The 57,671-nt window shown below is 52.6% G+C and carries 51 protein-coding genes and 1 tRNA gene (1 of these 52 running past the window's edge); 31 read left to right on the forward strand and 21 right to left on the reverse strand.

The window, feature by feature from the left end; translation table 11 throughout:
* Positions 1-336: 336 nt before the first annotated feature.
* From VMT71_02220 to VMT71_02255, 8 genes are all read left to right on the forward strand, one after another.
* On the forward strand, positions 337-1,350 hold the full coding sequence (locus VMT71_02220) for a tetratricopeptide repeat protein (protein ID HVN22758.1): 1,014 nt from the start codon (positions 337-339) through the stop codon (positions 1,348-1,350).
* Positions 1,347-2,330, forward strand: coding sequence for a tetratricopeptide repeat protein (locus VMT71_02225; GenBank protein HVN22759.1), 984 nt, complete (start codon positions 1,347-1,349; stop codon positions 2,328-2,330). The genes VMT71_02220 and VMT71_02225 overlap by 4 nt, the downstream gene beginning before the upstream one ends.
* 270 nt (positions 2,331-2,600) lie before the next feature.
* A complete protein-coding gene (locus VMT71_02230; protein HVN22760.1) occupies positions 2,601-4,121 on the forward strand; it encodes an acyl-CoA dehydrogenase family protein in 1,521 nt (506 codons plus the stop codon).
* A 301-nt stretch (positions 4,122-4,422) separates the two neighbouring features.
* Positions 4,423-5,871 carry an FAD-binding oxidoreductase gene (locus tag VMT71_02235; GenBank protein HVN22761.1) on the forward strand — a complete coding sequence of 483 codons (1,449 nt, stop codon included), beginning with the start codon at positions 4,423-4,425 and terminating at the stop codon, positions 5,869-5,871.
* A gap of 10 nt (positions 5,872-5,881) precedes the next feature.
* Positions 5,882-7,171 carry a (Fe-S)-binding protein gene (locus VMT71_02240; protein ID HVN22762.1) on the forward strand — a complete coding sequence of 430 codons (1,290 nt, stop codon included), beginning with the start codon at positions 5,882-5,884 and terminating at the stop codon, positions 7,169-7,171.
* A gap of 10 nt (positions 7,172-7,181) precedes the next feature.
* Positions 7,182-8,795, forward strand: coding sequence for an FAD-binding oxidoreductase (locus VMT71_02245; protein HVN22763.1), 1,614 nt, complete (start codon positions 7,182-7,184; stop codon positions 8,793-8,795).
* A gap of 187 nt (positions 8,796-8,982) precedes the next feature.
* Positions 8,983-10,482 (forward strand): ATP-binding protein, encoded by a 1,500-nt coding sequence (locus tag VMT71_02250; GenBank protein HVN22764.1) that lies wholly within the window; start codon positions 8,983-8,985, stop codon positions 10,480-10,482.
* Positions 10,479-11,828, forward strand: coding sequence for a sigma-54 dependent transcriptional regulator (locus tag VMT71_02255; GenBank protein ID HVN22765.1), 1,350 nt, complete (start codon positions 10,479-10,481; stop codon positions 11,826-11,828). The genes VMT71_02250 and VMT71_02255 overlap by 4 nt, the downstream gene beginning before the upstream one ends.
* A gap of 48 nt (positions 11,829-11,876) precedes the next feature.
* On the opposite strand, the gene VMT71_02260 is transcribed toward VMT71_02255, so the two are convergent.
* Complete coding sequence (locus tag VMT71_02260) at positions 11,877-13,025, reverse strand: acyl-CoA dehydrogenase family protein (protein ID HVN22766.1); 1,149 nt, start codon at positions 13,023-13,025, stop codon at positions 11,877-11,879.
* Positions 13,026-13,476: 451 nt separating this feature from the next.
* On the opposite strand from VMT71_02260, the gene VMT71_02265 reads away from it, so the two are divergent.
* From VMT71_02265 to VMT71_02335, 15 genes are all read left to right on the forward strand, one after another.
* Positions 13,477-15,030 carry a long-chain-fatty-acid--CoA ligase gene (locus VMT71_02265; GenBank protein ID HVN22767.1) on the forward strand — a complete coding sequence of 518 codons (1,554 nt, stop codon included), beginning with the start codon at positions 13,477-13,479 and terminating at the stop codon, positions 15,028-15,030.
* Between the two features lie 56 nt (positions 15,031-15,086).
* Positions 15,087-16,118: a TRAP transporter substrate-binding protein gene (locus tag VMT71_02270; GenBank protein ID HVN22768.1), complete on the forward strand. Its 1,032-nt coding sequence runs from the start codon at positions 15,087-15,089 to the stop codon at positions 16,116-16,118.
* Between the two features lie 66 nt (positions 16,119-16,184).
* Positions 16,185-16,673, forward strand: a complete 489-nt coding sequence (locus VMT71_02275) for a TRAP transporter small permease (protein ID HVN22769.1) — start codon at positions 16,185-16,187, stop codon at positions 16,671-16,673.
* Positions 16,666-17,967 carry a TRAP transporter large permease gene (locus VMT71_02280; protein HVN22770.1) on the forward strand — a complete coding sequence of 434 codons (1,302 nt, stop codon included), beginning with the start codon at positions 16,666-16,668 and terminating at the stop codon, positions 17,965-17,967. Before VMT71_02275 ends, VMT71_02280 begins: the two co-directional genes overlap by 8 nt.
* Before the next feature lie 51 nt (positions 17,968-18,018).
* The gene (locus tag VMT71_02285; protein ID HVN22771.1) at positions 18,019-19,104 is read left to right on the forward strand and encodes a (Fe-S)-binding protein; all 1,086 of its coding nucleotides are present in this window, start codon (positions 18,019-18,021) and stop codon (positions 19,102-19,104) included.
* 1 nt (position 19,105) lies between these two features.
* Positions 19,106-19,885: an electron transfer flavoprotein subunit beta/FixA family protein gene (locus VMT71_02290; protein ID HVN22772.1), complete on the forward strand. Its 780-nt coding sequence runs from the start codon at positions 19,106-19,108 to the stop codon at positions 19,883-19,885.
* A complete protein-coding gene (locus VMT71_02295) occupies positions 19,882-20,838 on the forward strand; it encodes an electron transfer flavoprotein subunit alpha/FixB family protein (GenBank protein ID HVN22773.1) in 957 nt (318 codons plus the stop codon). Before VMT71_02290 ends, VMT71_02295 begins: the two co-directional genes overlap by 4 nt.
* Positions 20,835-23,534 (forward strand): FAD-dependent oxidoreductase, encoded by a 2,700-nt coding sequence (locus VMT71_02300; protein ID HVN22774.1) that lies wholly within the window; start codon positions 20,835-20,837, stop codon positions 23,532-23,534. The genes VMT71_02295 and VMT71_02300 overlap by 4 nt, the downstream gene beginning before the upstream one ends.
* A 16-nt stretch (positions 23,535-23,550) precedes the next feature.
* Complete coding sequence (locus VMT71_02305; GenBank protein HVN22775.1) at positions 23,551-25,224, forward strand: CoB--CoM heterodisulfide reductase iron-sulfur subunit A family protein; 1,674 nt, start codon at positions 23,551-23,553, stop codon at positions 25,222-25,224.
* A 72-nt stretch (positions 25,225-25,296) separates the two neighbouring features.
* A complete protein-coding gene (locus tag VMT71_02310) occupies positions 25,297-25,716 on the forward strand; it encodes a hydrogenase iron-sulfur subunit (protein ID HVN22776.1) in 420 nt (139 codons plus the stop codon).
* Positions 25,697-26,704: a 4Fe-4S dicluster domain-containing protein gene (locus tag VMT71_02315; GenBank protein HVN22777.1), complete on the forward strand. Its 1,008-nt coding sequence runs from the start codon at positions 25,697-25,699 to the stop codon at positions 26,702-26,704. Before VMT71_02310 ends, VMT71_02315 begins: the two co-directional genes overlap by 20 nt.
* A gap of 15 nt (positions 26,705-26,719) precedes the next feature.
* A complete protein-coding gene (locus VMT71_02320) occupies positions 26,720-27,238 on the forward strand; it encodes a (Fe-S)-binding protein (GenBank protein HVN22778.1) in 519 nt (172 codons plus the stop codon).
* Positions 27,235-27,921, forward strand: coding sequence for a heterodisulfide reductase-related iron-sulfur binding cluster (locus VMT71_02325; protein ID HVN22779.1), 687 nt, complete (start codon positions 27,235-27,237; stop codon positions 27,919-27,921). The genes VMT71_02320 and VMT71_02325 overlap by 4 nt, the downstream gene beginning before the upstream one ends.
* The gene (locus VMT71_02330) at positions 27,918-29,657 is read left to right on the forward strand and encodes an FAD-dependent oxidoreductase (protein HVN22780.1); all 1,740 of its coding nucleotides are present in this window, start codon (positions 27,918-27,920) and stop codon (positions 29,655-29,657) included. The genes VMT71_02325 and VMT71_02330 overlap by 4 nt, the downstream gene beginning before the upstream one ends.
* Before the next feature lie 203 nt (positions 29,658-29,860).
* The gene (locus tag VMT71_02335; protein ID HVN22781.1) at positions 29,861-30,064 is read left to right on the forward strand and encodes a cold shock domain-containing protein; all 204 of its coding nucleotides are present in this window, start codon (positions 29,861-29,863) and stop codon (positions 30,062-30,064) included.
* Positions 30,065-30,075: 11 nt separating this feature from the next.
* Here the strand turns inward: VMT71_02335 and mazG are convergent, their stop codons facing one another.
* The 16 genes from mazG to VMT71_02415 all read right to left on the reverse strand — a co-directional run bounded on the left by mazG (position 30,076) and on the right by VMT71_02415 (position 45,731).
* On the reverse strand, positions 30,076-30,843 hold the full coding sequence (gene mazG / locus VMT71_02340; protein HVN22782.1) for a nucleoside triphosphate pyrophosphohydrolase: 768 nt from the start codon (positions 30,841-30,843) through the stop codon (positions 30,076-30,078).
* Positions 30,822-32,063 carry a glycosyltransferase N-terminal domain-containing protein gene (locus VMT71_02345; protein HVN22783.1) on the reverse strand — a complete coding sequence of 414 codons (1,242 nt, stop codon included), beginning with the start codon at positions 32,061-32,063 and terminating at the stop codon, positions 30,822-30,824. Before VMT71_02345 ends, mazG begins: the two co-directional genes overlap by 22 nt.
* A gap of 49 nt (positions 32,064-32,112) precedes the next feature.
* Positions 32,113-32,715 (reverse strand): lysophospholipid acyltransferase family protein, encoded by a 603-nt coding sequence (locus tag VMT71_02350; GenBank protein ID HVN22784.1) that lies wholly within the window; start codon positions 32,713-32,715, stop codon positions 32,113-32,115.
* The gene (gene msbA / locus VMT71_02355) at positions 32,708-34,468 is read right to left on the reverse strand and encodes a lipid A export permease/ATP-binding protein MsbA (GenBank protein ID HVN22785.1); all 1,761 of its coding nucleotides are present in this window, start codon (positions 34,466-34,468) and stop codon (positions 32,708-32,710) included. The genes VMT71_02350 and msbA overlap by 8 nt, the downstream gene beginning before the upstream one ends.
* Positions 34,434-35,615: a lipid-A-disaccharide synthase gene (gene lpxB, locus VMT71_02360; GenBank protein HVN22786.1), complete on the reverse strand. Its 1,182-nt coding sequence runs from the start codon at positions 35,613-35,615 to the stop codon at positions 34,434-34,436. The genes msbA and lpxB overlap by 35 nt, the downstream gene beginning before the upstream one ends.
* A complete protein-coding gene (locus tag VMT71_02365) occupies positions 35,584-36,531 on the reverse strand; it encodes a Gfo/Idh/MocA family oxidoreductase (GenBank protein ID HVN22787.1) in 948 nt (315 codons plus the stop codon). Before VMT71_02365 ends, lpxB begins: the two co-directional genes overlap by 32 nt.
* The gene (gene lpxA, locus VMT71_02370) at positions 36,522-37,286 is read right to left on the reverse strand and encodes an acyl-ACP--UDP-N-acetylglucosamine O-acyltransferase (GenBank protein ID HVN22788.1); all 765 of its coding nucleotides are present in this window, start codon (positions 37,284-37,286) and stop codon (positions 36,522-36,524) included. The genes VMT71_02365 and lpxA overlap by 10 nt, the downstream gene beginning before the upstream one ends.
* A complete protein-coding gene (fabZ, locus tag VMT71_02375) occupies positions 37,283-37,720 on the reverse strand; it encodes a 3-hydroxyacyl-ACP dehydratase FabZ (GenBank protein ID HVN22789.1) in 438 nt (145 codons plus the stop codon). Before fabZ ends, lpxA begins: the two co-directional genes overlap by 4 nt.
* A complete protein-coding gene (gene lpxD, locus VMT71_02380; protein HVN22790.1) occupies positions 37,717-38,757 on the reverse strand; it encodes a UDP-3-O-(3-hydroxymyristoyl)glucosamine N-acyltransferase in 1,041 nt (346 codons plus the stop codon). The genes fabZ and lpxD overlap by 4 nt, the downstream gene beginning before the upstream one ends.
* A complete protein-coding gene (locus tag VMT71_02385; GenBank protein HVN22791.1) occupies positions 38,754-39,317 on the reverse strand; it encodes an OmpH family outer membrane protein in 564 nt (187 codons plus the stop codon). Before VMT71_02385 ends, lpxD begins: the two co-directional genes overlap by 4 nt.
* Positions 39,318-39,327: 10 nt before the next feature.
* Positions 39,328-41,574, reverse strand: a complete 2,247-nt coding sequence (gene bamA / locus VMT71_02390) for an outer membrane protein assembly factor BamA (protein HVN22792.1) — start codon at positions 41,572-41,574, stop codon at positions 39,328-39,330.
* Between the two features lie 98 nt (positions 41,575-41,672).
* Positions 41,673-42,329: an endonuclease III gene (gene nth, locus VMT71_02395; protein HVN22793.1), complete on the reverse strand. Its 657-nt coding sequence runs from the start codon at positions 42,327-42,329 to the stop codon at positions 41,673-41,675.
* On the reverse strand, positions 42,326-42,769 hold the full coding sequence (locus VMT71_02400) for a Mut7-C RNAse domain-containing protein (GenBank protein HVN22794.1): 444 nt from the start codon (positions 42,767-42,769) through the stop codon (positions 42,326-42,328). Before VMT71_02400 ends, nth begins: the two co-directional genes overlap by 4 nt.
* On the reverse strand, positions 42,766-44,022 hold the full coding sequence (locus VMT71_02405) for an amidohydrolase (GenBank protein HVN22795.1): 1,257 nt from the start codon (positions 44,020-44,022) through the stop codon (positions 42,766-42,768). The genes VMT71_02400 and VMT71_02405 overlap by 4 nt, the downstream gene beginning before the upstream one ends.
* Entirely contained in the window at positions 44,019-44,714 is a 696-nt protein-coding gene (locus tag VMT71_02410) for an MTAP family purine nucleoside phosphorylase (GenBank protein HVN22796.1), read from the reverse strand. Before VMT71_02410 ends, VMT71_02405 begins: the two co-directional genes overlap by 4 nt.
* A 162-nt stretch (positions 44,715-44,876) precedes the next feature.
* Entirely contained in the window at positions 44,877-45,731 is an 855-nt protein-coding gene (locus tag VMT71_02415; GenBank protein HVN22797.1) for a protein-glutamate O-methyltransferase CheR, read from the reverse strand.
* Positions 45,732-46,011: 280 nt separating this feature from the next.
* Here VMT71_02415 and VMT71_02420 point away from each other — a divergent pair, with 280 nt between their 5' ends.
* The 4 genes from VMT71_02420 to VMT71_02435 all read left to right on the forward strand — a co-directional run bounded on the left by VMT71_02420 (position 46,012) and on the right by VMT71_02435 (position 49,359).
* Positions 46,012-46,851: a fumarate hydratase gene (locus VMT71_02420; protein HVN22798.1), complete on the forward strand. Its 840-nt coding sequence runs from the start codon at positions 46,012-46,014 to the stop codon at positions 46,849-46,851.
* Positions 46,852-46,860: 9 nt separating this feature from the next.
* On the forward strand, positions 46,861-47,412 hold the full coding sequence (locus tag VMT71_02425) for a Fe-S-containing hydro-lyase (GenBank protein HVN22799.1): 552 nt from the start codon (positions 46,861-46,863) through the stop codon (positions 47,410-47,412).
* Positions 47,413-47,622: 210 nt separating this feature from the next.
* Positions 47,623-48,717, forward strand: coding sequence for an inositol-3-phosphate synthase (locus VMT71_02430; GenBank protein ID HVN22800.1), 1,095 nt, complete (start codon positions 47,623-47,625; stop codon positions 48,715-48,717).
* Positions 48,718-48,747: 30 nt separating this feature from the next.
* The gene (locus VMT71_02435) at positions 48,748-49,359 is read left to right on the forward strand and encodes a CDP-alcohol phosphatidyltransferase family protein (protein HVN22801.1); all 612 of its coding nucleotides are present in this window, start codon (positions 48,748-48,750) and stop codon (positions 49,357-49,359) included.
* Positions 49,360-49,511: 152 nt separating this feature from the next.
* Here the strand turns inward: VMT71_02435 and ispG are convergent, their stop codons facing one another.
* From ispG to purM, 3 genes are all read right to left on the reverse strand, one after another.
* Entirely contained in the window at positions 49,512-50,567 is a 1,056-nt protein-coding gene (ispG, locus tag VMT71_02440) for a flavodoxin-dependent (E)-4-hydroxy-3-methylbut-2-enyl-diphosphate synthase (protein ID HVN22802.1), read from the reverse strand.
* Between the two features lie 16 nt (positions 50,568-50,583).
* Positions 50,584-50,656, reverse strand: a tRNA-Arg gene (locus tag VMT71_02445).
* A gap of 4 nt (positions 50,657-50,660) precedes the next feature.
* Positions 50,661-51,704: a phosphoribosylformylglycinamidine cyclo-ligase gene (gene purM, locus VMT71_02450; protein ID HVN22803.1), complete on the reverse strand. Its 1,044-nt coding sequence runs from the start codon at positions 51,702-51,704 to the stop codon at positions 50,661-50,663.
* Positions 51,705-51,799: 95 nt separating this feature from the next.
* On the opposite strand from purM, the gene VMT71_02455 reads away from it, so the two are divergent.
* The 3 genes from VMT71_02455 (at position 51,800) to VMT71_02465 (ending at position 55,228) form a co-directional block, all read left to right on the forward strand.
* On the forward strand, positions 51,800-52,399 hold the full coding sequence (locus VMT71_02455) for a hypothetical protein (protein HVN22804.1): 600 nt from the start codon (positions 51,800-51,802) through the stop codon (positions 52,397-52,399).
* Positions 52,400-52,485: 86 nt separating this feature from the next.
* Positions 52,486-53,121 carry a C40 family peptidase gene (locus VMT71_02460; protein HVN22805.1) on the forward strand — a complete coding sequence of 212 codons (636 nt, stop codon included), beginning with the start codon at positions 52,486-52,488 and terminating at the stop codon, positions 53,119-53,121.
* A 166-nt stretch (positions 53,122-53,287) separates the two neighbouring features.
* Positions 53,288-55,228, forward strand: coding sequence for an FAD-dependent oxidoreductase (locus VMT71_02465; protein HVN22806.1), 1,941 nt, complete (start codon positions 53,288-53,290; stop codon positions 55,226-55,228).
* Positions 55,229-55,421: 193 nt separating this feature from the next.
* Here VMT71_02465 and VMT71_02470 read toward each other — a convergent pair whose 3' ends face one another.
* Complete coding sequence (locus tag VMT71_02470) at positions 55,422-55,862, reverse strand: hypothetical protein (GenBank protein ID HVN22807.1); 441 nt, start codon at positions 55,860-55,862, stop codon at positions 55,422-55,424.
* Positions 55,863-56,004: 142 nt separating this feature from the next.
* Between VMT71_02470 and recC the strand changes: the two genes are divergently transcribed.
* Positions 56,005-57,671, forward strand: partial view of an exodeoxyribonuclease V subunit gamma gene (recC, locus tag VMT71_02475; GenBank protein HVN22808.1) — the 5' portion only. Its footprint extends 1,594 nt past the window's final position; only the first 1,667 of its 3,261 coding nucleotides appear in the window; its start codon is at positions 56,005-56,007; its stop codon lies off the right edge, out of view.

Consider the following 57,671-nt stretch of genomic DNA (forward strand, 5'->3'; position numbering starts at 1 on the left):
GAGCTGGCCGCAAAACTCCCGGTCAAACTTCTTTTCCCGACTATATTCTGTATTTTTCCGTCCCTTTTTCTCGTGATTCTCGGGCCCGGAATTATCAACGCTCTGAAGGTGTGGAACGGCTGACGTGACTGAAGGCCCAACTGAAGAGATATTTCTTCACATAGATAAAACTTAGACTATAGCTGGAAGGGAGAGATGACCATGAAGATTGCGTTGAGGATATTCGTCTTCGTACTTTCTTGCTGCACGTTCTTATATCTTGTCCCAGCCTGCTCGACCGGAAAGCTTTTCACATCCTTCTCTAGTACATGGGGACCTGGTGGGGCTAGAGCCGGGATGACTGATAAGGATATATCAAGGTTCATGTCTCAGTTGAGGCCCCATCAGGGAAATGCCGAAGCTCATTATCAGCTTGGATGCTGGTACCATGGACGGGGCCGTGATCAGGAAGCAACCAAGGAGTTTCAAAAAGCGATCTATATCAAGCCTGGTTATGTTGAAGCCTACAACGGGTTAGGGGTCTCGTATGATCAACAGGGTGACTATGTGGCGGCCAGTGATGCGTACCGCATGGCTCTTAAGCTGAACGCGAATCTTGCGTATGTCCACAGCAATCTTGGTCATTCGTACATCCTCCAGGGGCGGAATGCTGAGGCTATCGATGAGCTCAAACAAGCTATCGCGCTCGGGTCCACCAATAAACAGACGTACAACAACCTGGGTCTTGCCTATATGCTCTCAGGTCAGCCCGACCTCGCTATGAAAGAATTCGAGGCCACCGGCAATCAGGCGCTTGCCCACAGTCTTGCGGCCAAGCTCTACTACCGGAAGGGCGAATTTGAGAAGGCGAAGGAGCATTACACTGAAGCCCTTGCACTCGATCCGGACTCTGCCCCGCTTCAGGAAAGCGTGGAGACGACCGGCCTGCTCGCAAGATTTGAGGCTGTGCTGGCGCAACTGAAACAGATGGTAGAGGTCGTTGTTCCAGGGCGCCCGACTTCGCAGGCGATCGCTAGGGATGCGCTGGCCAGCGTAGCCGGCGTCGGTATGGAAGTTTCAAATGGCAATGGTGTTAACGACATGGCAAGGAAGATGGGGCGGTACTTGAAAGAAAAAGGTTTTAACGTAGTGCGAGTGAGCAACGCCGATCATTTTAGGTATCAGAGAACCACACTGCTGTACAAGGCAGAATACGAAAAAGCTACGCGTGATCTCGCCGGACAATTGCCCGAAATGCCTGACCTTAAAGAAGTGAAGAAATTGGACAGGCCATCGATAGGAATGAAAGTGGTTCTTGGTAAAGATCTTATTGCTCACAGAGAGGTTTTTGCTGAGGAGAAAAAGCAATGAGAATCTCTGCTCCATGCAGATTGCTGATGTGTGCGGCTCTTGTGGCAACCGTTTTTACCGGTTGCGCGAGTGAGAAGGGCACGCAAGCAGTGTCGCGGGACAGCGAGTATCAGAGGATGCTGGAACTGCAGCGGGCAAAAGCTAGCTTCTACGCGGCGGACGAAAAGTCGAAGAATGTTCCAGAGGCGACATGGCAGACCTACGCGCGGCTGGGCGACCAGTATGCGAGGCAGGGAAATGACCTTATGGCGTACGTACAATACAATAAGGCCTTGCAGATGGACCCGAAGCAGTCAGGCGTGCGCTACAGATTGGGCCACATGTATGTCAGCCGCGGCATGATTGAAGAGGGTGAAAGGGAGTTCAAAGAGATGCTTGCGAAGGAACCCAACAACGGTCTTGCATATCAGGGCCTCGGCTATGCGGCGCTGAGCAAGGGGGAGTTCTCGGAGGCCGAGGAACTCTTGACGAAGGCTGTTACCCTTGACCCGAAGCTCTGGCAAGCGCACCTCTATATGGGGGTAGCGTACGACCGTCAAAAGGCATTCGACAAGGCGGTCGAGGAATATCAGAAGGGGATCAAGGTAAATCCGAAATCAGCAGCCCTGTACAACAATCTTGGGCTCTCGTACTACCTGATGGGTGAAAATACCAAATCGATAGAGGCTTTTCTTCTCGCGCTCCGGATCGAGCCGGAGAATCCTCGGGTCTACAATAACCTCGGGTTGGTTTTTTCGACCGTGGGCAGGTACGAAGAGGCATTCGAGGCCTTCAGGAAAGGCAAGGACGACGCCAGTGCCTACAATAATCTTGGTTACGTATATATGGCACAACAGAACTATGCTAAAGCGATTGAGGCTTTCGAGAAGGCTATAGAGATAAGCCCCTCATTCTACGAAAAAGCGCATCAGAATATGCAGAGAGCCAGATCGGCCCTAAAGACGGAGCCCACACAGGCCGCTGTGCCAGCAAAATTTTAGGGCCCTGGTCTTGTGCCGGCATGTAGAGCGCCGGTGGTGTGTCTTCCTGCGACGGATATCGGAACCTCGCTAGTTTTACGGCCACAAACAACTGTCACTTGCTCTCGCTAAATCTTCAAGATAGGTAATCCTCAGCTCGCAATCCACGTGGTCGCTGGATCACGTCCCACCACAGAACGAAACTCGCAAGGAACTCCCCAAGAAACGGCTTGACATGGGCGTGGTGTCTAACCTAGAATGGCCGGAACGCGAAGAGAAGGAGGATTTCCAATGGAGCATTTTCCATGGTGGACAGATGAGCAGAAGAGATTTGCAGACGAGGTTGAGATCTTTGCGGAAGAGTTGACGCCGAGAGATGCTGAAACACGTTGGACACGGGAGTTCCCTTTCGACCTCTTCCAAAAGATTTCGGCAAAAGGATACTCTGGAGCCGGCGTGCCCAAGGAATACGGAGGATTGGGACTCGGGGCAACGGGCGCATGCATCGCGTGTGAGGCTTTCAACCGTATGCCGGGGCCGGGCCGCGCCGTAGTAGGCAATATGCTGGGCGGACTGAGACAGATAATAGAGTACGGATCTGAGGAGCAGAAGCAGCGTTTTCTACCGCGTATCGCAAAGGGAGAGACCGGCGCCATCGTGATCACGGAACCGTTTGCCGGCACTGACGCGGCGGCTATCGAAACTAAGGCTAGGCGCGAAGGCGACGCGTACGTCCTGAATGGGAAAAAGCGGTACATTGTGGCAGCAGGTGTTGCTGACCGCCACATGGTCTACGCCCGCACGAGCAATACTCCAGAGGACATCAGGGCGTACAAACACCTGACGGCTTTTATAATAGAGAAGGGCACAGCCGGCCTGACGGTCGAAAAGATAAATGAGATTATCGGTTTTGATAATATCCAGAACGGTGTGCTCAATTTCGAAAATGTATCGGTGCCGCTGGCTAACAGGATAGGCGAAGAGGGGGAAGGCTGGCGCGTTATGACAGCAGGTCTCAACTTCGAGAGGACGCTCATTTGCGCCCAGGCCACGGGATGGGCCGCAGAAGCGTTGCGAAACGCAGTCCCTTTTGCGCAAAGAAGGGTACAGTTCGGCAGGCCGACCATAGACATTCCCGAGAATCAGTTCAAGATTGCCAACCTCGTATCAAAGGTCAAGATAGCGCGTATCCTTACGTACTACACTGCGTATCTCTGGGACCTGGGATGGGACATAACGTTGCAATCCAACGTCGCCAAAGTCTATATCTGTGAGGGCGCGCTACAGGCCAGTCTTGATGCGATGCAGGTGATGGGCGGCGATTCACTCACGCCATTTTATCCTGTCGAAGAAGTGATGAAGGTTTCGAAGATTGAAAACATCGCGGGCGGCACAATGGAGGCGTGCAGGCTCGTCATCTTCCGAACAGCGTTGCGACAATGGGCTGAAGAGTTCAGGATGCGCAGAAGAGTCATCCACGAAAAGTTGGGTGTACCGGTACCTGCCGTGGGTCCGCCTGAACGAAAAACGCAAGCCGACGAGCAGGCGCTCCTGGCGTTGCTGGCTGAGGACTACAGGGTCAACCCTGGACTACACATGTCCGTGGCAGACATGAATGAGTATTTTGATGTCGATAAGGATGCGCTTGAAGGAATATTGGTTTCACTGGAAAAAAAGGGTCTCGTGAGACTCTACCGGACAAAGAAGGGGATTGAGCTCGCCAAAGCGACGTACGACGGCTTGAGTCTTGCTCATCCGCCCGATTATTACCGGTGGTACCCTTCATGGGTAACGAAAGAGAGAATCTTTTAATGGAGGCGAGGGCGGATTTATCAGGCGCAAGTTTTAGGTGATAGAGGATTGTTATGGATAATTATGATCAAATTGACCTAAATTTGCTCAGTTGTCATTCCATATTCTGAAACTTAATTTCTTTTTACTTGATTTCGAGTATATTTTTATTTTAAAATCGACATTGAATTACCCTCGCGTTTGCTAAGCGTGCACCAGTGATTCAAAAAATGGGCTGGCATGTGAAGGAGTTTGCGGCACTGCAGTTCTTTAATCGTGAGAAAAAGTTCACATATTAAAATAATTGAAGCAAGGAGGTACAATGGCACTCAAGGATGATGTAACAAAAATCGTCGGAGAGGGGAACGTGAGTGATGCCAAGAAAGACAGGCTCATGTACTCACGGGATTACAGTCTTGTCCCGCCTGGGATTCCTGACGCAGTGGCATATCCCAGCGACTCGTTGCAGGTAAGCGCGATCCTGAAGTACTGCAACAGCAAGAACATTCCGGTCGTTCCGGTAAGTTCAAGCCGCCATTTCTACGGCTCCACCATACCGAAGCAGGGTGGCCTGTTGGTGGATCTGACGCGCATGAACAAAATACAGGAGATCAATGATGCTGACCGGACGGCGAGAATAGAGGCAGGGGTAACGTGGGGGCAGCTCACCGCAGAGCTCGAGAAGAAAGGTATGCGGATGATTATGCCGCTATTACCCCCCGCAGATCGCTCGGTGCTTACCGACTGGCTGGAGCGGGAAGTTCCCACCAATACCGTCTATGATTACGGCGAACCCATGCAGGCCATGGAAGTAGTCTGGCCGGCTTCTGAGCCCTTCCGCATTGGTTCGGCCAGTGTCAATGGTTTCCCGGATTCAAAGTCTCGAGGCGGAAATCCTTCAGGGCCGGGTCTCGACTTCTACCGCTTAGTGCAGGGAGCCCAAGGCACGATGGGTATCGTAACGTGGTCCCATATCAAAATCGAATGGATGCCTAAGATAGACAAGATCCTTTTTGCACCAGTTTCAGATCTTTCGTACGCGATAGAATTTCTGCACAGGATCTTGCCACGCAGAATCGGGCAGGAATGTATGGTCCTTAACAATGTGGATCTCGCGGCTATCCTTGCAGAGAAGTGGCCGGATGACTTTGACAGGCTAGCGGCAACGCTTCCTGCATGGACCTTGATCCTGGTGATCAGTGGGCTTTTCCGCAGGCCTGAAGAGAAGATTGCCTACGAGGAGAAGTTCCTGAAGGAGGTTTTGCGTAACGAGTTCAGGGACCTCGTGTTGACCGATGCGCTCCCTGGTTTCCCGGGCGCGGCACGCAAGCTTCTGCCTATGCTCCGCAAGCCGTGGCCAGCAGATAAGCCCTACTGGAAGCACCAGTGGAGGGGTTCCTCTCAGAGTCTCTTCTTCATCGCGAGACCTGCATCCGCACCGCTCTTTATCGACGTGGTTGAAGAAGTCGCGGCGCGGCACGGCTATCCCATAAGCGAGATCGGAGTGTACTTCCAGCCCATAGAGCACAATCGGGCATGCCAGCTGGAGTTTACCTTTTTCTATCACGAGGACGAGGCAGCAGTGATCGCAGGACTCTATCGCGACGCTGCCCAGGCATTGATGAACGAAGGTGCTTTTTTCTCCAGGCCCTACGGTGAGCTTGCGCCTATGGTCTATGAGCGTGCGGCGGGTTACGGCGCCGCACTGAAACGGGTGAAAAAGGTGTTCGATCCCAAGAACATCATGAACCCGGGAAATCTCTGTTTCTAAGGAGGAGACGATGCCAACCACACAATTCAGTTTAGATATAAAGAAGCTCGACAATTTCGCGTATGATATGAGCCGGTGCATCAAGTGCAAAGGCTGCTACTGGGTGGAACATACCTATATGCCCGGCGTGCGTTTCAGCACCCGCTGCCCCAGCAACACCTGGAACGATTTTGACGCCTACGGCGCTTTTGGAAAAATGAGGATCGGGCTGGCAATGATCGAAGGTAAGCTGAAGTGGTCTCCCAAGCTTCTGGAGATCATCTATGCTGACCCCCTCTGCGGAGCCTGCGATGTGGGTTGCAAGAGAAACCTTGACCTGGAGATCGGTCTCAGCCTGGAAGCGATGAGAGTCAAGGCAGTGCAGGAGGGTGCAGGCCCTATGCCTGCCCATAAGAAGGTTGCCGAGAACATTGCAAAAACCCATAACCAGTTCGGCGCACCCCACGAAAACAGGAAGAAATGGCTCACTGCAGATATCAAGATTGCAGAAAAGGCCGACGTTCTCTACTTTGTGGGCTGCTCTGCTTCATATGTAGCCCCTGAAATAGCCAGATCCGCAGCAAAAGTCCTCAACGCAGCCAATATATCTTTCATGCTCATGCCGGACGAGTGGTGCTGCGGCAACACACTCTTCTCAGTCGGTATGCTTGATGAGGCTCGCGAACTGGCAAAACGGAATATAGAAGCTGTCAAGGCGACGGGCGCCAAGACAGTGATGCTCACGTGTGCGGAAGGCTACCGGATGTGGAAAGTTGATTATCCGAAGCTTCTCAACATCTCCACAGCCGAACTGGGCTTCAATGTAGTGCACTTTGTGGAAGCCGCCGATGAAGCGCTCAAGAAGGGCACACTACGGCTTTCGAAACCTCAAAATGTTAGGCTTGCCTACCATGATTCCTGCGGCATTTCGCGTCTCGCCGACCCATGGACGCCCTATTCGGGCGAGCGTGGCTGGATGGGTACAGTGAACCCACGTCTCAAGAGACGCCGTGGAACGTCCGGGCTGTACGCGCAGCCGAGAAACCTCATAGCTGCAATTCCTGGCGCCAGCTTTGTTGAGATGCCGCGGACGCGGGAGAACTCCTTCTGCTGCGGTGCCGGCCGGGGAACCAAAGAGGCGTTTCCCGATCTGGCCTCCTTTTCCGCAAAACACCGTCTGGAAGAGGTCCGGGAAGTGGGTGCCGAGACTTTAGTCTCAGCCTGCCCCTGGTGCAAGAATAATTTCAGCCAGGCGGTCAGACAGAATGGGGATAACATCAAAGTAGTCGATATCGCCGAGCTCATCTCGGCGTCGCTGTAGGAGGTGAATCATGGCAATATCGAAAAAAGCATACAACGCATTAGAATCCATCGTCGGCGCCAAATACATCACCGATGATCCGGCGGTGTGCGAAGGCTACAGGTCAGGGCCGGGAGGTTACGAAAGTGGTCTCGGCTATGAACGGGTCATGACCAAGATACCCGCCTGTGTGGTCCTCCCGCGCACGACCGAAGAGGTGCAGCGCATTGTCAAAGTATGTAACCGCTACAGCGTGCCTTACGTTCCCTACAGCACTGGTTTTTACGGCCCTCGCTCCCACTGTCACGTGGAGAACGAGCTTCTCGTGGACTTGAAGCGCCTTAACGACTTTGAAATAGATGAGAAGCATATGTACGCGGTGGTAGGTTCGGGCGTCATCTATTCTCCTCTCCAGGAAGAAGCGATGAAGCGTGGCATGTATGTGATTATTGGCGGTGGCGGCGCGCAGGCATCCGTTATCGCGAACCTTATAGGTGATGGCTGGTCGCCGCTCTCTCACCGTATCGGTCTTCCCCACAGACGCATCCTTGGTACGGAGCTGGTGCTGCCCGACGGTGAGCTGGTAAAGATGGGCTCCCTTGCGGTAGGAGAGGATCCTTTCTGGGGGGATGGCCCTGGTCCTGATTTACGGGGGCTTCTCAGGGGGTTTACGGGCCTGCGAGGCTGTCTCGGCATCGTAACCAAGATGGCTGTCAAACTTCTCCCGTTCCAACCGGAAAAGCCGATGCCCACAGGCATCGCTCCCAACACGGCGCTTGCCCTTCCGGAGCATCGGATGAAATGGATCAACTACCAGGTGCCGAACAAGGCTGCCCAGGTTAAGGCAATGTTCGAGATTTCGAAAGCCGAAATCGCGGGGGCGGTCACCAAGGTGCCGCTGTTCTGGAGGGCCATTGCCAAGGCAGAATGCAAGGAAGAGTTCTGGGATTTGTGGGGTAAGGAAAATGAAGAAACGATCAAAAACTTTCACATCGTTCGCGTCCTGCTCATCGGTTTCACCTCTGAGGAGCAGATGAAGTACGATGAAAACGTCCTCAACGACATCATGGCGGAGCTTGGTTCCCAGCCGCGTGCCACTAAGCCGTCGGACGAGTCATGGATCAAGAACGCCGATTCTGCGGGCATGTGGCTTATGTGCGGCTCGTATGTCTCGGTCGACTACATTATCGAGACGCTGTCGCATGCTGTGCAGCACGGAGAGGCATACGCGGATCTCAAGAAAAAGTATACACCACCCCTCATGCCCGACTATGGCGACCCGGGCTGGTTCCAGAGCTTCGAACTGGGTCATCAGGGTTATTCTGAGTTCTTGGTTTATTGGGACCAGGATGAGGACACCACCGGCGTGGATCACTTCTACGTCGAGACATCTAAGATGAATATCAGGAACCGTTTCTACACCTCGCTGCTTGGACCGCATCAGCCTCTCTACCTCACCGGGCCAAAGTACGGGCCGAACTATCATCAGTGGCTGCTCAAGGTGAAGGATGAGTTTGATCCGCTGTGGGTCTGTCATCCACCGACACCGCTGGCACATGATGTCTTTGTGGAAAAGGCCGAATGGATGAAATCGATCAAAGATTGGGAAGTACCGAAGAAGTTCCCCATGCCCAAGTGGGAATAAAGAGAGCAGACAAAGAACTTAACAAGGGGCGGATAACGGAATCCGCCCCTTGTCTTTCTGGGTGAGCCGAAAGCTCAAGCATCGTGCCGGTGATGAGGCCCTGCAGCGTTCGGCCATTTCTTGCTAAATTGTCAGAGCCGTTGTAGATTAGAAAAACTCTTCTTGACTCAGCACGGCGAAAGCTTCTATGAAGGTTACTACCAGAATCATGGAGTCGATCATCGACTCCCTCTCAGCAGGGATTTGGATAGTCAACTCGCAACTGGAGGTTGAATGGATAAACACGCGCGGATTTCGATGTCTCTGCCGCGAAGAATTGGCAGCGTTAGAAGATAAGCGTTGCTTTAGAAAAATCTTCGGCATGCGCGAGATATGCGAGGACTGTCCTGTCTTGAAAACCTTCGGCAGTGGCCGCACGGAGCATCTGGATATAAAGCTTGAATACGAAGGACAATCGAAGCATTTTGTGCTGACCGCAACCCCTCTGCAGCGAAAAGGACAGAAATCCTTTACGCACGTGATCGAGATGATTCAGGACGTGACCATGCATCAGAGGATCGGCGAGGAACTCCGCCGCCTCAATGAACTGCAGACAGCCATTATTGAGAATGCACCGGTCGCAATATTTACCATCGACAAGAAAGGGGTTTTTACAAGTGTTAATCCGGCGCTGGCAGCGATTTCCGACCTCGGCTTCAAGGCGCGAGAGAAGCTCATGGGGTTTAACTGGCTTGAGAATTCTTACACGATAAAGTGCGGCCTTGCCGAGCGCATACAAAAAGGCCTCGAGGGGGAGGCATTTCAGCTTGATGATTTTCCATTTGTCACGTACCGCGGGAGAAATCAGTTCATAAATTTCAAGGGGGTGCCTCTTCGCGATAAAAAAGGGGAGGTGGAAGGCCTGCTCTGTATAATAGAGGAGACTACAGATAGGGTCAGGACCAGGGTGCAGCTGATTCAGGAGGCGCGCATGTCCGCAATAGGCAGGCTTGCGACAGGCGTCGCCCATGAACTGAGCAATCCTCTCGCGACCATCACGGCCCATTCGGAACTGGCGCATGAACTTCTTCAGCAATGCGACAATAGAGGCCTGGAAAGAGCAGACCTGCAGGACCTCTCAGAGTATCTGGAGGTGATTCAGGAGCAGGCATTCCGATGCAAGAAAACCATCAAGAACCTGCTCGACTTGAACCGCAGAAACGGATTTGAAACAGCCCCGATCGATTTGGGCCGGTTGATTGATGACCTTGTCGAGCTGATCAACTTTAAAAAGATGAAGATACGACTGGTGAGCGATGTCGCTCCTGACCTGCCTCGCGTAAAAGGAGATCTCTACGCATTGCGGCAGACATTTTTGAATGTCTTAAATAATGCAATCGACGCGGTGGAGGAAAGAGCTGACGCTCAAATATCTATCAAGGCCTGGCCGGAGGGATCAGCTGTCCATATTGAGATTGAGGACAACGGAGCGGGCATTCCGGAGAACATAGTCGATTTGGTTTTCGAGCCCTTCTTTACAACCAAGGGTTCACAGAAAGGCACCGGCCTTGGTTTGACGCTTTGCTACGAGTTTCTCAGTAAAATGGGTGGCACAATCGAGATAAGCAACCGTGCGGGCGGAGGAAGCGTGTGCCGCATCATCCTCTGTCCCTGGACAGAGGATGAGAGCTTGGAGCAAACGGTATGATTCGCGTGCTCATTGTTGACGACGAAACGCGCCTGGTAGAAGCATTCAGCAAGAAGCTCACTCACGAAGGTATGAGCATTTCAACAGCCTCCAGCGCTGCGGAAGCCTTAGCGCTGGTCAAAGGAGAACCGTTTGACGTCTGTGTCCTGGACATAAGACTCACAGACATGGATGGCATAGGGCTTCTAGCGAAGCTCAAAGAAATGCAGCCGCTGCTTGAAGTGATTATGTTGACGGGCTACGCATCGGTGGATAGCGCGATCCGCTCGATGAAGCTCGGAGCTTACGATTATCTGACAAAACCCACAAAGCTGTCTGTGCTCTCAAAAGTAATCGTCAAGGCTCATGAAAAGAAAGCGTTGCGTGAAAAGAATATCATCCTTGAAGAGCAGCTCCATCGAGCTGAGTTCCGCGATGCTTTTATCGGAGAAAGCAGGCCCATAGCAGAAGTGAAGCGGCTCATCGGCGTCGTAGCCTCGACCAATACTCCCGTATTGATTGTGGGTGAGACGGGAACAGGGAAGGAATTGGTGGCGCGCGCTATCCATGACATGAGCCATCGGGCGCATAATCCCTTTGTGGCTGTCAATTCGAGCACATTCCAGGAAGCCATTCTCGAAAGCGAGCTCTTCGGTCACAAGAAGGGAGCCTTTACTGGCGCAGATGCTGACAAGCTGGGTCTCCTGGAAATTGCAAACGGGGGCACGTTCTTCATGGATGAAGTGGGTGACATGGGTCCTACCATCCAGGCAAAGCTGCTCAGAGTGCTGGAAGCGGGGGTTTTCAGAAAAGTAGGAGATACCAGGGAGATTAGCGTGGATGTGCGGTTCATATGCGCTACAAATAGAGATCTGGACCGCGAAGTTGATGAAAAGAAGTTCCGTAAAGACCTGTTTTACAGGCTCAACACCTTTACCATTGCCGTTCCGCCTCTCAGGGAACGAAAAGAGGACATTCCCCTCCTGGTCGACTATTTTCTTGGAAAGCAGGCGAGGGGCGGCGTCTCCAAGACGGTGTCACCTGACACAATGCAGGCATTGCTTAATTACCGGTGGCCGGGCAATGTGAGGGAGTTGGCCAATGTGCTGGAGAGAGCGGTGCTGCTTTCAGGGTCACGGTCTGAGGTTGCCCTTGACCTTCTGCCGGAAAACGTTCTAGCCAATCGGTTGGCGGTCGATGATCGGAAGGATGATCACCATCTCCGCCGGGGTGTTGTGGAGCTTACGGCTATGGAAAAGACATACATCGAAGATGTCCTCAGATCGGTCGGCGGCAACAAGAGCAAGGCCGCGCGACTCCTGGGGATCAGCAGAAAACGGCTTTACAGTAAGATCAACGAAAGCTAGAAACTTTTATTCAGAAATATCAACTACTCGGTTCTGGTCGCTCACTTCTCAAGAGCGTTGCAACAGCTTTCTTCCAATCAGTACCTTCTCCACCTCCTTGGTGCCTTCAAAAATCTCAAGCACCTTGGCATCCCTCCAGTAATGCTCCACATCATACTCTTTGAGGATGCCGTAGCCTCCGTGGAGCTGTATTGATTCATCCGATACTTTGACCGCTATTTCGCATGTGTACCACTTGGCCATCGCGATCAGCGCGGGGTCTACTTCGCCCCGATCCACTGCGAGAGCCGCGCGATAGAGAAGACTCCTGCCCGCCTCTACCAGCGTAGCCATTTCTGCAATCTTGGCCTGCACAATCTGGAGACTGGCGAGCGTCCCGCCAAACGCTTTCCGCTTGCGAACATGTGCTATCGCTTTATCGAGAGCTCCCTGCGCCGTGCCGACCGCAAGGCCGGCCCCGCCGTCAAGGCGCGCACGATTGAAAAAATCCATGAGCTGGTAAAAGCCTCTACCCTCAACGCCCACGAGGTTTTCCTTCGGAACCCGCACATCTTTAAATGCGACTTCGCAGGTATCGGAGCACCTTATTGAGAGTTTACCATGGAGCCTGTTCGCTTCGTATCCGGGTCGATCGGTTTCCACGATGATCGTGCTGAGGCGATCGTGCTTCCGCGGATTCTTTGGGTCGGTAACGCAAAGCACCAGAAGAAAGTTGCCTATGCTGCCATTGGTGATGAACATTTTATTTCCTGAAATGACGTAGTCATCACCATCTTTGACAGCGGTGGTCGTGATAGCCGCCACGTCGCTCCCTGCGTCGGGTTCGGTGGACGCCATACCCGCTCGCCACGTTCCCTCGCACACAGGACGCAGGTATTTCTGTTTCTGGCTTTCTGTTCCGAAAAGCTTTATCAACTGCGTGCCGAAATAGGAAGCCACCATGCACTGCGCGATACCCGTATCTACCCTTGCAAACTCTTCTATAACAAGGCATTGTTCGAAATGGCCCAGGCCTGCTCCTCCGTATTGTTCCTCTATGAACATTCCGAGAAATCCAAGCTCAGCCGCTTTCTTCCAGAGCTTGTCGTCGAAGCGCTCGTTATCGTCCAGCTCGCGGGCCACATCCCTGAACTCTTTTTCTGCAAATTCACACGCAGCCTGTTTGATATCTCTCTGTTCCGGGGTAAGTTCGAACATTGCCGCCTCCTTGGAGTTTTTCAAACCACCAGATCCGATAGGTTTACGATACAAGTGCCGTGCCAGCACGGTCGCAGCTCATGCAAAGGTAGTCAGCCCTGTTTAGAAGCGCAGGAACAAGAAATGAGGCATTGGAGAAACTACGCGGGAGTGTGTAGAGTTGATACACCTGTGTATCGAAACGAAACAACAGGTGCAGTTCCCCCCAAGGGATGAGAAGCGGTGTCACGTGTTCAAAAAGTCTGAATTGAGACTCAACTGAAAGTGACACAATGCATCTATTACGCGCTGTACCGCGCCTATCTCTGGTTTAATAGATCTGTGCAGCGCGCCCATAGCCCAAAGATCTGGAGCCCCTTCAAAGCTGGGCATTGTACTTGCTCTTCTTTTCCGATTGAGGAATATAGGGAAGAGGAGTATTGTATAAAACGGGGTCGTCAGGAGATAAGAAATGACTATAGGGGATCTGCTCGCGAGAAACGCCAATAAATTTCCCGAAAAGCCTGCCATTGTCTCAGAAGAAGTCTCCATGAACTACCGCAGACTGAATGAGCGGGTGAACCGCCTCGCGAATGCTCTGGTTCACGCAGGACTCAAGAAGGGAGACAGAGTCGGAGCCCTCGTTCACAACTCCCACCAATTTCTTGAAATTTATTTCGCTGCGGCGAAGACAGGCGGTATTTTTTGCCCTTACAACAATCACCTGAAGGCGCCGGAGCTAAAAGAAGTAATCAACTACTCTACACCGAAGTTTCTTTTTCTTGACAGAGATTATGGCGAGATGATAGACGTGCTCAAACCCGATCTGGCGACCGTTGAGCGATACATCTGCCTGCAGCAGCCGGAGTCGCCCTTTATGGATTCGTACGAGCTCACGCTCGACGCGGCTGCCGGTAGCGAACCAGCTGGCATGGTGGGTGAAAACGATGTGTTGTCTATTTTTTTCACAGCCGGGACCACCGGAAAGCCAAAGGGTGCGGTAAGGACACACCGGCACCTGCTGTCTGATGCGGCGGCAGGCGTTATCGAATTGAAGGTCGACTACGATGAGAGGGTGCTGATCACCTTTCCTCTTTACCATGTGGCTGGTGAAGACAACATCGTTCGTCACGTGTTCATGGCCAACACGTTCCATATCAAGCGGGAAGGGGGTTTTGACCCGGTTGAGATCCTGTCCTACATAGCCCGGGAAAGGATAACCCGCTGTCAGATGGTGCCGACCATGATTCACAGCCTTCTTCAGGTTCCGGATGTCAGTAAATTCGACCTGGCAAGCCTGCGCCTGATCCTGTATGCTGCTGCGCCTATGCCGGTAGAACTGCTCAAGCGAGCTTTGGCGGTTTTCCCCTGCGGATTTGCGCAACTCTACGGCCAGACCGAAACAGGGCCCCTGACGACTGTACTCAGGCCGGAGGATCACATACTTGACGGGTCTGAAGAGAAACAGAAGAGGCTTGCCTCATCTGGAAGGGCGGTAGTCAATTACGAGGTCAGGATCGTGGATGATCATGACAATGATGTGCCTGTCGGGGAGGTAGGCGAGATTATTGTCCGCAGTGAAGCCATGATGAGGGAGTATTGGCAGATGCCTGAAGAGACGGCAAAGAAGCTGAAGGACGGCTGGCTGCATACTGGCGATTTGGGGCGGGTGGACGAAGAGGGGTACGTCTACATCGTGGAGAGAAAGAACGACCTCATCATCTCGGGAGGCGTGAACATATACCCGAGGGAAGTAGAGGAAGTGTTATATCGCCACCCGGCAGTTTCAGAGGCATCGGTTGTGGGCGTTGCCGATGAACATTGGGGGGAAGTGGTGAAGGCGGTAGTTGTCCTCAGGAATGGGTCCGAGGCGACCGAATCGGAAATAAAGGAGTTCTGTGGACAACATCTTGCGGGGTACAAGAAACCGAAGAGCGTCGACTTCTGGAAGGAGCTGCCCAAGAGTCCTCAGGGGAAGGTTCTTAAGAAGGAGATACGTGCCCATTATGCAACACCCGTGAAGTGAGATCCCCGCTTCACTGCTGAAATGCGGTGAGCGGCAAAAAACAAAGAGGAGGGGTTATGAAACAGGTTCGGATTTTTTGTTTTTTTCTTTTCCTGCTCTACGTGGTGTCAGGTATGTTCAGCCCAGCCGGCGCTGCAGAGACAAAAGTCATTACCCTGAAAGTCGCCAACTGGTTTCCCATCACACATCAGCAGAACGTCCTTCTGGAGCAATGGGGTAAAGATCTGGAGAAGCGCACCGGCGGTAAGGTTAAGGTTAACTATTACGCCGGTGGCACCCTCGTGCCCGCCGCGCAGTGCTACGATGCCGTCGTAAAGGACATCGCCGATGTGAGCAACCATGTTCTTGGCTATACCATGGGGAGGTTTCCTTTCTCTCAAGTTCTGGATCTTCCGATTGGGACCCCACCCGGTCCGGCCGCTACAAAAATTGCCAACCAGATGTATGCCAAGTTCAAACCCAAAGAATTCGATGACGTGCACGTGCTCTGGTTTCACGGGCAGCCTGGCGGTTACCTCCACACGAAGACCAAACCGGTTGAAAAACTGGATGATGTGAAAGGGCTAAAACTGAGATGCTATGGATCGAATGCTAAATTCGTAGGTCTGATAGGAGGTACACCGGTGGCCATGCCTATGCCGGACGTCTATGACGCCCTTGCAAAAGGGGTTGTGGACGGCCTTATGTCCAGTTACGAGGCCCTGGAAGGTTTCAGGACGGGCGAGCACGTAAAGTACTCTACAGAGAACACCTCGACTGCATACTCCGCGACCTTTATTGTCGCAATGAACAAAAAGAAATTCGCCTCTCTTCCTAAAGATGTACAGGACATTATCGACAAGATGAGCCCCGAGTACATAGAGAAGTATGGCAAGATGTGGGCGGACATAGACATCTCGGGAAAAGACTGGCTCATTAAGAGAGGTGACAAGATTATCACGCTGAGCCACGAAGAAGATGCGCGCTGGTATGATAAGGGCGCTAAGCCTCTTGTTGATGAGTATGTGAAGGAGATGAAGGCAAAGGGAATGCCGGGTGATGAGGCTGTGAAGTTTCTCCTCGAATCCTTTAAACAGTACAGAAAGTAGTTTGCCGGCCCGATGGAGTGCGTGAGCCGCACTCCATCGGAAAGACTAAATCAGCGGAGGTAAACTATGCGCGCATTCATCAGTGCTACGTTTAAATCAAGCGGAGTGCTGAATACGGTGGGGGGAGTTGTCCTGGCATTGATGATGCTTCTTACCGTTCTTGACGTGATACTGCGATACGTGGGAAAAGCGATCACAGGCACCTTTGAGCTCATGTCCTTCGGAGGCGCTCTTGTGGCCGGTTTTGCAATTGCCCAGACCTCTCTTGACGGTGCGCATGTGAACGTGGACATGATCACCCATGCTCTCTCGAAGACGGGAAGGAGAATTCTGACGGTACTCACGAAACTCCTCGGGCTCGGGGTGTTCCTTCTCCTTGCGTGGTCGTTGTATCTGAAGGGGAATGATCTTTACAGTACAGGGGAGGTTTCCCTCACCTTGCACGTCCCTTTCTATCCTGTTGCATATGCCCTGTCTCTTTCGAGTCTGGTTGAATGTCTTGTCCTCGTAAGTGATATTCTCAAAGCGATCTTCAAGGGGGCCGAGCATGAATGAGACTTTGGTAGGTATAGTCGGCTTGGTTGTGCTGCTGGGCCTTTTCTTGACGGGAATTGAGCTCGCCTTCGCTATGGCAGCGGTCGGTTTTGTGGGGTTCACCATACTCAATGATTTCGATACGGCCGTCAGTTTGATGGCCAACGATTTTCTTGATTCCCTTGCCTCGTATGGCTTAACAGCCATACCCCTCTTTGTTCTTATGGGTCAAATCGCATTCAATGCCGGAATTGCGAAAAGGTTGTACGACACGACGCATAAATTCCTGGGGCATATCCCTGGCGGGCTTGCGATGGCAACCGTCGCGGGAGCAACTGTCTTCAAGGCGATCTGTGGCTCGGTCGTCGCCACTTCCGCAACATTCGCGAGCGTTGCTATTCCGGAGATGGACCGCTTCGGCTACAGCAGAAAGCTCTCCACGGGAATAGTGGCTACGGTCGGGGTGCTGGGCGTGCTTCTCCCGCCGAGCGTAACACTCATAGTCTTTGGTATCATCACACAGCAGTCCATCGGACGGCTCTTCATGGCAGGCATCCTTCCCGGCCTGATCATGGCCTTCTTTTTTGCAGTGATCATTTTCGGATGGTGCAGAATAAACCCGTCGCTCGGTCCCAGGGGTGACAGGTATCCCTGGCCGGAGCGGTGGAAGGCGCTCCCGGATGTGATATGGCCCATTGTCATATTCATTCTTCTCATAGGCGGCCTGATGTATGGCTTTTTCACGCCCACGGAAGCAGGCAGCATCGGTGCTTTTGCGGTTCTGGTCCTCTGTATGGCAAAACGTGACCTGGGGTTCAAGGGATTTACAAAGTCGATTCAAGAGGCCTTGCGGACCTCCTGTATGGTGCTTTTGCTGATCGGGTCTTCGGCGGTACTGGGCCATTTCATTGCGGTCACTAACATGCCCCAGGCCTCTGCAGACTGGATTGTCGGGCTGCCGCTGCCCAGAGCGGTGATAATGATCATCATTTTCCTGGTCTATCTCCTGGGCGGCTCCTTTATCGACGATCTGGCATTCATGATTCTCGCAACGCCGATCTTTTTCCCGATGATTCTAAAACTGGGTTACGATCCGCTCTGGGCAGGCATCATGGTGGCCTGCACGGTCTGCATAGGGTCGGTTATCCCACCGGTTGCTATCTGTGTCTTTGTGGTTAAGAACATCACGAAGGCGCCCATGAACCTGATATACAAAGGCGTCTATCCATTCCTCGCATCGATGATCGTCTGCATGATACTCTTGTTTATATTCCCTGAGCTCGCCACCTACCTGCCGGCGGTGTTGATGAAATGAGCGCGGCGTGCGATGTGTACTAACCTTGCGGTAAGGAGGCGGTAAAATCCCTTGAACAGTGAACGAGTAATAGCCTGCATGCAGTGCGGAAAATGCACAGGAAGCTGTCCTGAAGCGGGAAAGACACCTTTCAACATCAGAATGATCATACGGAAGAAGCAGTTTCAGCGCGCTGTTGAAGAGGCGTTGCCGTGGTATTGCACTTCCTGCAGCACGTGCACGATACGCTGCCCGCGGGACGTGAAGCCCTCGGAGGTCATCATCGATATGAGGTCTGTCCTGATCGAGGATGGTCGCATACCTGTGACTATCCAGAAGGCCCTTGAAAATACCTTCGTGCAGAAGAACCCCTGGGGGAAGCCAAGGAGCAAGCGCGCCGAGTGGATCGGAAAGCTTGATTTCGAGGTCCCTCACATCTCTGAGACAAAAGAAAAGCGGCTACTCTTCGCCTGTTGCATACAGGCATACGATCCAAGATGTATGGTGATACCCGTCAACGTGGCTCGGCTGCTTCACAGCACGGGCGTAGAGTTCGGCGTTCTCGGCGAAGAAGAGGCTTGCTGCGGAAACGAGATACGCAGGATGGGGGAGGTAGGACTCTTCGAAGAACTGCGAGAAGAAAACAGCGGTAATTTTGCAGAATATGGAGTCAAGGAGATTATAACCCTATCTCCGCACTGTATGAACACCTTCAGGAAGGAGTATGGAGATCTCGGCATACGGATACTCCATTATTCCGAAAAGGTGAAAGAGTTGCTGGAAGGCGGATCTCTGAAGCCGGAACGCCGGTACGATAAGAAAGTGGTCTACCACGACCCCTGTTTTCTGGGTAAACAGAATGCGATCTTCGACGAGCCGAGAGTGTTGCTTGCCAAGGCTATCGGCTCGGACTTGCTGGAATTCACCCGTATGCGTGAGAATTCCCTTTGCTGCGAGGGTGGCGGGGGCAGGATGTTCTTCGATGTTGAGGCGACGTATCAGCGAAACAGCGAAGTGCGCGTAAAGGAAGCGCTCGACATGGGTGCCGAGATCATAGCTACGAGCTGTCCTTTCTGTGTCATGAATCTTGAGGATCCGGCAACTGAAAAGGGGCTCTCTGTAAAAGAAGTGTCTGAAATACTGATGGAGGTCATCTGATATGGAGATCGTGGTCTTTACGAAGAGAGTGCCTGTCACGCAGGAAGAGGAGCTTCGCATCCTGGGAGACGGTCAGTCTGTCAATTTGAGCAAGCTTCCCTTTCGGATGAACGACTGGGACAATTACGCAGTGGAGGAAGCAGTAAAGATTGTAGAAAAAGGTGGCGGCGGTGTTACAGGCATTGCGATAGGAGACAAGGAAGCAGACGAAGTCCTGAGACGCGCCATAGCCATGGGTGCGAAGGATGGAATACTCCTGGAAACTGAGGCTGCTCCGCATGATCCTTTCGCGAGAGCAATGCTTGCCTATAACTTTCTCAAGAAAGAGAACATCTCCTTTGATGCGATCTTTACAGGTGTTCAGGCTGAGGATGACCAGTTTGCCGCATTCGGAGGCATACTGGCTGCTCTGCTCAAAGTTCCTTTCGCTGCGCAGGTTATAGGCACCGATACCGTTGAGAAGGATCATCTGGTAGTGCGCAGGGAACTGGAGGGTGGCTTGCAGGAACGTGTGAGGGTTTCCTTGCCCTGCGTGCTTTCGATACAGAGCGGCATCAATGAGCCTCGATACGTCTCGATCATGGGCGTGCGCAAGGCGTCCAAGGTGGAGAGGAAGGTCTTGAAGGCGGCCGCTTATGCGGAGGATGCAAAAAGTCTGATTGAAGTGACGCAATGGGTTTACCCTCCGAAGAAGGAAGGGGCTGCCATGATCACGGGAGACGTGGGCGAGGTTTGCGGCAAGCTCTTGGGGATACTGAAAGAGAAGGGGGTGTATCAATGAGTGATGGCCTGAGCGACGGGTATGTCCTCGTTGTTGCAGAAGTGAGGCGAGGTCTCTTTGAGGAGAGAAATCTCGACACTATAGGGCTTGGAAAATTTATGCAGAAGCCCGTCTGTCTTCTGCTTCCTGAGAAAGTCAGCGGTGTTGACCATACAACGATAGGCAAGGTGATCAAGGCGGAGACTGAGGAAGGAAACTTTCAGAACCCCCTTACGATGGTGTCAATCCTCGGGAAGGTGTTTGAAAGCTACGGCCGGCCTGAGTACGTACTCTTTACTCATTCGTCGTCAGGCGCCGAGTGTGCGGCGTACGCAGCAGGCTCCTTTGCGCTGCCGCTCATTACGGATGTAAACGGGTGGGACAGAGATACGGGCACGTTTTTCAAGAGTTACTACTCTGACAAAGTGTTCGCACAATGCAAGGCTGCAGCGCAGCCTTCTATTCTTACGGTCCGCAGTGGAAGCTTCAGGGAGCAGGTAACGCGTGAAGCGTCGGAGGCGGCTGTAGAGAGCATCGGTGCATTCGCCGCGACCGAAGGAAGAGCCTTCGTTGAATACGTGGAAGAAGCTGGAGGGGCTGTCGACATAACCAAGGCAGACTTTCTCCTCTCGGTAGGAAGAGGCATAGGGAGCAAGGATGAAATCCCTCGTTTTGAAGAGCTTGCCCAGGCCATGAGGGCTGTGCTTTCCTGCTCAAGGCCCGTGGTGGATAAATTGTGGCTCCCCAAAGAACGACAGGTCGGTACGTCCGGCAAGACCGTGAAACCGAAAGTCTATCTGGCCATGGCTATAAGCGGGGCCTTCCAGCATATTGCAGGCATGAAGGATGCTGACTGCATAATTGCCGTAAACAAGGACCCTGAAGCTCCCATCTTTCAGTACGCGCATTTCGGGATCGTGGGCGACGTCAACAAGATGAGGGACAAGCTACTGGAACTGGCAAAGAACGCATGACGGAAAAGAATGTTCTCGTAGTGGGCGGCGGCATCGCAGGCATAACTGCCGCGCTGGAGCTTGCCTCCTGCGGAATTAAAGTGACACTCCTGGAAGCTGGTCCGTCCATCGGCGGACGGATGATACAGCTTGACAAGACATTCCCCACTCTTGACTGTTCTACGTGCACGCTTTCACCGAAAATGGTTGAGGTTTCGCTCAATCCCAACATCGAAATAATCTCGTGGGCGAAGCCTCTGGCTGTGGCAAAGGAAGGCGCAGGCTTCAAGGTTACTGTTCTCAAGAAGACGCGTTACGTTGATACCAAGAAGTGTACTGCCTGTGGTTCCTGCTGGCCGGCCTGTCCGGTGGTGATGAAAAGCGAGTTCAACATGGGCACAGGCCCGAGGAAAGCAATCTATATCCCTTTTCCGCAGGCCATACCCAACAAAGCAAGCATTGATAAACGGGAAGAACGCCCGTGCAAGGCAGCGTGTGTGGACGCATGTCCTATACATACCAATGTGCTCGGGTATCTGAAGCATATAAGCGAGGGTCGGTTCGCCGACGCATATATGCTTATCAGAGCGACAAACCCATTTCCATCCGTTTGCGGCCGGGTCTGCTATGCCCCGTGTGAAAGGGTGTGTAACAGGGGACAACTGGATGATTCCCTGGCGATCCGCGACCTGAAACGCTTCGCAGTCGACCAGTTTGACATCAATTCGCTTGTTCTGCCACAGATTACGAAGACTGAAAAAAGAGTAGCCGTGATCGGTGCCGGACCGGCAGGATTGGCCTGTGCGGAAGCGCTTGCAGTGGAGGGGCACGAAGTGACCGTTTTTGAGGCGCTTCCTGAACCAGGAGGTATGTTACGGTACGCCATACCTGAATATAGACTTCCCAAGGAGGAATTGCGGAAAGAGATCGGCTATATCACGAAGCTTGGTGTTGAGATCCGATGCGGTGTTGAGGTCGGGAAGGATATAGCGCTCGAAACAATGAGAGATGAGTATGACGCGGTCTTTATAAGCACCGGCGCGCCCAGAGGGTTGCCTTTAGAGGTGGAAGGAGAAGATCTCGCCGGTGTTATTGATGGCATACGCTTTCTCCGTGCAGTAAATAGCGGAGATTCAATGAAAACAGGTAGCCGCGTGGCTGTTATCGGCGGCGGCAATACTGCCATCGACTGTGCAAGAACAGTCAGACGTCTCGGAAGCGAGTCGGTACAGCTCATATACAGGAGAACGCGGGATGAGATGCCCGCGGCCAAAGAAGAAATAGACGCCCTTCTTCATGAAGGCATAGATATAGCCTTTCTCACAACGCCGGTGCGGTTCTATGGAAAAGAAGGGAACCTTTCAGCCATGGAGTGCATCCGAATGGAACTGGGAGATGCGGACGAAAGCGGAAGGAGACGACCGGTACCAGTCAAGGGCTCTGAGTTTACCACGCCTGTGGACACTGTTATCACAGCGCTGGGCCAGGTAACGCAGACAGGGTTTGCGCACGATGTCGGTGTCGTGCTGTCACCCAAAGGGACGATCGAGATTGATGCGTCCACGGGAATGACCAACGTGCAAGCAGTGTTTGCAGGCGGCGACGTGTGCACAGGGCCTGCCTACGTGGTTGATGCCATTGCAGCGGGTCAGCGAGCGGCTTTGTCGATTACGCGCTACCTGAAGAACGAAGAGGTGGTCACACATAACGGAAGAATGAAAGAGCCGGAGAGGCTGACAGAGCCTGAAATAGCTGACCTGAAAGAGAGATTTCAGCGACTGGAGCGGGTCCCCATGCCCGAGGCGGAAACCGAAAAAAGAGTACGGACCTTTGGTGAAGTGGCGATCGGGTATAGCGCTCGAGAAGCCAGGGCCGAAGCCTCCCGTTGCCTCGCGGGCCAGATAGAAGGCTGCATACAGTGTGGAGAATGTGAGAGACGTTGTGAAGTCAAGGCCGTGGATCACACAATGAAGGATGAGATCGCAGATATAACGTGTGACAGCATAGTGCTGGCTCCCGGGTTTGACCTGTACGATCCGACTGAAAAGAGAGAATACGGATACGGAAAGCTTCAAGGAGTTGTCACCGGGATCGAATTCGAGAGAATCTGTTCGGTTACCGGGCCGACCGGGGGAGACATTCTGTATAATGGAAAGATTCCAAAACGCTTCTACTTCATTCAATGTGTCGGCTCAAGAGATAGGCAGAGCGGAGCGCGTTTCTGCTCCAGGGTATGCTGCATGTACACGGCAAAGCATGCGAGCATCGTGAAAGACAGAATTAAAGATGCGAAGGTCTATATATCCTACATAGACGTGAGGGCTTACGGCAAGGGGTACGAAGAGTTTTACAAGAGCACCCAGGAGAGCGGCACGTTCTACATACGCGGCATACCCGGAGAAATAACGAAGAGTGAAAAGGGATTACTGGTGAAGGTGGAGGACATACTGAGCGGCGAGGTGGTCGAGACAGAAGTGGATCTTGTTGTGCTCGCGACGGGCGTAAGACCTCGCAAAGAGACAGAAGAGCTTTGCACTATGATGTCAATAGAACGCGACGATTACGGTTTCATTAAGATCGATTCGCTCCATGCCTCAAAGACGAATGAAGATGGCATCTTCGTATGCGGGATGGCGTCGGGCCCCAAGGACATTCCGGATACCGTTGCCTCTGCCGGAGAAGCTGCGGCAACGTGCATGGAATATATACAGGGGTAGCGGAGATGAACCTAGAATGAAGACGGGTATATTTATCTGCCACTGCGGTCACAACATCAAGCACACCGTGGATGTCAGGAAATTGAGTGAATACTTCAACAAATATCCCGGGGTGACCGTCTCTGCGGATTATGTTTTTGTCTGTTCTGAGCCGGGGCAGGAGATGATCAGTGAAAGTATTAAAAGAGAAGGACTTGACCGCGTCATCATTGCGTCCTGCACGCCTTCACTCCATGGAGAAATGTTCAAGGATGTGCTGAAGAAATCCAATCTCAACCCTTTCCTCCTGAGGAGAGTGGGTATCAGGGAGCACTGCTCGTGGGTGGGAGATGATATTGAAAGGAATACTGAAAAGGCAAAGAGACTGATACTGGCAGGCCTCTATGCGGCGGCCCACTATGTTCCTCTTGAGGAGAAGATTGTTGATGTCACGAAGTCTGCGCTTATTATAGGCGGCGGCGTGTCAGGGTTGAGCGCAGCCCTGTTCCTTTCAAAGGCGGGCATGCAGGTGTGCCTTGTGGAGAAGGAGGCCGAACTCGGCGGTCACGTGCGAAGCCTCAGGAATGTGTGGCCGGGAGGTAAGGAGGGTAGGGATATCATCGATGAAATGGCCGGTCAGTTGGCTACGAGGGATAACGTTGAGATATTCACCTCCACGACGATTAAAAACTTCGAAGGTTTCTTCGGCAACTACCAGGTGACGCTCGAAACGTCTGATGGAGAGAAGAAACGCACTATAGGTGGCGTGATTATAGCCATAGGATTCTCACCCTTCGATCCAGCCGTAAAACCCGAATTGAATTACGGGAAAGACAAGAGGATTATCACCACGATCGAGTTCGAGCGGGACAGAGACACATTGCAGCTTCCGGACAAACCCAGGGTAGCAATACTCCATTGCGTAGGTTCTCGTGATGAACAGATTGGGAAGCCTTACTGCTCGAGGGTCTGCTGCGTCAACGCGTTGCGCGTGGGGGAGGCAGTTAAGGAGAAGTTTAAGGATTCCTACGTGGAGTCCTTTTACATGGACGTGAGGGCTCATCCCCGGGGAGGGGAAGAATACTTCGAGGATACCCAGGAAAAGGGCGTTCTCTTTACGCGTGCTAACGTGGCTGAAATAGTTCCGACGCCCGCCGGTCTGGTGGTACGAGGAGAGGATACGCTGTTTGGTGAATTCTTTGAGAGGGAGTTTGATCTTGCGGTGCTCTCCACAGGTATGTCTCATCCGCAAGACAGCAAGCGCATGGCAAGCCTTCTCAAGATAACCCTCGACAAGGATAAGTTCTTCATGGAGGCGCACATCAAGCTTCGTCCCTTTGACACGGCCCTGAAAGGGATCTTCATTGCGGGTTCATGCTCGGGCCCCAAAGACGTGGAAGAATCGATAAACCACGGAAGGGCTTCGGCCGTGAAGCTTTTCGGTTTTCTGAATCTCGGTTTTGCCTATGTCGACCCCTTCATCTCCTACGTCAATCCCAAGAGGTGCAGCGGGTGCAGGATGTGCGAACAGGCGTGTGTTGCAAAAGCCATAACATTTGACGAAACAAAAAGGGTTGTCCGTGTGGAGGAAGCAGCCTGTATGGGATGCGGACTCTGCAACGCCACCTGCCCCTCATCTGCAATAGAGCTCAGAGGATACATCGACCGTATGATTGATGATGAGATTAGCGCTTTCTCGGAGGCGATATAAGAACAGGGTCATGGGGCAGGGTTACGGGTCATGAAGAAAAGCCAAGGACTTTAATGAGAGAGGAAGGAAAGGATGAGTGATCAATCGAGGCAGGATGACATTGAAATCGTAGGATTCGCCTGTTCGTATTGCTCGTTCAAGGCATCCGAGATGGCGGGAAGTCTGAGGCTGAAATATCCGGAAGGCGTAAAGGTGGTACAAGTCCCTTGTTCCAGCAGGGTCGACCCGGCGTTTGTTCTCAAGGCCCTCTTTGAGGGCGTGGACGGGGTATTTGTCGCGGGCTGTCATCCCGGAGACTGCCATTTCATTAAAGGCAACTATTACACGAGAAGAAAGATGGCCGCGATGAAGGAGATGCTCGATGCGTTTTCCATGAAAGAAAAATTGCGGCTCTTTTGGGTAAGCGCTGCTGAGGCACGCCGCTTCGTTGAAAAGGTTGAAGGCATGTACAAAGAGTTGAAGGACAGCAGACATGAAGGCAAAAAAAACTGATAAAACCGCCATCAGGTACGCGGCTATTTCCTTCCTGAAGGAGGAGCGACGCCTTGTCTTCGGCTTCGAAGAGGCGGGCGAGACGATCCGGCATCGTGTTTTCCGGAGGGGTTCGGGCTCTCTTGCTCTTGCTAATCCCTACTTTGACGTAAATGGAGCATTGCACCTGAGGCGGTTCTTCTCTAAAGACGCCAAAGTACTCATGCTGCTGCGCCCATGCGAGGTGAGGGCCTACGTGGAGCTTTCAAAGCTGATGCAGATCGAACGCGAAAGCGTGATTGCGGTGTCGTTAGATTGCTTCGGGACTCTTTCCTCGAAGGAGGCAGAGCCTCTTCCGACAGAGCCCATCGATCTTAAGGCCGCCCTGGCTGCATCGGGCAAGCTGAGATACGCTTGCAAAGTATGCCGTGAGCCGAGAGCGGTAATAGGTGATGCGTCCATAAGGGTGGACAAGTCGGGTGCGCTGTGGGCATGTGCATTGACGCCCCGAGGCGAAGAGTTTATCTCCCTGGTCGAGGGGGAAGAGGCGGAAGTGGCAGAAGAATTTCTTGTCACGCCCCCGGCTGCCGGAGAGAAATTCCAATCGGACATGGAAGAATTTTCAAGGGACTTCGAGAAATGCATCATGTGCATGAACTGCAGGGACATGTGCCCGGTCTGTTATTGTGTCGACTGCGTTTTCCATGGCGACGAATATGTGCCCAAAGGTGACGCGTTCATTAACAAGATGTTGCGTCTGGGAGAGAGCTCTCTCCCAGCGGGCAAAGAACTCTTCCACTTTATCAGGATGTATCATGTGTCTCAGACATGCGTCGGGTGCGGAGCATGTGAAGAGGCCTGTCCTCAGAAGATACCTCTCACAAAGTATATGAAGGGGACATCGGAGAGGCTGCAGAAAATCTTCTCCTATATGTCCGGCCGGAGCTTCGATGAGACCCTGCCGTATCTGACGTTTCTTGAGGATGAACTGAAAGACGCGGACGACTGATGCCGGGATGGGAAGATGCGAGTTAGCGAGGAAGGGATGACGATTGAAGACGTGGCTCGGCTTGCAGGGTACGAGCGTAAGGATTTTTCCGTTTGTCTCGGGTGTAAGATCTGCGGCTCGGTCTGCACTATCAATGATCTTTCCGTGGCAGCGAATCCTCAGGCGCTTCTTTTAAGCCTCTTTCTTCAGAAAGAGCTGAAAAACGATGATCCCGTTCTTCATTACTGTACCAACTGTTACAACTGCACCACTGCGTGCCCCTGGCATATAAGGATTCCGGAGATCGTCCGGGCGGTCAAAGGAAAGATGGGCATGGAAACGCCATTTGAAAAGGCCTTCAAATCTTCCGTAGGCATCTGGGGGAGAGTATACGAACCATACGTTTTTCTGAAAGCTCTTTCCTTCCTCATCCGGGGAGGATACCTCGCGTATGTAATGCGATGGAAAGAGTATGTTACTTTTCACCTGCCGCACAAAGTCAGGAACATGGGCGATGCCTGGCAGAAGAGTGCCAGACAGAGGAAGGCGCGATGAGATACGCCTACTATCCAGGATGTTCTCTTACGGGCAGCGCACGGAAACTTGACCGCGGTTTGAAGAAGGTTTTTACGAAACTGGGCCACGAGCTCTTGGAAATCCCTGACTGGAACTGTTGCGGTGCTTTTGAGTTCGGCGATAGAGGAACATTGGTAGAGTTGTCAAGGACAAACCTTGAAAAGAGCAGGGCATTGAATGCCGGAGAGGGTGTCGTTGCTCCGTGTCCCGCCTGTTATAAGAACCTGAGGGAGGCGCACAGCGGGAAGACGCAGGCGGTCTATCATCCCCTTGAGTTGTTGAGTGAAGAGGCAACCGGGTTGCTCAAGGTCGAGCAGGATCTGAAAGGGCAGGTCTTTACACCTTACTACGGCTGTCTGCTGATGCGTCCGGAGGAAACAGCCATAAGCAATAAAGAGGTGATAGAAACATTCATAACAAAGCTTGGCGGAGAGATTGATGGGACCAAGGTCAAAGCGAAATGTTGCGGAGGCAATCAATTCTTCATCAACAAGTGGGCTACCGAGAAGCTGTCGCATGCTGTCCTCGAGGGTTCCAGAGGCATAATCGTGCTCTTTTGCCCTCTCTGTCACATGGCGTTGACTTCCTTTTCAAAGAACAGGAAGATCATCTACTTCACAGACCTTTTACTCTTCGCAACAGGGGATAGAACAAGGCTATGACCATAGTCGTCATTGGAGGCGGTATCAGTGGAATCTCAGCGGCAAAAGTGCTCCTGAAGGCCGGCCACAAGGTAATCATTCTGGAACAGACTGATGCGCCGGGTGGTCTGATGGAAAAGATAGCCAACTGTCGCGTGGGCTTCAAAACCTTTTTTGCTGAGATAGAGAGCCTCCCTGCACTCGAGGTGATCACAGGAAGCCGCATTGTCGATGTTGATAAGCTCTACGAGAAATCGCTCATCACATTGGATAGCGGCAGGTTAATCGAGGCCGACGGGGTTATTATTGCGGCCGGTCTGGCCCCTTACGAGCCGAAGGAAAGAACGGGCAAGCGGATCCTGGCCAGCCTTGATTACGACCGCCTTATCGACCAGAGAAATGAGTCGCTGCCCGGTGACTTGAGAAAGGTGGCTTTCGTTCTCTGTGTGGGCTCCCGCTGCAGTGACTACCCGCTCTGTTCGGCCATGTGCTGCTCATACACGCTGCGGGAGATCAAGTGGACGTTTCAGAGAGGGATAACGCCGCAGATCACTGTTTTCTACAACGACCTGAGATTCTTCGGCCAGGAGTTCTACCTGGAAAAACTCTACCGGGATATGGGCGTTTCATTTGTCCGCGCCAATTCACGCTACTTCGAAGAGGATGATGATGGAGTAACCTTGCGGTACTTCAACGGCGGTCATCTCAGCGAAAAACGCTTCGATTATGTGGTGCTTGCCACGGGCCTGAGGCCGGGTGCTCACCTGCCTGAACTGAGCCAGTATTTCGGCTTCTCCCTCAATGAATGGGGGTTTGTCAAGGAGTCGGCCCCGCTCGCCACTGATTCGAAGGGCGTGTACGTGTCCGGCGGAAGCCTGGAGCCGATGAGCATCAAAGACGCGATCCTCACGGGCTACGGCGCAGCCGTGAGATGCATGATGGAATTGGATGACGGCAGGCGTGTTCCTGTGATGACGGCGCACAGGGAAGTGACGCCGGAAGTGCATGTCAAAGCGAAGAGCGACTCGTATCTGTTTTACCTCGGCACAGGGGACCCGCTTCTCCGAATGTTTTATGAGTTTTTTGCAGAAAAATTTCTTGTAGAAGCGCTCAAGCTCAAAAAGAAGAGGAAGGACGTCATCTTCGTTACAAGAAACCTTGTCACGCCCTCTTACACGGAGCTTCTTTACGAGGAGGCTCGCAGGGAGGGGATTGTGTTCATCCATCTGGAGGAAGACGAACGGATCGATACGTATGAAAACGGAGCGCGTATTGACGGACCCAAGGGAGAGACAAACATCGCGGCTGCGACAGTGGTGACGCTGGAGCAGTATGCTGAGCTTGTCCGGGATCGGGAGTTCCTCATTCAGTATCGGTCAGAGCCCCAGCTTCGCTGGTCACCAACAAAATGGGACAGGGAACGGTATCATGCGGGATTCATCCGATTCCCCAGGTCGGCGCGGTGGGAAGAGAGGGAAGCGCTTGGCGCACTGGGCGAGTTTCTTATCGAGAAGGATGCGGAGCGTACGCTGCCGGACATCGACGAGGAACGCTGCAGCGGCTGCGGTTCATGTGGCGATTCCTGCCCTGCGAAAGCAATATCGGTGGAGCTTAAAGAAAAACAGATCTCTATTTTTGGTCCGCTCGGCTCTTCTGCTGTGCCTGTTGCCACGGTTAAGAAAGAACTCTGTCTAGGCTGCGGTCTTTGCGCATCGACCTGTCCCTCTGACGTGATCGGTTTCAAGGAAGCCTCCTGATTGCACGCCGCCTGCCACCCACCCGGTCATCAGAGTGACCTCGCGGGTGCGGTTTTAAATGTAGTCTGCCAGAAAATTACCCATTGTTTTGTGCAGGAAAATAACCATTAAAAGTTTTTAAGATTTCGCTTGACATGCGGCAAAAGAGAGAATTAATATGAAATAGTTGCACCATTCAACAATCAAGAAAGGAGTTTAGCAGTATGCCAGCAGGTAAGGTTAAGTGGTTCAATGATTCAAAGGGGTATGGTTTTATAGAACAGGATAGTGGTGGGGACGTATTTGTGCACTACTCAGCAATCAAGCAGGATGGTTTCAAGACTCTGAAGACCGGGGAAAAGGTGGAGTTTGAGATCACCAGCGGACCAAAGGGGCCGCAGGCGGCGAACGTTAAGAAAGTCGAATAGGGCAGAGGGATTCACTTCCCTTTTTTTTCCGCATCTTTTATTTCATTCCAGAGCGTGTCCATAGCCCTGGGGTTTGGATTGGACATATCTGCCTTGCTCTCCACGTAGGCAAATCTTCTGACGAATTTGTTGTTAGTTCTGCGCAGCGCAGCTTCCGGATCGATCTGGTGAAAGCGTGAGAGATTGACTATAGTGAAGAGCAGATCCCCTATTTCTTCTTCGATAAGGTCTATATTCGCGGTCTTCTCCGCCTCTCTGATCTCTGCCATTTCTTCCACGATCTTATCGTGTACGCCTTCTACCGTCTCCCAGTCAAACCCCAGTTTGGCCGCTCTTTTGGATATCACGTAGGAGCGCAGAAGCGCGGGCAGTATTCTCGGCACACCTTCGACCGCTGAGTAATTCTCTTTTTCAGCGCGCTTTATTTCCTCCCAAAGCAGGGGAATCTGCTTGTCGTCGGACAGTTCTGATTTCTCCGAACCAAAAACATGCGGATGCCTGTTGTACATTTTTGTGTAGGCCGACACAACTACGTCTCTGATGTCAAAGTGATGCTTTTCCTTGCAGATTTGGGCGATGAAGAGGATATGGAAAAGCACGTCTCCCAGTTCCTCCTGGAGCGCCACGCGGTCCTCTTTTTCAATAGCGTCTATTACTTCGTACGCTTCCTCGAGAAGGAAGGTGCGAAAGGCTTTCTCGGTCTGCTTCTTATCCCAGGGGCAACCCTGTTCTCCCCGGAGAGAGGCCATCAAATCAACTAAGCGGTCGAATTCTTCCATAGCACCTCCGTCACCGCGTCAACTGTTGTGGTCATGGCAGCTTCCTGCTCCCGTATCACCTGCAAGCCTGCCTCGCCCATTGCGCGGCGCAGGTCAGGATTATTGATGAGATCCCTTATTGTTTCGAATACCTCGTTTCCGTCCTGCACCAGCCTGCCCGCGCCGGCTGAGAGAATGCGGTCGGCAATTTCCCTGAAGTTTTCAATGTGCGGGCCGAAAAGAACAGGAGCGCCAAAGAAAAGGGGCTCCAGTATATTCTGGCCTCCATAGGGCGCGAGGCTGCCTCCTACGAAGGCCACGAGGCTTCTCTGGTATATGGACATGAGATCGCCCATGGTATCCACTACAACAACGTCTGGTGCCCGCACTTTGCCTGCTTTCAACTCGGAAAACCTGCAGACGCGTAACGTCCCTGTAATTCCCTCTCTGACGGCGTTGACCAGCGCAAGGTCTCTTGGCACCAGGTAGACGGGCCGATCAGGAAATCTCTTCTTCAGCGGCTCTATCAGCGGGAGAATGACTGGTAGCTCCTTCTCCTTAATGCTGCCGAACGTAATGATCTCCTCTGTGTGCTCTGTCTCAGGCCGATGATCGAAAAACCGGTAGTATTTTAGATTGCCCGTAGTTCTGACACGAGATCTATCCATACCAACGGAGACGAATCTTGCGGCCTGTTCTTCTGATTGTGCGAGCACGAGATCTATGGACGAAAGCACGTGCTTGAGAAAAAAGGAGAGAGCTCGGTAGTTCTTCACCGTACGATCAGAGATTCTTCCGTTCATGATAAGCACGGGTATCCCGCGGCTATGCGCAGCCCACACAACGTTCGGCCATATTTCGGTCTCGACTAGGATGAGCGCCTTGAACGTGGAGTCATTCATGAAGCGTTTGATGACACAAGGAAGATCGAAGGGCAGGTACAGCACGCGTGCGCGGCCTGCAAGTTTCTTGTTCAGGAGGCGGTACGTGTAGTCCGTGTTCGTCGTGATGGCAAAGCTGCCAGCACCCATGCGGCTGTGCATAAAGTTGACGAAATTCTCCGCAATGACTGCTTCGCCCACAGAGGCTGCGTGGATCCAGAGCACATCGTGCATCTCCGGCGCTTTCCTCACGTACATTCTTTCAAGAAGGGTTTTTCTGATCTTTTTCTTCGCTAAGGCGAGAACAACAAAGAAGGGGAAAGTGCAGTATACGCCGACGTTGTAAGCTAACTTCCACATGCCATTTCGTCTGCTTTACGGGTGAGTTCCGTGAGGGCTCGCTCGAGTCTCAGCCGTTCACTTTCCAGGTCAGCCCTGGATGCATTCCGGTCAATGTAAACAGGCTCTCCCCACAAGAATACAATCTTCGAAAAAGGATAAGGCAGAACGAAGCTGTCCCAGGAGTCGAAGGTTTTTTTTTACGAGCACCGTACGAGACGGGAATGATCGGTTTTTGGCTGATCTTGGCCAGTTCAAGGAGGCCCTCCTTGATCTTTTCCTTCGGCCCCTTGGGGCCATCAGGCGTAATGGCAATGTTCCATCCTTCGCGCATGGCCGTGATCATTTCCCGTATCGATGTGACGCCACCCTTCCTGTGTGAACCGCGCACCGTATCCAGTCCGAAAAACCGGATAACGCGGGCGATAAATTCCCCGTCCCGATGGCGGGATATGAGCACTTTAGCCTTTACCCCCTTTACTGCAAAGGGCATGAGCAGTAGCCTGCCGTGCCAGAAACAGGCGATCATGCTGCCGGCATCTTCTCTGGCTCGTTCCATCCGCTCCCTGTTGACGTGGGTTATGCTCAGCGTGGCTCTGAGGAGCAGGAGAAAGACGTAGACCAGTGGTGGAAGCGTGTGTACGAGGAGAAACTGCTTTGCACGTTTACGCATTTTTGGGTCTTTTCCCCATATGTATGATCTTCTTGCCATCATTCTTGAACTGCAGCTCGTAGAGTTGCTTGTACGGGCCATCGACTCCAATCAGTTCCCTGTGCGGTCCTTCCTGTACGATTGCCCCTCCCTGGAGCACGATAATGCGATCCGCACTTATGATCGTGGACAACCGGTGAGCGATGATGATGGTGGTTCTTCCGCGCATAAGGTTTTCGAGGGCCCGCTGTACCTCTCCTTCAGATGCCGAGTCAAGGGCGCTTGTTGCTTCGTCAAGGATGAGAATGGGCGCGTCCCTGTACAGGGCTCGCGCTATTGCTATCCGCTGCTTCTGCCCGCCGGAGAGGCGCAATCCCTTCTCGCCCACATTTGTCTCATATTTCTTGGGGAGCTTGAGAATGAAGTCGTGCGCAAATGCCGTGCGCGCTGCCTCCTCTATCCTGGCAGGGTCCTCGTGTGAACCGTGAGCGATGTTCTTCGTAATTGTGTCATTGAAGAGAATCACGTCCTGTGTCACAATGGCTATGTTCTTTCGGAGACAGTCAAGCGTCATATCCCTGATGTCAACGCCGTCAACCTTAAGGGAGCCGCCCGTCACATCGTAAAAGCGCATGATCAGATTGATCAGTGTAGTCTTACCGACCCCACTTTCTCCCACAATCGCCACAACTTCGTTTTTGTTGATCTTGAGATTCACATTCTTCAGGATCATTTTTTCTTCATAACGAAAATAGACATTCTCGAGCTCTATGCTTCCCTCAACAGCGGCAAGCTCAACAGCAGTGCTCTTATCCTGTATTTCGGACTGCCGGTCCACTATCTCAAAGACCCGCTGCGCCGCGGCCAACCCCTGCTGGACATTGTGATTCTCCTTGTTGAGGCGCTTGATGGGCTCGTAGAGCATGAGGAGAGCAGCAGTAAAGGAGAAAAAATTGCCAGGCGTCGACTGCCCGGAAATTACCTGAGATCCTCCATACCATATGATCACGGCAACGGCTATCCCCCCGAGTGCCTCCATCACTGGCGACGAGAGAGCGCGTACCTTGTAACGCTTTACGATGATCCGGAAGAGGCTTTCATTTTCTTCCCCGAAGCGCTCTGCTTCGTAGGACTCCATGGTGAAAGCCTTGACAATGCGCTGACCCGTTATGGTCTCGTGAAGAAAGTTGGTCATCCTTGCCATTGCCTTCTGATTCTGAACGGCAATTTTGCGTAAACGCCTTCCAAAAATAACTATCGGATACGTGGCGAACGGCAGTATGACGAATGCTATGGCAGCCAGCTTCCAGTCCCGGTAAAAAACAACGAAAATGAGGCCGACTATCGTAAAGGCATCTTTGAGGATGGCCGTGAAGGAGTCGGAGACAGCGCTCTGAACAAGGCTTATGTCGTTGGTGACTCTCGATATGATCACTCCGGTCGGTGTCTTGTCGTAGAACGCAAGGGGCTGCTGCTGAAGACGCATGAACAGCAGATTCCTGATATCGGTTATCACCTTTTGCCCCACGAAGCCCATGAGGTACGCCTGGAGGTAATCGAAAACTCCCTTTACCAGATAGAGAAGGATTATGCCGAACGGGATGATAACAAGCATGCTGCCATTCTTCTCAAAGAATATCTTGTCAAGAACGGGCTTGACCAGGAAGGCGGTTGCTCCGTTGGTGGCAGCGGAGCCGGACATGAAGATGGCTGCCATAAGAAGCTTGCCCCAGTATGGCTTAACGAATCTCAGCAGTCGGAAATAGAGGGCCATATATTCGCTCTAGTAAGTGAAGGATGGCATCGCAGGCCATTGCGTAAGAGTCAGTGGTGCCGAGCTTTTTTCGCACTTGCTCCATGGCATCCTTTAGCTTTTTTCGTTCATTATTTAACATATACTGCGCCCTTTGCGCAATGATTTCGGGTTGGAGATCCTGCACATACTCAGGAAATACTTCCTGCCCGGCTATGAGGTTCGGAAGACTTATGTGTCCCACTTTAACCACGTGCTTGGCCACAAGGAAGGAGAACGAAGAGATTTTGTAGATGACGATTGCAGGACATCCCAGAATAGCAGCCTCCAGCGTGGCACTGCCTGAAGCAACCAGAGCGATGTCGGAGCTTGCCAGCGCGTCTATGGATGAGCCTTCGAGCACATGCACTTCGGGGTGCTCCTGTATAAACGATTCCATGAAACTTCGCTCGATGCTCTCAGCGATGGGAAGCAGAACCGCCATGTCCTTGAACATCATGCGTAGCCGGTCGACCACGTGAAGGAGCACTGGCATGAGCCTGGCGATTTCGTTTTGCCTGCTGCCCGGCATGATGGTGACGATCGGCTGCCTCCTTTCAACCCCGAGCTCCTGGAGGAATGTGCCCCTCTCCTTGGGACGCAGTGTGGCCATGTAGGGATGGCCAACGTACACACAGGGGATACCTTTCTGGTCATAAAGCGCTTTTTCAAAGGGAAGGATCGATATAACGAGGTCTATGTCTCTTTTTATCCGCGTGATCCTGCCGGACCTCCACGCCCAGACCTGAGGCGGTATGAAGTAGACGACAGGGATGGCCATCTTTTTCGCTATGCCGGCCAATCGCAGGTTGAACCCGGGAAAATCCACAAGGATAAGCAAGGACGGAGCAGCCTCGCGCAAATAGCGCCTGAGAGCGCGGTAAGCCCTCCAGATTTGTCCCAGCTTTGGTAGAACTTCGCTGAGGCCTGTTACGGAGATGTCGCGATAATCGTAAAGAATGTCTATTCCCGCCGCCTTGAGCTTCTGGCTTCCGACGGCGGACCATTCCAGAGGGAGCAGCTTGTTTATCGCGTTGACCAGATGAAGTGCGTGACTTTCACCGGAGAGCTCTCCGGTTACAATAAGCGCTTTCCGATTAAAGGACCTTACCAGCCCTGCGGTTTGCAAGATTCTGTTTTATCGACTCCCTGATCAGATTGGCGAGCAGGAGCGCCCTGAGGCCGTGCTCTCCTTCTACCCGAGGCTGTCGTCTTTCTTTGACCGCCTCAATAAACTCCATTAATTCGGCTTTGACCGGGTCGATCTTTTCCGCCTGGTATTCTTCCAACCGAACCGTGCCCTTGCTTCCTCTGGCAAGAGCTGTCATACGGCCTTTGAGCAGATCGAGATCGAAGTAGCGCTCCTTCTGAAATATCTTGAACGACCGCTCTTTCTTCTTCGACGCTCTGCTGGCCGTGAGGCTCGCCACGCAGCCGCCTTCAAACTCAATGCGCGCATTAGCGACGTCGATCTTGTCTGTTACCACCGGGGTTCCCTGAGCCCGTACATCAATCACTTCACCGCGGGCTATGGAGAGAACAAGATCTATATCGTGGATCATCAGGTCCATCACGACGTCTATATCTGTGGATCTCCCAGTGAACGTGCTTATTCTCTGGGCTTCAATGAATATCGGATCCTTTATATGGCGCAGTGCTTTCAGAAAGGCAGGACTGAAACGTTCAAGGTGACCGACCTGGAGGACGAGCTTCTTTGCTCTGGCGGTTGCTATGAGCTCTTCCGCCTCCGCGGGAGTTGTTGTGATCGGCTTTTCCATGAACACGTGAACGCCCTTTTCGAGGCAATCCCTGGCGATGGCGTAGTGAGTCCTGGTGGGGGTGGCGATCAGAGCAGCGTCAATCAGAGGGAGCACCTTTTTGTAATCGCTGAAGCAGGGTGCAGAGTGCTTTCTTGAGGCCTCTTCAAGGCAATTGTGATCCGCGTCGATAAGGCCGCACAGAACAACTCCCTCCATTTCCTTCAGTTTCTCTGCGTGGATCCTCCCCATATGCCCCACGCCGATCACGCAGATTTTTAACGGCATATGCCCCTCTCTGATGAACGTATGAAAGTGACGAGATCTCTGACATTATCTCCGTCCAATTCTTCTTCCACGATCTTCAACGATTTCTCAAGGGGCAATGATGACCTGAAGAGAATACGGTAGGCTCTTTTCAGTTTCACAATCTCGGCTTTGGGAATGCCCTGTCTTTCGAGGCCCACGCTGTTCAGGCCGTAGAGTCTGGCTCTGTTGCCAGCCGCCATCATGAATGGAGGTACGTCCTTCGGCACTCCCGTCAAGCCGCTTATGAAAGCGTATTTGCCTATTCTGCAGAATTGGTGGGCAGCGCTGAGACCGCTCACTATGGCGTAATCGTCTACGTGAACGTGGCCCGCGAGTGTTGCGCAATTTGCCATGATAACGTGATTGCCCACACGACAGTCGTGCGCAATGTGGGCGTACGCCATGATAAAATTGGCTGCTCCGACAATAGTCGAGCCGCTCGACTTCGAGCCCCGGTTGATTGTCACGTATTCACGTAGCGTATTCTTATCGCCTATCACGCAGGTGGTAGGTTCATCTTTATATGTTATGTCCTGGGGAGGCCCGCCTATCGCAGTGAAAGGGTGAATGGTGCAGCCCTCACCGATCTCTGTCAGTTCCTGTATGCTCACGTGGGCAATGAGCTTTGTTCCTTTACCGATCTTTACTCCGGGACCGATGATACAGTAAGGGCCCACTTCAACATCCGATTCCAGCTCTGCACTCTTGTCAATGACAGCAGTCGAATGTATCATTTTCCTTCCTCTGCCTGCAGCGTGGCCATGATGCGTGCCTCAGCCACTTTCTTGTCATCCACGAAGGCTTCGCCGTCGAAGACCCATATCTCTTTTCTGTGCTTCACTACCTGGAGCACAAGCTTCAGCTGATCACCGGGAACCACTGGTTTCCGAAACCGGGCGTTATCGATCCCTATAAAAAAGACGTTTCCCCTGAGGTCGGGGTGCGACTTGAAGGCGAGGACCCCTGCGGCCTGAGCCATTGCCTCGATGATCAACACGCCGGGCATCACCGGATTCTTCGGGAAGTGGCCGGGGAAATAGGGTTCGTTGAACGTGACGTTCTTGACTCCGACAATGCTCTTTTCCGGTTCGTACTCGAGAATCCTGTCTACAAGCAGAAAGGGAAAACCATGCGGCAGCAGCCTGAGGATCTCATTGATCTCTATCATTCACGCTCCTCTTGCACCATTTTGTTCTCTAGTGCCTCTATTCTCTTGGTGAGGTCGGGTAGTTTTTTTAAGTAACCTTGCAGCCTCAGCCATTCCCGGTGAGGCATGTGAGGCGTCCCCATGATATTAGAATTTGCGGGAACGTCCTTGGTGATTCCCGTGCTGCCTCCTGCCTTTACGTTATCCCCGATCGTCACGTGATCTCTCACGCCCACCTGACCGGCGAGAATCACGTTTTTGCCCAGGGTGGAACTCCCGGCGATTCCTACTTGCGAAATTATGATCGAATTCTCACCAATCGAGACGTTATGGGCAACCTGCACGAGGTTGTCGATTTTTACCCCGCGACCGATGGTTGTCTTCCCCAGGGAGCCGCGATCGATGGTGGTATTTGCGCCCACCTCAACATCATCCTCAAGGACAAGAGTGCCGAGTTGCCGTATCTTGCGGTGTCCGGTCCCGTCCCAGGTGTAGCCGAATCCATCACTGCCCAGCACACTGCCGGCATGAATAATGACCCTCTTGCCAATGGTGACGCCGCTGTAGAGTGTCACATTGGAATAGATGAGTGTGTCTTCGCCTATTCGTACGCCCTCTCCCACATACGTGAAAGGATAGATGGTCACGCCGCGGTCAATCGTAGAGCCCTTGCCTACGTAAACGAAAGGCATAACAGCCGCCTCAGGGGATACCATGACGTCATCGCAAACGCAGGCAAGGGGGCTGACCCCCGGCTCCTTGTGCTTCGGCGTGTCAAACATCTCGGCGACAAAGGCGTACGCCAGCGAGGGATTGTCGACAACAATGATATTCCGGCCAGCGTCCTGGGAATCCTCTATCTGAGCCGCAACTTCTTTGCTAACGATGACGGCGGATGCTTTGGAGTCCTTGAGGTGTCTGGCCAGGGAATGATGCGCTACGAAGGTGATCTGACCGGGCTCTGCCTCCTGGAGGCTGGCTATGCCGGAGATACCTAGATCACCGTCGCCCACAAGACGCCCATGCAATCTATCGGCGATCTCCTGCAGGCGTTTCATTTCTTTGTTGCACCAGCTGTTGGACCACCTTTTTTTGCGCTTTCGTTGTAGAGAGAGATGACCTTTTCGGTGATGTCACTGGAGGTGTTCCCAAAGAGTATACCTGCCTGCGTCCTCTCGAGGATAAGCGTATACTTTTCGCCGTCACCCAGGCGTTTGACTATTTCTTCAAGGTCTTTAAGGATTTTTTGTGAAGTTTCTTGATCCTTTTGACGGAGATCGTTTTCGTAGTCACCGGCCAGCCGCTGGTAATCCTTGAGCTTAGCCTGGTACTGCTTTTCCTTGTCCGCACGGGCCTCAGGGGTTATCGTGGCTGCCTGCCGCTCCAGCGCATCTTTTAACTTCTGTATCTCGTCCTGTCTCTGGTCCAATGTCTTCTTCAGTTTCTCTGCTTCATCCATCAACCCCTTCTTGGCTTCCTTACCCCTCTCCGATTCAAGCATAACCCTCTGCAGGTCAATGAAGCCGATCTTGGTGGCAGGTTGAACTGTCTGCCCAAAAGCCAAAAGTGGTAACAATATAGCCGACAACACCACTACCATGCCAAGTAACTTTTTCATAACTCCTCCTTCAAAATGCTCTGCCCATCAAGAAGTCGAAGACCTCTTTCTTCTCCCCTTGTTTAGGACTGAGGTTGAAACCCAGCTCCAGACGTATCGGTCCCATGGGCGACAGCCATCGGATGCCGAAGCCTGCCGATTCGCGGAGATTGAACAGCCAGTCGGAATGATCGAAGCCGTGCCCCAAGTCGAAGAAGACGACTCCTTTGAGACCCGCGGGTGCGTAAATCGGGAAGATCCATTCGAAGTTAAAATAGAGCTCGCCTCTTCCGCCGATAGGCGTGTTCTGGTAGTCCGTGGGTCCTGCCATGCCGTACTTGAAACCCCTCACGGAGTTGATGCCGCCGACATAGAAATTCTGGTAGATGGGCACAGGGGTGCCGTTGTACTGCCATGCATAACCCCCTGTCCCCCGTACGAAAAAGGTGGTGTCCCATTTGAACGGAAAATACCTTCCGTATGAACTGATGGCCTTGATGAAGTTCACATCCCCGAGAAAGGGTCCGCCGGCCACTTCAACGCTGTTGTTGAACAGCACGCCTCTTCTCGGATTCATTATGTCATCTATGGTCAGATAATTGAGACTGGTCGTGACGCTGCTCGTGCGGGTGACTCCCCTCTGGCTTATGATGTACGCCCCTGCACTGGGGTCAATATTGAAAACATCGGTGACTACATACCCGTACTTGAGCCCCAGCCTGGTGTAGTCGGTTATGGGCCTCACAACCGATACGGCGCCACCCTGGGAACGATATTCATACGTATCGAAGGAGCGCGTCCAGTTGAAAAGATTAATCCCTGCATTGATATCCTTGTCGAATATGTAAGGCTTGGTTATAGAAATATCGTAGAGTGTACTGATGCTGCTGATTGCTGCGGTGACCCGGGCTGCCAGCCCGGTACCGAACAGGTTATCCTGCGCTACGGAACCTGTGAGGATGAGGTTCTCATAGGTAGAGTATCCTATTCCCGCTGAGATAGTGCCTGTCGGCTTTTCCTCGACGATTGTGTCCAGATTTACTCTGTCAGGAACATCCGTCTTTACCAGTTTCAGATCTGATTCCTTGAAGTACGTCGTATTACGCAATCTTCTCTTGCTTTCCTTAAGTTTTGCCGCTGAAAAGAGATCACCCTCAACGAAGCGAAGCTCTCTCCGTATCACCTTGTCTCTGGTCTTCAGGTTGCCCGTGATGTTGATGCGGTTGACGTAAACCTGCGGGCCTGTAATGATTTCAAAGGTGATCGCCATTGTCCTGGCTTCATCGTTAACGAGGGTGAGAGGATTAACATCAGCAAAGGCGTACCCTTTATCCTGGCAGGCATCGGTCAATGTCGTTACATCCTGCTGGAAAACCGAAGACTTGAAGGTGTCGCCCACCTTGCTCTTTACCATTTTTTTCAGGTCCTGTTGCGGGATAACCAGATCGCCCGAGAAGTCAACAGAGCCTATCTTAAAAATGTTACCCTCGGTGATGGGGATAGAGATGTCTATCCGCTTCCCGTCCTTAGACAGGGTGATAGTGGGATTGCCCACACTGGCTCTGACATACCCGTTGTCCGCGTAGAACGCCCCGAGGTTACGCCTGTCCTCCTCCAGTTGCTCGTCGTCCAGTATGCCGGAGCCTGTGAACCACGACAGTAGGCCCTTTTCCTTCGTCTTCATGTAATCCTTGAGCGTGCCGGCCTTGAAATGATTGTTTCCTGTGAAGGTGATCTTTCTCACGTACGCTTTTTCTGCTTCATCTACGACAAAAGTAACCTTTGCACGGTATCCCTCTTCGTAATCGATGTCGTAGGTGACCTTGGCAGCATAGAAATTCTTGCTGGCATAGAGCTTCTTTATTTCGTCGACCGTCTCTTTCAGCTTTTCGGTATTCAGAACCGTACCGACTTTAAACTTGATTTTCTCCTTGAGGTCTTCGGTCTTTACTTTCTTGTTTCCGGATATGGCGATGTCGTTTACTGTCGGCCTTTCGACGACGACGAAGGTGACTATTTTTCCTTCTGGTGTGTCTTTAACGTCAACCTGAACATCACTGAAGAAGCCCGTTTTATATATGTTCTTCATGTCCTCTCTGATTTTTTCAGGGTTGTAAGTCTCCTTTTCTTTGGTTTTTATCGCATTCATGATGACGCCGCGTTCGATACGGTCGTTTCCTGTAATATCCACCTTCAGGACAATGTTCTTTTCCTGGGCCAGAGCGGGTCCAGAGAACAAGAAGGCCAACAAAAGGAAACATGCAAATCCCTCCTTCATGTCAGGCTTCAAACTAGCAGAAAAATGGGTGCTTGTAAAGCCCAAAAGCTTCGCAGTGATTTGGATCTAGGCTACGTGAGGCATCAGACGGATTGATGTCAGCGGGAGCGGGTGACGCCGACCCGCCTGCAAAGCGCATAGACTGCGCAGCGGCTACAGAGGGGGGATATGGGTTTGCAGGTTTTTTTTCCATGAGTGACAAGCAGCATGTTATAGATCTTCCAGTATTTGCGAGGCAGTGTCCTGCGCAGTACCTCTTCTGTCTCGTTGGGTGTTTTTGTGCGTACCGCTCCCAGCCTGTTTGAGATGCGGTGCACGTGCGTATCCACAGCTATGCCGTCCTTATTGAAGCCTTCGGTGATCACTATGTTGGCGGTCTTCCTCCCCACCCCTCTGAGAGAGAGGAGCGCTTCCATGGTGTCAGGGACCTCACCGCCAAAATCTTCCAGAATTGTCTTTGAGATCTCTTTGATGGTCCGAGACTTGGTCCTGTAGAAGCCGACAGGGTAAATGAGCTGCTCCAGTTCATCCAGGGGCAGTGACAGCATCTCTTCCGGAGTACCGGCCTTCTTGAAAAGCCGTTCCGCAGCAATGTCCGTGACTTCATCTTTTGTCCGAAGACTGAGGATGCAGCCTATGAGGACTAAGAATGGCTCTCTCTTTCGAGTGGCTATCTTCGTCACAGAGGGCGCGTCGTCTTTGTAGACGCGGCGTAACGTTGTCACTACTTTATCAAAAGGAAAAACGCTTTTCACGACGTCACCTCCGCTATGACTTTTGCCATGTGCTCCCTATGTGTGCCGGCCCAGTAGACCTGGTTGCATCCAGGACACATCTTAAAGGTGCTGTAGGTGTGAAAGACGAATTCGGGCACCCTATATTCTATGGTCTCCTTATTGACATCCACAAGGGGTACATTGCAATTGATGCATCGCGCCAGCACCTTATCCGGATCAAAGAAAGGTTTGATCCACTGCCGGAGTTCGAGGAGCTGTTCCTGCGGCTTCTCCGAGTTGATGTGAATCGTCCGACTGTAAAGAGGAATTTTGCGGCGACGGGTGAGGAAATAGGGTGGGTCATCGTGCTGTGCATGACGCTGGAGCAGTGCCACGTCTCTGAGGTACTCTGCGTCGAAACCTAAGATCCTCAAATACTTTGCCAGCTTCCCCAGCATAGCGTCGCAGACAAATCTCATCGCTCGACAAGGGCTCTGGCCCGCGCTCGGGCCTCCCGCATAATGGTTTCCTCACCTTCTACGTAGCGATTCTCCATGAGCACGCGTCCCATCGCTATGACTGTGTCAACCACCGAGCCATTCGAGGCATAGACAATGTCCGAGTACACATGGAAATTGGGAACAAGCTCAGCCCGGGCAAGGTCGATCAGCATTATGTCCGTAGCGCTTCCTTCCTTGATTTCCCAGTTTCCGAGGGAGAAAATCTCCGCTGCCACTGCAGTTGCGCGGTCAAACGTTTCTCTTGCCGAAAGGAACGTCGGGTCATTGGTTGAAAATTTCGCCAGCAATGAAGCGAATTTCATGGTCTCCATGAGATCGAGATGATTATTTGAGGAGCAGCCGTCTGTACCGAAGCAGTACGGGATATTGTAGCGGCGCATCAGGTGGTAAGGAAAAAGACGCCCTACACTGAGCTTCAAATTAGACACAGGATTGTGTACGAGCCTCGCCTGCGTACGAGCCAGTGTTTGACAGGACTCCTCGTCGATCCAGCATGCGTGGCAGCCGATAAATCGAGAGGAGAGCAGTCCGAGATTGTCCAGATACTGAACGGGGGAACAGCCATACTTTTCCTTTGTAAAATGAAGCTCCTCCTCTGTTTCACAGAGATGCATGTGGATTAAGCAGCCATTTTCTTCAGAAAATTCTTTGACCCACTCAAGACTTTGAGGGGAAACGGTGTATACCGCATGGGGGCCGAGGGCGAACCGCACCTCCGGCCCATACCTGCGGGCAGCCTGGAAAAGGTCGATATTCTTATGTATCTGTTCCTCACTCCTTCGGGGATCAAACATATCGATCAGGACCGCGCTCACGATTGCCCTTACACCCATTTCCTGGGCAGCGCGCGCGGTACTTTCGAAATGCCAGTACATGTCGTTGAAAAGAGTGATGCCATTCTTGATCATCTCGAGACAGGCCAGCTTGCTCCCCCAGTACACATCCTCATCGGTCAACTTTGCCTCTAACACCCATATCTTCTCTTCCAGCCACTGCTTGAGAGGCATGTCGTCTGCGAAGCCGCGGAAGAGCGTCATGGCTGCATGCGTGTGACCGTTAACCAGTGCGGGCAAGGCCACTTTGTTCCGGCCGTTGATGATCCTGTCTGCGGGTTGAGTGCATTCCGGCGAGATCTCTCTGATCACCCCGTCATGTATAAAGATGTCCCTTACGCGTTCATCGAGGATGGCGCCTTTTATCAGCAGCTTCATGGGCCATTCTCCCCGATGATAGCATTGATGAGCCGCTCAAAAGCCTGCTGGCTTTTTCTTGCATTTCTTGCGATCTCCGGGAGAGCGAGAGGCTTACGTGTAACTCCGTTGCAATAATTGTCAATGGAGCAGACCGACGCATAGGGGATACGTAGCTCCATACAGAGCGTCGCCTCCGATGCGAGCGTCATCCCAACGATGTCCCCTGTTGTTTGGAAAAAACGTATCTCGGCTCTTGTTTCCAGCCTGGGTCCGACAGCCTCAATGTAGACGCCGCCCAGCTTGACGTCCATCTTGACCTTTCGGCAGTATCCAAGAAGCTGTTTTGCCAGTGCTTCGTTCATGCGAGGCACGGTGAATCGCATCTCTGCATCGAAAAAGGTGGGTATTCTGCAGGGCGAAAAGAAATCATCAGGGATGAGAAACGTTGCAGGTTTCACTTCCTCATGCAAACTGCCCACCGAGTTGAACGCTACAATTCTCTTCACCTTCAGACTCTTCAATGCCCACATGTTTGCAAGGTGATTGATTTTATGCGGCGGAACCATTTGTTCGCCGTGGCGCTGCAAGAAGAGGTAGTTCTTACATTTTCGTAACAGTACCACCCCAAGGGGCGTAGGGACCACAACCTTCTCCCAGTTTCGGAAGAGGGCTGACCCCAGCATGGACGTGCCGGCTATGAACGCTTTCATGGGAACGCCTTCAGTCTCTAATCTCCAGCATTCAGCAGGAGCTAACATCTGCTTCCGCAGTAATCGGGCCAGGATTAATTATCTACTATTAGATCATCCGGTTCAATAAAAAAGAGCGATCGGCGGTCTTGACTGATCACTGAAGACTACGGCGGTAGCTATCTATCGCTCCGGCGCCTTCTGGTAGGCAAATGTATTCGCGAATGCAATGCGCTTGTAAGGATGGTCCTTGCCCGAAACTGTCTCTGACTGTCCCAGGAAGAGGTATCCATGGTCTCTCAGATTGTTGTAACAGGTACACAGGACGGCGCTCTTGGTGGTGGCGGTAAAGTATATGAGCACGTTGCGGAGAAGGATCAGGTCGACGCCCGCATACTTTTTACACGCAGCTGCATCGGTAAGGTTCGCGCGCTCAGGGTGCACAAGCCTCTTGAGTTCGTCGCGAATGATCAGTTTCTCATCAGACGTTGTGCGAAAATATCTCCCCTTCAGTTCCTGGGCTGTGTTTCTGAGAGCGTAAGTCTTGTAAACGGCCCTTCGGCAGGCTTCCAGAGCTTCTTCGTTAATATCAGTTGCGAAAATGGTAATGTTCCAGCCGGTCAGTTGATCTTTCAGGTGTTCCGCGAGGAGTATAGCCAGCGTGTAGGCCTCTTCCCCCGAAGAACAGCCCGCACTCCAGAGCCTGAGAAGTCTCGAGCCGGATTGCTCACGCCTTTTCACTATTTCCGGAATTACATTCTTAGCAAGTACTGCGATCTGGAGAGGATCGCGGAAGAAACTGGTTTCGGTGATAGTGATCTTGCTTATGAGGCGGTTCCACTCAGCAGGGCCGGTCGCAGGATTAAGAAGGGAACCGATACAGGAAGAAACTTCCGGACCATTCTGCCGAAGAAACTCTCGCGCTCTCGCTTCCAGAAGATACCGATTCCTGTCAGTGTAGAAGATCCCGGTCTTCTTGTGGATTAAATCCCGTAAGGCTATGAAATCGGCATCGGTGAGACTATTTTCAGATTGCATGTATCATCTTTTCAAACGCTTAATCGTATCCTATGCGCTTCACTCAAGGCGCTCGGTGCCGAGTGCCGGCCTCAGGACCTTCCCCAATTTTCAGCCGCCGGCCGCAGGAATACCCTTTTTAAGGTTATCGGGCAAATCTCAAAAAACGTAATACATTGAAAAAACCGTTTCATATTCTCGTAATTGTTTATAGAATAATGAACAGTATCCCCAGCCGGATATGATCTACATTGACGGTCACGTCGGGATCTATGACTGTAAATAACCTGAGGAGCGACTCATGAGGGAGATACCTGTCGAGACCATACGGGATGTTATTGAAAAGCTTTTTATAGACGCAAATTATAACCTCCCGAACGACGTTGTCGCACGGTTCGAAGAGGCATTGGACGGGGAGGAATCTCCCGCAGGAAAAGAGGTGATACGGGAGCTGCTCCTCAACGCTCGCATCGCTCGCGAAGAAGGAATACCTATTTGCCAGGATACCGGGCTTGCTATCCTCTTTGTGGAGATAGGGCAGGAGACACACATAACCGGTGGCGATTTTGAGGAAGCAATCACAGAGGGAGTGCGTCGGGCTTACCAGAAGGGTTATCTCCGAAAATCGGCCTGCGATCCCTTTACGAGAAAGAATACGGGGGACAATACACCACCAATCCTCCACGCGAAGATAGTTCCGGGCGAGCTTATAAAGATTGTGGTCATGCCCAAGGGTGGAGGGAGCGAGAATTACAGCGAGGTTCGTATGTTGACGCCTTCTGAAGGGGCGGAAGGCGTAAGGCGCTTTGTGGTGGAAATGGTTAAGAAGGGCGGACCAAACCCCTGTCCCCCCATCACGATAGGGATTGGGATAGGCGGTAACTTTGAGACCTGCGCGCTTCTTTCAAAGGAAGCTCTTATGCTCCCCTTCGGGCAGCGCAGCGAAGACCCATACCTGCGGGATCTGGAGATCTCAATCCTGGAAGAGGTTAACAAACTGGGCATCGGCCCTGAAGGATATGGCGGGAGAGTGACGGCTCTCGACCTCCACATAAAATCACGGCCGTGTCACATAGCCTCGCTGCCGGTAGCCGTGAACATACAGTGCCACGCACACAGGATAAAAGAAGCTACCATATGAGGTGCATCTATGGAGATAAAGCGCATAAGTACGCCACTCGCGGACAGCATGGTAACGGAACTTAAGGCTGGTGACAAGGTGCTTTTGAGCGGCACCATCTATACCGCCCGTGACGCTGCACACAAGCGATTCATTGAAACGCTGGACGCCGGCGGCTCCCTTCCTTTCGATGTCAGGGGGCAGGTGATCTACTACTGCGGACCTTCGCCGGCATTGCCCGGCAGGCCTATTGGAGCCGCAGGGCCAACCACGAGTGGAAGAATGGACGCCTATACGCCAAGGCTTCTCTCTCTGGGGCTTAAGGGGATGATAGGCAAGGGCAAGAGGTCCCAGGAAGTGAAGGACGCAATCGCGCGATACAAGGCGGTCTATTTCGGGGCAACCGGAGGTGCGGGAGCGTTGCTGTCAAAAGCGGTGCTCTCATGCGAGATTGTGGCTTACGAGGAACTGGGGCCGGAGGCTGTTGCAAAGCTCGTGGTCAGAGATTTACCGCTTTTCGTGATTAATGACACAGTAAGGAACGACCTGTACGAAATGGGACTTGCAGCATATCACAGATGAGAATCGGGCCTCTTTCCTGCGCCGGAGAGCTGGGTTTGTCCGCCGAGTCATAAGAGCAAGGCAGAACCTGGAGCGCGGGAGAAACATAGGGGCGATGGCTTTCAGAGCACCCCCGCAACGCCTGACTGTCAGGCTGGATTTGGCGGCCAAATTATTGACTTTTCCCGACAAATATTTTAAAAGAACAAAAACGGACCCTCAGGTGATTTGATGCGCGAGATTCGGGTAGCTGTTGCGGGGATTGGAAACTGTGCGAGCTCATTGATCCAGGGAATCGCGTATTATGCGAAGGGGAATGCCCGTGATGTTATAGGATTGATGCATTACGACGTGTGCGGCTACACCCCGGAGCACATCAACATCGTTGCTGCGTTTGATATAGACAAGAGGAAGGTAGGCAGACCGCTCAGTGAGGCGGTTTTTGCGCCGCCGAACTGTACCAAGGTGATCATGACGAGCGTGCAGGGAAAGGACGTGCTCGTCTCAATGGGCCATCCACTCGACGGCATTTCCCCCCACATGGCGCAATACCCGGCAGAAAGAACCTTTGTGCCCGCAGATAAGAAACCTGAAGACGTGACCGCCATCCTGAAAGAAAGGAACGTCGACATACTCCTTAACTACCTGCCTGTCGGTTCTGAGAAGGCCACACGCTTCTACGCAGAGTGTTGCCTTGCCAGCGGCGTAAGTATGATCAATTGCATCCCTGTCTTCATCGGCTCAGACAGAGCCTGGGTGAGAAAGTTCGAAGAAAAGGGGATTCCGATCATCGGCGACGATGTCAAATCGCAGATCGGCGCCACTATCATCCACAGAATGCTGGCCAAGCTCTTTACAGATCGTGGTGTGAAGATAGACAGGACATACCAACTCAACACGGGCGGCAACACCGATTTCCTTAATATGCTCAACCGTGAGCGGCTGATCTCAAAAAAAATATCGAAGACGGAAGCGATCCAGTCTGTCCTCGATGCTCCTATTGAGCCGGAGAATATTCATGTGGGCCCCAGCGACTACGTGCCCTGGCAGAATGACAACAAAGTCTGTTTCTTGAGGGTCGAGGGGAGGATTTTCGGAGATGTGCCCATGAACCTTGAATTGAGGCTCTCCGTTGAAGACTCACCCAACAGCGGAGGATGTATAATTGATGCAATTCGTTGCTGCAAGGTGGCAAGGGACAGGAGAGTGAGCGGGGTCCTCGAATCCATCTCGGCTTACACGATGAAACACCCGATGACACAATACCCCGACGATGTTGCACGAAAGATGGTCGAAGAGTTTATTCGTGGAGAGAGAGCCCGATAGAATCCGAGAAGAGAGGCGAACCGGGCAGCCGTGATAAGCTCCAGAGTGGGCCATTCTCTCGACCCTTTTCTCTTGCGGGTGTATCAACTCTTTTTTCGAGGTGACGCAGCCAGACCCAATCTTCTCAGTGTTATAGGACTCCTTTTCGGTTTTGTCTGCCTTCTATTTACAGTGAGCAACTGGCTTGTCCCTGCGGGCCTTGCGCTGTTGCTCTCCGGCTTGTTCGATCTTTTTGATGGAGCAATCGCTCGGCACTATGCCAAAGTCACTACCTATGGCGGGTTTTTCGATTCGGTCCTTGACCGGTACACGGACCTTTCTGTTGCGTTCGGAATTTTCGTTAATTTTTTGCTGCATGGCGACCACCTTTTTTGTATTCTGACGTTCGTGGCCGCAATCGGTATGGTGCTCATATCGTATATCAGGGCCCGCGCTGAGGCTGCCAGGCTTCAGTGTAAGAACGGAATTCTTGAGCGGCCGGAGCGGACCATACTCCTTATAATCGGTCTCTGTTTCAATGAAGTGTTCGTCAGACTCACAGGCTTGGGTCTCTTGAAAGCGGTGATTATTGTCCTGGCAATTCTCACTCACGTCACTGCGATTCAGCGGATAATGATCGTAAAAAAAGCAGCGCAGCTCTAGGGGCATGGGTCACGGGACAGAACAGAAATAGCCGTCACCGCCCGCCGCTGTCGAAGGCACGTACCATCTGCCACAATTCCGTACCTGAGAAAAGAGTTTGAACGTGCGTCACGGGCTTCGCTTTTCATGACCGGTGCCCCTTGTCCCTGCGGTCAGGAAAGATTGTGTATCTCTTCTATCAGAATGTTCTTGGCGAGTTCCCTGGGTATGCCCGTCTTTTTTATTTCTCCCTTGAGGAACAGGAGCGCCTTATCTCTGCCGAAAGCTATGCCTATGTCAGCCTCCTTGGCTTCACCCGGTCCGTTCACTTCACAGCCCATTATGGCGACGTCGAGGCACTGGTCCATGTGGGCGACGTCGCGCTCGAATTCCTCCACTACTTCCTGGAGATTTACTTTGCAACGTCCGCATGTCGGGCAGGAGATAATATTTATGCCTTTTTTCCTGAGGCGCATGCTGCGCAAGATGTGGTAACCGGCTATCACTTCGTATGAAGGGTGTCCTGTGAGGGAAACGCGCAACGTATCTCCGATTCCCTCGTTCAGGAGAATGCCGATGCCGATAGCCGACTTGATCGCTCCGGAGAATATAGGACCTGCCTCTGTCACTCCTATATGGAGCGGGTAATCTGATGCTTTCGAAAAACCCCTGTATGCTTCGATTGTCTGGAATATGTCGGACGCCTTGAGAGACACCTTGAGCTGGGTATGCCCTTCATCCTCGAAAAGTTTCACGCAGTAAAGAGCGCTTTCCACCATTGCCTGCGCATTCGGCTGATGATATTTACGGAGTATTTTTTTTTCGAGAGAGCCGATGTTGATTCCTATGCGGATAGGTGTGTGTGTTTGTCTGGCGAACCTTGCAATCTCTTTTACCTTTCGGGTGTTGTTGATAGTACCGGGATTGATACGCACACAATCGATGCCTGCCTCCATGGCCGCGAGCGCAATGGCGTGGTTGAAGTGGACATCCCCAATAATAGGTATGTCGATCTCCCTTTTTAGAAAGGGGATGTTCGCGCAGATTTCCTGTTGAGGTAGAGCCATGCGAATCAGGTCGCAGCCAACCTTCTTCAGCTCCCTCATCTGGTTCAAGGTATCCGGAAGATTCTGCGGATCAGTCTTGAGCATCGACTGAACGCTGATAGGGCTGTTACCACCGATAGCAACATTACCCACAGTGATCTGTCGAGTTTTTCTTCTGTCCATGGACGATTAAGATGAGTGCGCCCAGCAAGATTCGAACTTGCAACCTACGGATTCGTAGTCCGGCACTCTATCCATTGAGCTATGGGCGCACGTCTATACGTTGCCGGTGATCAGTACTTTTTTTACGCTCCTGGTCTTTACTATGGCCCCGAGCGGAAACGCATCTTCACCCAGTGAGCGCAGCTCCTTGATTGCGCGTGTTTCGTCAGCCTTTTTGACCACAATCACAAAACCTATACCCATGTTAAACGTCGCGTACATCTCCTCTTTGGTAACACCACCGAGCCTCTGGAGCACTCTGAAAATATCAGGTGTTTCTCGTGCGACCGTGAGCTGCGCGCAGAGACTGTCCGGGATAATCCTGTTCACATTACCGGGCAGGCCTCCGCCGGTAATATGGGCCATCCCTTTGATCTTGACCTTGTCCATGAGAGCCAATACCGGCTTTACATAGATCTTCGTCGGTTTCAGCAGCTCGTCGTAGACTCTGCCGTGCAACCCGCTGACCTTGTCCCGCACCCCGAGCCCGTGCTTCTCGATAAGGATCTTTCTGGCAAGAGAAAATCCGTTGCTGTGCAGTCCATTGGACGCAAGGCCGATTACGCTGTCTCCTGCAGTAATTGCGGATCCGTCAATGATCTTCTCCTTCTCCACAAAGGCCGCGACGAAGCCTGCGAGGTCGTATTCGCCCTCGGGATAGAAGGAGGGCATCTCCGCAGTCTCGCCGCCGACAAGCGCGCAGCCCGCCATTTCACATCCTGCGCAGATGCCGTTGATCGCCTCGGCGTAGATGCGTTCGTCCAGCTTGCCGCACGCAAAATAATCAAGAAAAAAATAAGGACGAGCGCCTATTGTCAGTACATCGTTCACGCTCATAGCAACCAGGTCTATTCCCACCGTATTATGCTTCTTCAGAGAGAAAGCGATGCGCAACTTGGTGCCAACTCCGTCCGTTGCCGTGACGAGCAAAGGATGCTTATACCCTGACGGGATCTCTGTTAACGCAGAAAAGGCCCCGATAGGCGAAAGAACAAAGGGGTTGAACGTCCCCTGTATTCGTTTTTTCATGCGCTTGATAAGCGCATCTGCCTTGCCGACGTCTACGCCTGCATCTTTGTAACTCGTTTTGCCTTTCATGCTCTTAAATTAAAATGAACCACCATTTTTGTCAACATCTCTATTGGGCAGGGGCTTGTGCGTAAAATCGGTCCTGACAGAATGGGGTGCTTAAGATGCTTAAGATCATGGCCGAAACAGCCGATAAAGAGAAAAGGACAATGGTGCACACAGGATCATACAAAGAAGCGTGGGTCGATGTAGGTGTTGATGAGGACGGGACGGAAGCGTTTCTGGATGAAAACGGCATCGTGCGTGACCTCGAGAACGCTCTCTTCAAAGTCTGGATCAAGCATGTGCCTCCGCCCGGGAGCCGCACGTACGCAGAAATGGAGCAGGCGCTAAAGGCGTCGCATAAGTCAGGCAGGTCGCCCCACCACGTGAAGCTACTCGCAGAGATCGATCTGCCAAAGGAACTCTCACGCACGCTGAATCTAGTGGTGTGCGACAGGGAGGGGGCCATTCTCGACACGATCAGTTTCCGTTTCCCTGAGTGGTCGAAGATAGAAGACAATATAATTGACGGGGTTAGCAGCAGCATTGCCGCGAGGTTTCCAGATGCACCGAGGGCTGAACCAAGAACCGAGTCTCTAAGATTCAGGGCGCCGGGAGTGTACGTCAAGCCTGAGCGGATTGAAGTCAGTAGACGATATCAGATTGACAAGCAGCAACGGACTTCCGGCACCTCACTAAAGCTACAAGAGGTTGACGTCTAGTGGCCAAGAGAACCCAATCCGGCTCTGCGTGCCAGGCAGGATAATTGCATATCCACACTAACGGGAATGTTCCAAGGGGGCATCCAGTGTACCCGATATATTGCAGCCTGATCCTTTTCCTGGTCTGCCTTTTCGGCCCCATGACCCTTTGTGCCAGTATTTACGGGTACGTGGACGAAACCGGTTCTTACCATTTCACGAATATCAAGCCTGCCAGCAGGCACTACCACGTTGTCATAGAAACGAAAGACGCCGTCTTGGTCCAATCGCAGGCCATCGGCCGACCCTGGCTGAACGACGAAGAACGCTCAGGCTTGATTAATCAGTCCAAAGCTCTGTTAGGCGTTCCCTACAAGCTGGGCGGCAACAGCTTGAGCGGCATCGACTGCTCAGCTTTTGTGAAGAGGATGTTCTCTTCGGTCGACGTTGTTCTCCCAAGGACGGCGAGAGAACAATATGAAGTAGGCAGAAGAATCTCGCGAGGTGAGTTGACAACAGGCGATCTGGTTTTTTTCAGAACCAGGAGGAACGACCTGAATCCGACGCACGTCGGAATTTACATGGGTAACGACCAGTTCATTCATGCGTCAGCCCTGCATCAGGGGGGGGTCAGAATCGATTCTCTTTCATCAGACTTCTATAACGCCAGATTCATCGGCGCTTCCCGTATACGAGCCCTTCCGGACGCGGGAAGTTTGCGTGTCATGACAGTTTCCAGATGACGGGGCTGCGCGAGCATTCGTTGGGAGAGGGGCAGTTCCTTTGCGTTGACACAGCCACGTAAGTCAGCTTGACTTGCAATTCTCCGTATGATACCTACTTCGTGAAGCTTCAGGCGCTGGCCGCCCTTCGAGCAGAGCTGCAAATCCCATTAAGAGGGCCGAACGCATGCAGTATCCCCACATTTTCACTCCCGGTCGCATCGGCACGCTCGTCACGACAAATCGGATCAAATATGCGGCGACGGAGACAAACTTTCCGTTCGGTGACGGCTTCGTCAGCGACAGGGAAGTGGCATACATGGAAGCGCAGGCGCAGGGCGGGGCAGGCATAGTGACCACGCAGGGTGCCTACATGGACGAGAGGGGTGAGGGAAAAGGTTTCAAAGGTATGATGGCCGCCTACGACGACCGGTTCATACCAGGGCTTTCTCGAATTGCAGAGGTGATAAAGAAAAACGGGGCCCTCTCCTGTTTTCAGCTTTTGCACTGCGGGCGGGAGGGCGGCGTAGACCTCGACTATTGCCTGATGCCATCGGTCGTGCCGCAGAAACTCTCCTATTTCAAACCGCCCCGCGAGATAAGCGTCTCTCAGATAAGGCAGTCGGTAATTGATCACGTGAGGGCTGCGCGGCGAGCCGTTGACGCAGGTTTTGATATGATAGAGATCTCCGGTATCGTGGGCTATCTCCTTTCCACCTTCATCTCTCGCTATACAAACAAGAGGCAGGATGGGTACGGTGGTAATATCAGGAGCAGGTGCCGGCTGATGGTCGAGGTGCTGGGAGCGGTCAAGGCAGAAGTGGGAAAGAATGTGCCCGTTGGGATACGCCTCTGCGGCCTGGAACTCCTCGATGACCGTGGAGGGAATACGCTGGAAGAGAGCCTGGAAAGCTTCCGCATAGCAGAGGAAGCGGGAGCGGACTACCTGAGTGTGACCATAGGATGGCACGAATCGTCTGTCCCTGTCATAACACGAGATGTGCCGATGGGTCATTGGCTGTGGGTAGCGGGTAAAGTGAAAGAGGCGGCAAAGGTTCCTGTCATGATGGCCTTTCGCCAGTTCACTCCCGACGTTCCGGAAGAGGCTATTGCGTCCGGTACAATCGACTTTTGGGAAGCCTGCAGGCCCATGATTGCAGATCCTGGATTACCGAGAAAAATTGCCGAGAAGAAGGAGTCGGAGATCATTCCCTGCATTGCGTGCAATCTCTGTTTTTCTCGTCTCTATTTTCATCAACCCCTCATGTGTTCAGTACGCCCGACACTCGGTCACGAAGGAGAAACCTCGTGGGGATACCGGGGGTTTGCGCCGGCAGGCCGCAAGAAAAAAGTGATCGTCGTGGGCGGAGGACCGGCAGGCCTGCAATGCGCTGCAGTTGCGGCTCAGCGAGGCCACAAGGTGACACTCTGGGAAAAGAGTGCACATGTCGGTGGCGCGCTACTTCTTGCGTCCCAGGTGGATGAAGGTGCCGAAGAACTTCTGCGTCCCGTGCAGTATCTGGAGGACGCGTGTCTGAAAGCAGGCGTGGAGCTGAGGACCGGATACGCGGCGACTTCCGAAGCCCTCGCAGGGGAAGAGGCTGATGCCATTGTTATTACCTCTGGTGCGACTGAAAGCATCCCGCCAGGCGCCGGCGCACTTCCTGTTTTCTCTCCGGGGAACATCATTGCCGGAGGCATTACGCCCTCCGGCAATATACTCATTCTCGGTGGGGACGGAGTCGCACTCGGTGTGGCTGTTTTTCTCCTCAGGAAGGGTGGTGCCTTCAATCTCTTTATTGTCGAAGAGGGAGCGAAGTTGGGAAGGGATGTCAATCCCTTCTATCTCTGGGGATACATGAGAAGACTGAAAGAAGGCAAGGCCACATTGCTCAGAGGGTGCCGCCTTCTCGCCATAGACGGGACTAGGGCCCGAGTATCAGGGGCTAAGGGGGAGACTATTCTGGACGTGAATGCCATAGTTGCCGCGCAGAGAAAGCCGGCCGATTGGTGGTCTGGCGCGCTTCAGGGTTCGAAGAAAGAGATCTATGTTGCCGGCGACGCGAAAAGACCGAGGCGACTCAACAACGCTATCCATGATGGTTTTAGAGTGGGGATTACAATCTGATGCTACCTGTTATCGATAAAACAGCATGCACCGGTTGCGGCGCCTGCATCGAAGTTTGTCCGCCCAGAGCCCTTGTCCTGAGGGACGAGTGCGCCTGCGTGGAGGACGAGTTCTGTGAGGAGTGTGGCTTCTGCGCCGCAGAGTGTCCTGTGAGTGCTATTGCGATTCCATTCCCGTCGCTTGCGGGGTCTGTCTAGGACCGTTTCTGCGAAAGCCAGGTCTGAATTACCTCGCACTCGTCAGGAGATGTGCTGCAGATTCCCGACTCATCCTCCAGTTCGTCGCAGCTCTCACAAATGGCCCAATGACCGCAGGGTGCGCCCGCATCAAGCTCGCGCTCGCATTCGAGGCACCAGATATAACCGCACGCTCCACAGACACCCACCGTCAGGTCCTCTTCACCATCGGGGCCATCCGGCATGCCTGTATCTGCGCTTGAGCAGCGCGGACAGTCACCAACAAAAACAGCCCTGACAAAGTCGTCTTCAGAGTCGGTTTCCTCAGCAAGGCGCATCAATTCATCCCGTGCTTCTTCAGGCATGGACTCCCAGAGCTTCTTAATCTCCTGCGTCTCCTGGTCAGCATGCACTTTGCCCGTCTCTTTTCTCCCGCTTCCCTTTCCGTTCCTTTTCATGATTGAGTTTGCTCCTTGAGCGCTAGCTAGGATCTTTCTTAACTATATAGCACACCTGATCACAAAAACAATATATCGCCCCATTACAATGGAGGTTGATGCCTGTTTGGCCGTTGCGCATTAGTCTGCTATTATATGTTTGATGTCAGGGCTCAACGTTTACACCAGCAATCGAATGGAAAGGCTCGTAGAACAGCTGGCAGGGGTTGTTGCGGTACCTCTTTCCTCGCCCCTGGTAAGTGAGGTGATTGTTGTCCAGAGCAGGGGCATGGAGCGCTGGCTGTCGATACAGCTCGCAGCGAGGCTTGGTGTCTGGGCCAATTGCCGATTCCCTTTTCCAAATCGCTTCATGTGGGAAGTATTAAGGGCGGTGGCTGGTAATGTGACTGACCTGGAGATTCTGAATCCGCAGGTAAACGCATGGCGTATTATGAACATACTGCCCGGTTGCCTTGATCGGGAAGGATTTGAGAGCTTGCGCTTCTACCTTGCTGATGGCCAGCACAACCTCAAGAACCTCCAGCTGGCAGAGCGCATTGCAGATGTCTTTGATGCATACGCGATCTACCGCCCGGAACAGGCGCTCGGATGGGACAGGGGTATCGAGAACCACTGGCAGGCACAACTTTGGCGCCTCCTCTTTCGAGGAGAGGGGAGCGCGCATCGCGCGGGCATCTGGCGGAGCGCGCTGGAAATACTCTGCTCCTGGCAGCAAACACCCCCTGCACGCAGCGCGGACGATTCCCGCGGAAGAGGCGGCCTGCCGGAGCGCCTCTCTATTTTCGGCATACCGACTCTGCCTCGTTATCACCTGGAGATTATCAAAGCCCTTGCGAACCTCATCCCGGTTCATCTCTTTCTCTTTAATCCTTCGAAGGAATATTGGGCAGACATTGTACCTGAGAGAAAGATTGTCAGCATAGAGAGGGCGGAAGCAGGGAAGTCTTCCTCCGGTGCGGATTTACACTTTGACGTAGGCAATCCTTTGCTTGCATCGTTTGGAAGACTGGGACGGGATTTCTTTCGCGCTGTTTTCGACCTACAGCCGGAACCCTCGTCTGATTTTATCGATCCGGGAGAAGATTCACTGCTCTCGGCCATCCAGTCTGACATACTGACCTTGCGAAACAGGGGGCAGGACAGCCCTCAGACAGCGGTCAAATCTGCAGACTCTTCCTTGCAGATCCACGCCTGCCACAGCCCGTGGCGTGAGATCGAGATACTGTATGACAGGCTGCTCTACCTTTTCGAGACGCGCAAGGGCCTTACCCCCAAGGACATCCTCGTTATGACGCCTGCCATAGAAATGTATGCGCCGTACATCTCTGCGGTTTTTGATGCTTGTCAGGAGAAGTCGAAGCGAATCCCTTATTCCATTGCGGACAGGAGTCTCCCCTCGGAGAGCCTGGTCATAGATATCTTCCTGAAGATCACTGGTCTCTCGAGGAGCAGGCTTCAGGCCTCAGAGGTCATGGACATACTCAATGCGGATATTGTGAGGGACAGGTTTGGCCTCGCGGCCGAAGAGATCGATGTGATTCACCGATGGATTTTCGACACACGGATACGGTGGGGTATCGACGGAGAGCACAGGGCTGCTTTTGGTGTACCGCCCTTTGAAGCGAACAGCTGGAGAGCCGGCATGCAGCGACTCATCCTTGGTTATGCGTTGCGGGGGGATGATGAGAGCCTCTTTCTGAGCACGCTTCCTTACGGTGTTGAGGGGAGCGATGCAATGATACTCGGTAAATTTCTTCAATTTCTGGAGCAGCTGTTCGGCACGGTCCGAACGCTCGACAAACCGCGCGC

The organism is Syntrophorhabdales bacterium, assembly GCA_035541455.1.
Lineage (GTDB): Bacteria > Desulfobacterota > Syntrophorhabdia > Syntrophorhabdales > WCHB1-27 > JADGQN01.

Excerpts from the sequence above, each read along its gene's own strand:
- bamA (HVN22792.1), bottom strand. The coding sequence starts at position 41,574 with ATGAAGGAGGGATTTGCATGTTTCCTTTTGTTGGCCTTCTTGTTCTCT.
- VMT71_02255 (HVN22765.1), top strand. The coding sequence starts at position 10,479 with ATGATTCGCGTGCTCATTGTTGACGACGAAACGCGCCTGGTAGAAGCA.
- VMT71_02305 (HVN22775.1), top strand. The coding sequence starts at position 23,551 with ATGAAGACGGGTATATTTATCTGCCACTGCGGTCACAACATCAAGCAC.
- VMT71_02400 (HVN22794.1), bottom strand. The coding sequence starts at position 42,769 with ATGAGATTTGTCTGCGACGCTATGCTGGGGAAGCTGGCAAAGTATTTG.
- VMT71_02385 (HVN22791.1), bottom strand. The coding sequence starts at position 39,317 with ATGAAAAAGTTACTTGGCATGGTAGTGGTGTTGTCGGCTATATTGTTA.
- VMT71_02300 (HVN22774.1), top strand. The coding sequence starts at position 20,835 with ATGACGGAAAAGAATGTTCTCGTAGTGGGCGGCGGCATCGCAGGCATA.
- VMT71_02310 (HVN22776.1), top strand. The coding sequence starts at position 25,297 with ATGAGTGATCAATCGAGGCAGGATGACATTGAAATCGTAGGATTCGCC.
- VMT71_02295 (HVN22773.1), top strand. The coding sequence starts at position 19,882 with ATGAGTGATGGCCTGAGCGACGGGTATGTCCTCGTTGTTGCAGAAGTG.
- VMT71_02235 (HVN22761.1), top strand. The coding sequence starts at position 4,423 with ATGGCACTCAAGGATGATGTAACAAAAATCGTCGGAGAGGGGAACGTG.
- VMT71_02270 (HVN22768.1), top strand. The coding sequence starts at position 15,087 with ATGAAACAGGTTCGGATTTTTTGTTTTTTTCTTTTCCTGCTCTACGTG.
- VMT71_02405 (HVN22795.1), bottom strand. The coding sequence starts at position 44,022 with ATGAAGCTGCTGATAAAAGGCGCCATCCTCGATGAACGCGTAAGGGAC.
- VMT71_02420 (HVN22798.1), top strand. The coding sequence starts at position 46,012 with ATGAGGGAGATACCTGTCGAGACCATACGGGATGTTATTGAAAAGCTT.
- VMT71_02265 (HVN22767.1), top strand. The coding sequence starts at position 13,477 with ATGACTATAGGGGATCTGCTCGCGAGAAACGCCAATAAATTTCCCGAA.
- VMT71_02470 (HVN22807.1), bottom strand. The coding sequence starts at position 55,862 with ATGAAAAGGAACGGAAAGGGAAGCGGGAGAAAAGAGACGGGCAAAGTG.
- msbA (HVN22785.1), bottom strand. The coding sequence starts at position 34,468 with ATGGCCCTCTATTTCCGACTGCTGAGATTCGTTAAGCCATACTGGGGC.
- VMT71_02330 (HVN22780.1), top strand. The coding sequence starts at position 27,918 with ATGACCATAGTCGTCATTGGAGGCGGTATCAGTGGAATCTCAGCGGCA.
- VMT71_02245 (HVN22763.1), top strand. The coding sequence starts at position 7,182 with ATGGCAATATCGAAAAAAGCATACAACGCATTAGAATCCATCGTCGGC.
- VMT71_02365 (HVN22787.1), bottom strand. The coding sequence starts at position 36,531 with ATGCCGTTAAAAATCTGCGTGATCGGCGTGGGGCATATGGGGAGGATC.
- ispG (HVN22802.1), bottom strand. The coding sequence starts at position 50,567 with ATGGACAGAAGAAAAACTCGACAGATCACTGTGGGTAATGTTGCTATC.
- VMT71_02260 (HVN22766.1), bottom strand. The coding sequence starts at position 13,025 with ATGTTCGAACTTACCCCGGAACAGAGAGATATCAAACAGGCTGCGTGT.
- VMT71_02220 (HVN22758.1), top strand. The coding sequence starts at position 337 with ATGACTGATAAGGATATATCAAGGTTCATGTCTCAGTTGAGGCCCCAT.
- VMT71_02290 (HVN22772.1), top strand. The coding sequence starts at position 19,106 with ATGGAGATCGTGGTCTTTACGAAGAGAGTGCCTGTCACGCAGGAAGAG.
- mazG (HVN22782.1), bottom strand. The coding sequence starts at position 30,843 with ATGGAAGAATTCGACCGCTTAGTTGATTTGATGGCCTCTCTCCGGGGA.
- purM (HVN22803.1), bottom strand. The coding sequence starts at position 51,704 with ATGAAAGGCAAAACGAGTTACAAAGATGCAGGCGTAGACGTCGGCAAG.
- lpxA (HVN22788.1), bottom strand. The coding sequence starts at position 37,286 with ATGATACATTCGACTGCTGTCATTGACAAGAGTGCAGAGCTGGAATCG.
- VMT71_02320 (HVN22778.1), top strand. The coding sequence starts at position 26,720 with ATGCGAGTTAGCGAGGAAGGGATGACGATTGAAGACGTGGCTCGGCTT.
- VMT71_02335 (HVN22781.1), top strand. The coding sequence starts at position 29,861 with ATGCCAGCAGGTAAGGTTAAGTGGTTCAATGATTCAAAGGGGTATGGT.
- VMT71_02280 (HVN22770.1), top strand. The coding sequence starts at position 16,666 with ATGAATGAGACTTTGGTAGGTATAGTCGGCTTGGTTGTGCTGCTGGGC.
- lpxD (HVN22790.1), bottom strand. The coding sequence starts at position 38,757 with ATGAAACGCCTGCAGGAGATCGCCGATAGATTGCATGGGCGTCTTGTG.
- VMT71_02225 (HVN22759.1), top strand. The coding sequence starts at position 1,347 with ATGAGAATCTCTGCTCCATGCAGATTGCTGATGTGTGCGGCTCTTGTG.
- VMT71_02465 (HVN22806.1), top strand. The coding sequence starts at position 53,288 with ATGCAGTATCCCCACATTTTCACTCCCGGTCGCATCGGCACGCTCGTC.
- VMT71_02415 (HVN22797.1), bottom strand. The coding sequence starts at position 45,731 with ATGCAATCTGAAAATAGTCTCACCGATGCCGATTTCATAGCCTTACGG.
- VMT71_02425 (HVN22799.1), top strand. The coding sequence starts at position 46,861 with ATGGAGATAAAGCGCATAAGTACGCCACTCGCGGACAGCATGGTAACG.
- VMT71_02230 (HVN22760.1), top strand. The coding sequence starts at position 2,601 with ATGGAGCATTTTCCATGGTGGACAGATGAGCAGAAGAGATTTGCAGAC.
- VMT71_02430 (HVN22800.1), top strand. The coding sequence starts at position 47,623 with ATGCGCGAGATTCGGGTAGCTGTTGCGGGGATTGGAAACTGTGCGAGC.
- VMT71_02315 (HVN22777.1), top strand. The coding sequence starts at position 25,697 with ATGAAGGCAAAAAAAACTGATAAAACCGCCATCAGGTACGCGGCTATT.
- VMT71_02240 (HVN22762.1), top strand. The coding sequence starts at position 5,882 with ATGCCAACCACACAATTCAGTTTAGATATAAAGAAGCTCGACAATTTC.
- VMT71_02250 (HVN22764.1), top strand. The coding sequence starts at position 8,983 with ATGAAGGTTACTACCAGAATCATGGAGTCGATCATCGACTCCCTCTCA.
- VMT71_02410 (HVN22796.1), bottom strand. The coding sequence starts at position 44,714 with ATGAAAGCGTTCATAGCCGGCACGTCCATGCTGGGGTCAGCCCTCTTC.
- VMT71_02275 (HVN22769.1), top strand. The coding sequence starts at position 16,185 with ATGCGCGCATTCATCAGTGCTACGTTTAAATCAAGCGGAGTGCTGAAT.
- VMT71_02345 (HVN22783.1), bottom strand. The coding sequence starts at position 32,063 with ATGTGGAAGTTAGCTTACAACGTCGGCGTATACTGCACTTTCCCCTTC.
- VMT71_02350 (HVN22784.1), bottom strand. The coding sequence starts at position 32,715 with ATGCGTAAACGTGCAAAGCAGTTTCTCCTCGTACACACGCTTCCACCA.
- VMT71_02325 (HVN22779.1), top strand. The coding sequence starts at position 27,235 with ATGAGATACGCCTACTATCCAGGATGTTCTCTTACGGGCAGCGCACGG.
- fabZ (HVN22789.1), bottom strand. The coding sequence starts at position 37,720 with ATGATAGAGATCAATGAGATCCTCAGGCTGCTGCCGCATGGTTTTCCC.
- VMT71_02455 (HVN22804.1), top strand. The coding sequence starts at position 51,800 with ATGCTTAAGATCATGGCCGAAACAGCCGATAAAGAGAAAAGGACAATG.